The 57,671-nt window shown below is 65.4% G+C and carries 50 protein-coding genes and 2 pseudogenes (1 of these 52 running past the window's edge); 39 read left to right on the forward strand and 13 right to left on the reverse strand.

Going from position 1 to position 57,671, the window contains the following annotated elements; all coding sequences use genetic code 11:
- Together U5A52_RS28310 and U5A52_RS28315 are read left to right on the forward strand one after the other, a co-directional pair.
- Positions 1-781: pseudogene (locus tag U5A52_RS28310) on the forward strand (heme utilization protein); the annotation flags it as partial.
- Positions 782-976: 195 nt separating this feature from the next.
- On the forward strand, positions 977-2,806 hold the full coding sequence (locus U5A52_RS28315; RefSeq protein WP_321937046.1) for a tetratricopeptide repeat protein: 1,830 nt from the start codon (positions 977-979) through the stop codon (positions 2,804-2,806).
- 151 nt (positions 2,807-2,957) lie between these two features.
- On the opposite strand, the gene U5A52_RS28320 is transcribed toward U5A52_RS28315, so the two are convergent.
- From U5A52_RS28320 to U5A52_RS28340, 5 genes are all read right to left on the reverse strand, one after another.
- Positions 2,958-3,626 carry a class I SAM-dependent methyltransferase gene (locus U5A52_RS28320; RefSeq protein ID WP_321937048.1) on the reverse strand — a complete coding sequence of 223 codons (669 nt, stop codon included), beginning with the start codon at positions 3,624-3,626 and terminating at the stop codon, positions 2,958-2,960.
- A gap of 4 nt (positions 3,627-3,630) precedes the next feature.
- The gene (locus U5A52_RS28325) at positions 3,631-6,750 is read right to left on the reverse strand and encodes a tetratricopeptide repeat protein (RefSeq protein WP_321937049.1); all 3,120 of its coding nucleotides are present in this window, start codon (positions 6,748-6,750) and stop codon (positions 3,631-3,633) included.
- Positions 6,751-6,993: 243 nt separating this feature from the next.
- Positions 6,994-7,293: a flagellar protein FliT gene (fliT, locus tag U5A52_RS28330; protein ID WP_321937051.1), complete on the reverse strand. Its 300-nt coding sequence runs from the start codon at positions 7,291-7,293 to the stop codon at positions 6,994-6,996.
- A gap of 23 nt (positions 7,294-7,316) precedes the next feature.
- Positions 7,317-8,933, reverse strand: a complete 1,617-nt coding sequence (gene fliD / locus U5A52_RS28335; protein ID WP_321937052.1) for a flagellar filament capping protein FliD — start codon at positions 8,931-8,933, stop codon at positions 7,317-7,319.
- 145 nt (positions 8,934-9,078) lie between these two features.
- Positions 9,079-10,296 (reverse strand): flagellin, encoded by a 1,218-nt coding sequence (locus tag U5A52_RS28340; RefSeq protein WP_321915372.1) that lies wholly within the window; start codon positions 10,294-10,296, stop codon positions 9,079-9,081.
- Positions 10,297-10,670: 374 nt separating this feature from the next.
- Here U5A52_RS28340 and U5A52_RS28345 point away from each other — a divergent pair, with 374 nt between their 5' ends.
- A complete protein-coding gene (locus U5A52_RS28345) occupies positions 10,671-11,612 on the forward strand; it encodes an aldo/keto reductase (RefSeq protein WP_321937054.1) in 942 nt (313 codons plus the stop codon).
- 381 nt (positions 11,613-11,993) lie between these two features.
- The gene (gene rpsU, locus U5A52_RS28350) at positions 11,994-12,206 is read left to right on the forward strand and encodes a 30S ribosomal protein S21 (RefSeq protein ID WP_004198205.1); all 213 of its coding nucleotides are present in this window, start codon (positions 11,994-11,996) and stop codon (positions 12,204-12,206) included.
- A 124-nt stretch (positions 12,207-12,330) separates the two neighbouring features.
- Here rpsU and U5A52_RS28355 read toward each other — a convergent pair whose 3' ends face one another.
- On the reverse strand, positions 12,331-12,789 hold the full coding sequence (locus U5A52_RS28355) for a hypothetical protein (protein WP_321915370.1): 459 nt from the start codon (positions 12,787-12,789) through the stop codon (positions 12,331-12,333).
- Positions 12,790-13,105: 316 nt separating this feature from the next.
- Complete coding sequence (locus U5A52_RS28360; protein ID WP_321915369.1) at positions 13,106-13,702, reverse strand: DNA-3-methyladenine glycosylase I; 597 nt, start codon at positions 13,700-13,702, stop codon at positions 13,106-13,108.
- 179 nt (positions 13,703-13,881) lie between these two features.
- On the opposite strand from U5A52_RS28360, the gene U5A52_RS28365 reads away from it, so the two are divergent.
- Both U5A52_RS28365 and U5A52_RS28370 read left to right on the forward strand, forming a co-directional pair.
- Positions 13,882-14,778 (forward strand): BadF/BadG/BcrA/BcrD ATPase family protein, encoded by an 897-nt coding sequence (locus U5A52_RS28365; protein WP_321915368.1) that lies wholly within the window; start codon positions 13,882-13,884, stop codon positions 14,776-14,778.
- A gap of 93 nt (positions 14,779-14,871) precedes the next feature.
- Positions 14,872-15,693 carry a Cof-type HAD-IIB family hydrolase gene (locus U5A52_RS28370; protein ID WP_321915367.1) on the forward strand — a complete coding sequence of 274 codons (822 nt, stop codon included), beginning with the start codon at positions 14,872-14,874 and terminating at the stop codon, positions 15,691-15,693.
- Positions 15,694-15,775: 82 nt separating this feature from the next.
- Here the strand turns inward: U5A52_RS28370 and U5A52_RS28375 are convergent, their stop codons facing one another.
- Together U5A52_RS28375 and aqpZ are read right to left on the reverse strand one after the other, a co-directional pair.
- Entirely contained in the window at positions 15,776-16,510 is a 735-nt protein-coding gene (locus U5A52_RS28375) for a histidine phosphatase family protein (protein ID WP_321937055.1), read from the reverse strand.
- Positions 16,511-16,722: 212 nt separating this feature from the next.
- Entirely contained in the window at positions 16,723-17,469 is a 747-nt protein-coding gene (gene aqpZ / locus U5A52_RS28380; RefSeq protein ID WP_321937056.1) for an aquaporin Z, read from the reverse strand.
- A 287-nt stretch (positions 17,470-17,756) separates the two neighbouring features.
- Between aqpZ and U5A52_RS28385 the strand changes: the two genes are divergently transcribed.
- Positions 17,757-18,053 (forward strand): H-NS histone family protein, encoded by a 297-nt coding sequence (locus U5A52_RS28385; protein ID WP_321915364.1) that lies wholly within the window; start codon positions 17,757-17,759, stop codon positions 18,051-18,053.
- A gap of 196 nt (positions 18,054-18,249) precedes the next feature.
- Here the strand turns inward: U5A52_RS28385 and U5A52_RS28390 are convergent, their stop codons facing one another.
- Positions 18,250-19,314, reverse strand: coding sequence for a glycosyltransferase family 4 protein (locus tag U5A52_RS28390; protein ID WP_321915363.1), 1,065 nt, complete (start codon positions 19,312-19,314; stop codon positions 18,250-18,252).
- Positions 19,315-19,909: 595 nt separating this feature from the next.
- Between U5A52_RS28390 and flhD the strand changes: the two genes are divergently transcribed.
- From flhD to U5A52_RS28490, 20 genes and pseudogenes are all read left to right on the forward strand, one after another.
- Positions 19,910-20,227 carry a flagellar transcriptional regulator FlhD gene (gene flhD, locus U5A52_RS28395; RefSeq protein WP_321915362.1) on the forward strand — a complete coding sequence of 106 codons (318 nt, stop codon included), beginning with the start codon at positions 19,910-19,912 and terminating at the stop codon, positions 20,225-20,227.
- A gap of 107 nt (positions 20,228-20,334) precedes the next feature.
- Complete coding sequence (gene flhC, locus U5A52_RS28400) at positions 20,335-20,877, forward strand: flagellar transcriptional regulator FlhC (RefSeq protein WP_321915361.1); 543 nt, start codon at positions 20,335-20,337, stop codon at positions 20,875-20,877.
- Positions 20,878-21,261: 384 nt separating this feature from the next.
- Entirely contained in the window at positions 21,262-22,122 is an 861-nt protein-coding gene (motA, locus tag U5A52_RS28405; RefSeq protein ID WP_028203346.1) for a flagellar motor stator protein MotA, read from the forward strand.
- A 10-nt stretch (positions 22,123-22,132) separates the two neighbouring features.
- Complete coding sequence (gene motB / locus U5A52_RS28410; protein ID WP_321915359.1) at positions 22,133-23,230, forward strand: flagellar motor protein MotB; 1,098 nt, start codon at positions 22,133-22,135, stop codon at positions 23,228-23,230.
- 13 nt (positions 23,231-23,243) lie between these two features.
- Positions 23,244-23,618 carry a response regulator gene (locus U5A52_RS28415; RefSeq protein WP_158758898.1) on the forward strand — a complete coding sequence of 125 codons (375 nt, stop codon included), beginning with the start codon at positions 23,244-23,246 and terminating at the stop codon, positions 23,616-23,618.
- A 57-nt stretch (positions 23,619-23,675) separates the two neighbouring features.
- Positions 23,676-25,955: a chemotaxis protein CheA gene (gene cheA, locus U5A52_RS28420; protein WP_321937058.1), complete on the forward strand. Its 2,280-nt coding sequence runs from the start codon at positions 23,676-23,678 to the stop codon at positions 25,953-25,955.
- 57 nt (positions 25,956-26,012) lie between these two features.
- On the forward strand, positions 26,013-26,549 hold the full coding sequence (cheW, locus tag U5A52_RS28425) for a chemotaxis protein CheW (protein ID WP_042265902.1): 537 nt from the start codon (positions 26,013-26,015) through the stop codon (positions 26,547-26,549).
- 176 nt (positions 26,550-26,725) lie between these two features.
- On the forward strand, positions 26,726-28,576 hold the full coding sequence (locus tag U5A52_RS28430; protein WP_321937060.1) for a methyl-accepting chemotaxis protein: 1,851 nt from the start codon (positions 26,726-26,728) through the stop codon (positions 28,574-28,576).
- A 229-nt stretch (positions 28,577-28,805) separates the two neighbouring features.
- The gene (locus tag U5A52_RS28435; RefSeq protein WP_321915356.1) at positions 28,806-29,750 is read left to right on the forward strand and encodes a CheR family methyltransferase; all 945 of its coding nucleotides are present in this window, start codon (positions 28,806-28,808) and stop codon (positions 29,748-29,750) included.
- Entirely contained in the window at positions 29,747-30,538 is a 792-nt protein-coding gene (cheD, locus tag U5A52_RS28440) for a chemoreceptor glutamine deamidase CheD (protein WP_321937061.1), read from the forward strand. Before U5A52_RS28435 ends, cheD begins: the two co-directional genes overlap by 4 nt.
- A 5-nt stretch (positions 30,539-30,543) precedes the next feature.
- On the forward strand, positions 30,544-31,650 hold the full coding sequence (locus U5A52_RS28445) for a chemotaxis response regulator protein-glutamate methylesterase (protein ID WP_321915354.1): 1,107 nt from the start codon (positions 30,544-30,546) through the stop codon (positions 31,648-31,650).
- A gap of 130 nt (positions 31,651-31,780) precedes the next feature.
- Positions 31,781-32,176: a chemotaxis response regulator CheY gene (cheY, locus tag U5A52_RS28450; protein WP_321915353.1), complete on the forward strand. Its 396-nt coding sequence runs from the start codon at positions 31,781-31,783 to the stop codon at positions 32,174-32,176.
- 1 nt (position 32,177) lies between these two features.
- Positions 32,178-32,951, forward strand: coding sequence for a protein phosphatase CheZ (gene cheZ / locus U5A52_RS28455; protein ID WP_321915352.1), 774 nt, complete (start codon positions 32,178-32,180; stop codon positions 32,949-32,951).
- Positions 32,952-33,273: 322 nt separating this feature from the next.
- Complete coding sequence (locus tag U5A52_RS28460; RefSeq protein WP_321937123.1) at positions 33,274-33,774, forward strand: DUF2844 domain-containing protein; 501 nt, start codon at positions 33,274-33,276, stop codon at positions 33,772-33,774.
- Positions 33,775-33,790: 16 nt separating this feature from the next.
- Positions 33,791-35,077, forward strand: coding sequence for a DUF3443 domain-containing protein (locus U5A52_RS28465; protein ID WP_415774067.1), 1,287 nt, complete (start codon positions 33,791-33,793; stop codon positions 35,075-35,077).
- A 239-nt stretch (positions 35,078-35,316) separates the two neighbouring features.
- Positions 35,317-36,612 (forward strand): flagellar biosynthesis protein FlhB, encoded by a 1,296-nt coding sequence (flhB, locus tag U5A52_RS28470; RefSeq protein ID WP_321915351.1) that lies wholly within the window; start codon positions 35,317-35,319, stop codon positions 36,610-36,612.
- Positions 36,609-38,708: a flagellar biosynthesis protein FlhA gene (gene flhA / locus U5A52_RS28475; RefSeq protein ID WP_321915350.1), complete on the forward strand. Its 2,100-nt coding sequence runs from the start codon at positions 36,609-36,611 to the stop codon at positions 38,706-38,708. Before flhB ends, flhA begins: the two co-directional genes overlap by 4 nt.
- 326 nt (positions 38,709-39,034) lie before the next feature.
- On the forward strand, positions 39,035-41,140 hold the full coding sequence (gene flhF, locus U5A52_RS28480) for a flagellar biosynthesis protein FlhF (protein WP_321937062.1): 2,106 nt from the start codon (positions 39,035-39,037) through the stop codon (positions 41,138-41,140).
- Positions 41,133-41,915, forward strand: a pseudogene (locus U5A52_RS28485) (MinD/ParA family protein); the annotation flags it as partial. The gene flhF and the pseudogene U5A52_RS28485, both read left to right, overlap by 8 nt.
- Positions 41,916-42,271: 356 nt before the next feature.
- Positions 42,272-43,003, forward strand: a complete 732-nt coding sequence (locus tag U5A52_RS28490; RefSeq protein WP_158759173.1) for an RNA polymerase sigma factor FliA — start codon at positions 42,272-42,274, stop codon at positions 43,001-43,003.
- Positions 43,004-43,184: 181 nt separating this feature from the next.
- Here U5A52_RS28490 and U5A52_RS28495 read toward each other — a convergent pair whose 3' ends face one another.
- The 3 genes from U5A52_RS28495 to flgA form a co-directional block, all read right to left on the reverse strand.
- On the reverse strand, positions 43,185-43,628 hold the full coding sequence (locus tag U5A52_RS28495) for a flagellar protein FlgN (RefSeq protein ID WP_321915347.1): 444 nt from the start codon (positions 43,626-43,628) through the stop codon (positions 43,185-43,187).
- A 49-nt stretch (positions 43,629-43,677) separates the two neighbouring features.
- A complete protein-coding gene (gene flgM / locus U5A52_RS28500) occupies positions 43,678-44,022 on the reverse strand; it encodes a flagellar biosynthesis anti-sigma factor FlgM (RefSeq protein ID WP_321915346.1) in 345 nt (114 codons plus the stop codon).
- A gap of 180 nt (positions 44,023-44,202) precedes the next feature.
- On the reverse strand, positions 44,203-45,525 hold the full coding sequence (gene flgA / locus U5A52_RS28505) for a flagellar basal body P-ring formation chaperone FlgA (RefSeq protein WP_321937063.1): 1,323 nt from the start codon (positions 45,523-45,525) through the stop codon (positions 44,203-44,205).
- 246 nt (positions 45,526-45,771) lie between these two features.
- Here flgA and U5A52_RS28510 point away from each other — a divergent pair, with 246 nt between their 5' ends.
- The 12 genes from U5A52_RS28510 to flgL form a co-directional block, all read left to right on the forward strand.
- A complete protein-coding gene (locus U5A52_RS28510) occupies positions 45,772-46,287 on the forward strand; it encodes a flagellar basal body protein (RefSeq protein WP_321915344.1) in 516 nt (171 codons plus the stop codon).
- Positions 46,288-46,381: 94 nt separating this feature from the next.
- Positions 46,382-46,807, forward strand: coding sequence for a flagellar basal body rod protein FlgC (flgC, locus tag U5A52_RS28515; protein WP_321915343.1), 426 nt, complete (start codon positions 46,382-46,384; stop codon positions 46,805-46,807).
- Between the two features lie 211 nt (positions 46,808-47,018).
- The gene (locus U5A52_RS28520) at positions 47,019-47,663 is read left to right on the forward strand and encodes a flagellar hook assembly protein FlgD (protein WP_321937127.1); all 645 of its coding nucleotides are present in this window, start codon (positions 47,019-47,021) and stop codon (positions 47,661-47,663) included.
- A 38-nt stretch (positions 47,664-47,701) separates the two neighbouring features.
- Positions 47,702-48,946 (forward strand): flagellar hook protein FlgE, encoded by a 1,245-nt coding sequence (gene flgE, locus U5A52_RS28525; protein ID WP_321937065.1) that lies wholly within the window; start codon positions 47,702-47,704, stop codon positions 48,944-48,946.
- 27 nt (positions 48,947-48,973) lie between these two features.
- Entirely contained in the window at positions 48,974-49,732 is a 759-nt protein-coding gene (flgF, locus tag U5A52_RS28530) for a flagellar basal-body rod protein FlgF (RefSeq protein ID WP_158758879.1), read from the forward strand.
- 72 nt (positions 49,733-49,804) lie between these two features.
- Positions 49,805-50,593 (forward strand): flagellar basal-body rod protein FlgG, encoded by a 789-nt coding sequence (gene flgG / locus U5A52_RS28535; protein ID WP_321915340.1) that lies wholly within the window; start codon positions 49,805-49,807, stop codon positions 50,591-50,593.
- 35 nt (positions 50,594-50,628) lie between these two features.
- Positions 50,629-51,342: a flagellar basal body L-ring protein FlgH gene (locus U5A52_RS28540; protein WP_321915339.1), complete on the forward strand. Its 714-nt coding sequence runs from the start codon at positions 50,629-50,631 to the stop codon at positions 51,340-51,342.
- Positions 51,343-51,374: 32 nt separating this feature from the next.
- Positions 51,375-52,535 carry a flagellar basal body P-ring protein FlgI gene (locus U5A52_RS28545; RefSeq protein WP_321937128.1) on the forward strand — a complete coding sequence of 387 codons (1,161 nt, stop codon included), beginning with the start codon at positions 51,375-51,377 and terminating at the stop codon, positions 52,533-52,535.
- A gap of 10 nt (positions 52,536-52,545) precedes the next feature.
- On the forward strand, positions 52,546-53,547 hold the full coding sequence (gene flgJ / locus U5A52_RS28550) for a flagellar assembly peptidoglycan hydrolase FlgJ (RefSeq protein WP_321937068.1): 1,002 nt from the start codon (positions 52,546-52,548) through the stop codon (positions 53,545-53,547).
- Positions 53,548-53,826: 279 nt separating this feature from the next.
- Positions 53,827-54,588 (forward strand): flagellar brake protein, encoded by a 762-nt coding sequence (locus U5A52_RS28555; RefSeq protein WP_321915337.1) that lies wholly within the window; start codon positions 53,827-53,829, stop codon positions 54,586-54,588.
- A gap of 215 nt (positions 54,589-54,803) precedes the next feature.
- Positions 54,804-56,825: a flagellar hook-associated protein FlgK gene (flgK, locus tag U5A52_RS28560; RefSeq protein ID WP_321915336.1), complete on the forward strand. Its 2,022-nt coding sequence runs from the start codon at positions 54,804-54,806 to the stop codon at positions 56,823-56,825.
- Between the two features lie 11 nt (positions 56,826-56,836).
- A protein-coding gene (gene flgL, locus U5A52_RS28565; RefSeq protein WP_321915335.1) for a flagellar hook-associated protein FlgL crosses the window boundary here: on the forward strand, positions 56,837-57,671 show its 5' portion. Its footprint extends 410 nt past the window's final position; 835 of the gene's 1,245 nt are visible here — the first part of the coding sequence; the start codon lies at positions 56,837-56,839; its stop codon lies off the right edge, out of view.

Below are 57,671 nucleotides of genomic sequence, written 5' to 3' on the forward strand. Positions count from 1 at the left end.
GGTGAACGGTCTGGGTTCGGCAGGTATTGCGGTACTGACCTCCAGCCAGGTTGCACAGCTCGGCACGGCCGACCTGAACGCGCTGAACACGGCTGAAGTGCAGGCGCTGGGCTCGGCAGGCATTGGCCAGCTGACGTCTTCGCAAGTGCAGTCGCTGACCTCGACGGCGCTGAACGCGCTGACGACGTCGCAGCTGGCGACGCTGTCGGTGAACCTGCTGACGAGCGCACAGGTTTCGGGTTTGAGCACGGGCCAACTCGCGGCGCTGAGCTCGACGCAGGTGCGCGAGCTGAACTCGGCTGACATCAAGGCGCTGAACAGTTCGCAACTCGCGGCGGGTCTTGGCACGGCCGGCATTGCTTCGCTGAGCAGCACGCAGGTGCAGTCGCTGAGCACGGCAACGCTGAACGCGCTGAGCACGGCGCAGCTGGCAACGCTGGCAATCGCCTCGTTGACAACGGGTCAGGTGGCGGGTCTGAGCACGACGCAGCTCTCGAACCTCGGATCGTCGCAGCTCCAGAATCTGACGTCGGCGGAAGCGAAGGCACTCAGCTCGAGCCAGATCAGCTCGCTGTCGACGGCGGGTCTCGCGGGCCTCAGCAGCAGCGCGCTGCAGAGCCTGACGACGGGCCAGATCTCGGGCCTGACCAGCAGCCAGTTGGCCAGCGGCTTGACCACCAGCCAACTGAGCTCGCTGACCAGCACCCAGGTCAACGCGCTGACGTCGGCACAGGTGGCGGGCCTCAGCAGCGATCAGCTCCAGGCGCTGCATCTTCACTAAGCGCTGAAGCTAGCGCACGGTTACGTCTTCCCGCTCGGTCCGAAAGGGCCGCGTGGGGGACGTATCGGAGACACGACAGAGCGTTTTATCCACGAGGCCAGGCCTACCATCCCACGGTATGCTTGGCCTCTTTTATTGAGGGCTACTGCCATTCGAGGCGACTGTCCGACAACGTTTGCTCAATCCCATCTACTTATGATTTCCCAGACGAATCCGGTCGAAGCCGGATACACAGGCAAGCTCGTGTCGGCCTGGCGCGCAGGCCTCAGCCTGAACGAGGTCGTGGATTACTGTTCCTCGCTGGGCGCGGCCGGCCAGCATGAACTGGCCGCTGTGCTTTACCAGACCTGGCTCGCACGCAACAACACGCCGTTCAATCATTTTGTCCTGTTCAATCTCGGCGCGAGCTACAACGCCCTCGGGTTGACCGAGGAGGCGAAGAGCGCCTTTCTGCGCGTGGTCGAAATCGCGCCTTCGTTTGCGCAAGCGCACGTCAATCTCGCCATCATTTACGAGCGGATCGACCAGATCGACTCCGCGATCGCCGAATGGACGTGGGTTGCCAATACCGTGTCGCCCACCGATGCCGAGAACGCGCCGTTGCGCATGCAGGCGTTCAACAATCTCGGCCGCATTCACGAGAACAAACGCAATTACGCGGAGGCGATGAACTGGCTCGTCAAAAGCCTGGAAATCGATCCGTCGCAGCCGGACGTGCTGCATCACCTCGTTTTCCTGCGCGCGCGGGCCTGCGAATGGCCGGTCTATGCGTCGTTGCCCGGCGTCGATCCCGCGCTGATGCGCCGCTCGACCTCCGCACTTGGCATGATTTCCCAATCCGACGATCTCGATGAGCAACTGGCCGCCGCTCGCCAGTTCGTCGCCGCCAAGCTCAATTGCGATGTGCCCGCGTTGGCGGAGAAGAAAAATTACGGACACAAGAAGATCCGTATTGGCTATCTGTCTTCAGATTTGTGCCTGCATCCGATCGCCATGCTGGCTGCCGAACTGTTCGAATTGCACGACCGCAAGCGCTTCGAGGTCTATGGCTTTTGCTGGACGAAAGAAGACGGTTCGGCGCTGCGCCAGCGCGTGATTCGCGGCATGGATCATTTCGAGCGGATCGACGGCCTCACCGATCAGGAGGCAGCAGAGCTGATCCGCAAGCACGAGATCGACATTCTGGTCGACCTGCACGGGCAGACACTCGGTGCGCGCCCGCAAATTCTCGCCGCGCGCCCGGCTCCGATCCAGGTGACCTATCTCGGACTCGTGGCCACGACGGGCTTCCCGTTCATCGACTATGTCGTTGCCGATCAGTTCGTCATCCCGAAGAAGTCCGCGAAGTACTACACCGAGACGCCGCTCTATATGCCCGACGTCTATCAGGTGAGCGACCGCCAGCGCGTGATTGCCGCCGCGCCGTCACGCAAGGACAGCGGATTGCCTGAGGACGCCGTCGTGTTCTGCTCGTTCAACAATAATTTCAAATACACGCCGGAGGTCTTCGACGTCTGGATGCGCATTCTCGGGCGCGTGCCCGGCAGCGTGCTCTGGCTGCTCGCCGACAACGTCTGGGCGCAAGCGAATCTGCGCAAGGAAGCGGAAAAACGCGGCATCGATCCGCAGCGTCTCGTGTTCGCGCCGCGCGTGACGCCCGAGCACTATCTCGCCCGCTACCTGGTCGCCGACCTGTTCCTCGACACGTTCCCGTTCAATGCGGGCACGACCGCCAACGACGCGCTCTGGGCCGGGCTGCCGCTTCTGACCTGCTCGGGCCAGTCGTTCGCCTCGCGCATGGCCGGCGCGCTCCTGACCGCGGCCGGGCTGCCGGAGCTGATTACCCACAATTGGGAAGACTACGAGGAAAAGGCGGTCGCACTCGCGACCGACCCGGCGGAACTGCGCCGCCTGCGCGGCGAGCTTAAGCAGGTCAAAGAAAGCGGCGTGCTCTACGACACGCCCAAGTTCGTGCGCAATCTCGAGAAGCACTTCAAGCGTGTGGTGGGCGAACTTGCCGCCTAGGGCATGAAGCGCAGACGCGGCGCGCGTTGATCGGCGCCGCGTCGCTTGCCTCGCACGAACGCCGGACTGGCCCCGGCGTTGCCCAGAAGAAAAAAAGCCCGCGCAAGGCGGGCTGAGGCGATTGAAACGTGAGCTAGCGCTGAGATTGAGCTCACGCCACGCTAGCTCTGAACACGTACTGGAGCGCTTTCGAGTCCTCGACCGCAACATTCGCATCGGCGCCCGTTGCCGTTGCCATCGCGCGAATAACGGGCAAAAAGGCTTCGCGTTGCGGTTCGTGGAATACGCGGGCTTTGCCGGCGTCGACAACGAAGCCCGCGTTGCGGAACATTTCCAGCATCGTGACGCGCGAAAACCATCGGATATGCGTGCGGTCGAACAAGCCGGAATCCTGATACCGGAAATCGCCTATGCTCAAGCGCGCCTGCACGCTCCAGTGTTGCGCGTTGGGAATACACGCTACGACACAGCCGCCGCGACCCATCGATTCGCGCAGTTTTTTCAGCAGCGCCCAGGGATCGTAAAGATGTTCGAGCACATCGCCGAAGACCCAGCAGTCGGCCTCGAAGTCCGTGCGCAACTGCTCGACGGACACCCGTTCGATATCGACATCGACCACACGGTCACAGTGCTCACGTGCCATCTCGGCGTAGGCCGGAACGATTTCGATGCCGGTGTAGTGCGCCGCCGGATTCGACTTTTTGTATTCACGCGCAAGGGCCCCGGAGCTGCAACCCACCTCCACCACGCGCCGTGCGGCTGTTGGCATGAGTTGGAGCAGGTCCGGGTTGTGATTCTGATGCACAGGAGTTTGATCCACCGTCCTACTCCTTATATTTGCCCAAATAGAGGTCGTAACCTTCGCGCCAGGCGCGCGGTCCGAACGAGCCGACGCTTTCGTGAACCACGCTCAACGGCCACGTTCCCATGCGCAGACCCTTGAGTTCGGCCTGGCGGCAGAGGTCCATGTCGTAGAAGTGGAACTTGAACTGCTCGTCGAAGCACAGTCCACTGGTCTGCAGCGTTTCGCTATCCGCGATCAGCATCAGGCCGTCGAGGAGCTTGCATGCCTGTCTGGAGGGGCCGAAGTTCAATACGTTGTTGCTCGGAAAGCCCTTGCCGTGGCCGACGGTTCCACTCAGGTATTTCAGCTCGTCTCGACGCAGGTCCGGCGTAGCAAAGCACCATGCCGGCTGGCGAGGCAACCGGCGCAGGTTGCCGGCAAGACCCACTACGTCGAAATGGGCGAGCGATTCACGGATGCGCTCGCTCCAGAAGTAGTCGCTCAGCCAGACGTCGTCGTGAACGAATACGAGAATGGCCGGATGCTGCTTCGCGTAGTCGATTGCCGCGTTATAGATGCTGGAGAGGCCGCGCGTGTTGTTGTCGAACAGCTGAAGCTGCATGCCGGGCTGGTTTTCATAAAGCTTCAGCGAACGCCCCAGCGCCGTTTCACTAAAAAATTCCTGACGGCTGCAACGCGTGCCGCAGACGAAACGAATGGGTTTCAGATCTGCGGGAATGCCGCCGGTGTCGATCAATAGCGCTTGTCGCAGGGCTGCCTGCGGGTCGGGAACCGGCGTGGCGCCCGGCAACGCGGGCCTATCCTCGGTCCGCGCCGGCACTTCGAAATGCTCCGGTTCGAGCCCATCGCACCACCGCTGCCACATGATGCGCAGCGCGCGCGACGTTGCATCGGCGATCGTGCTCGCGTCGATAAGCGGCGACTGCATGCAGTGCTGACGCAACTCGCGGCGCACCGTTGCGAGTGCGTCGAGGTCGTCGGCCAGTGCGGCACACTTGCGCACGAAGTCGTCCTTGTCGCGCGCGACGAATGCCTCGTCGAGCCCGAGGTGCGAGAGCCATCCCGTGCTGCCGCGGCTTGCCATCGAAACGCTGGGCAGCGTCATGGTCGGCACGCCCATCCACAGGGCCTGCATCGTGGTGGTCGAACCGGCGAACGGGAACGCGTCGAGACACACGTCGATCAGATTGTGCTGCTGCAAATAGGTCGTCACGCCCTTGCGCTGAAGAAAGCCAATGCGTTGCGGGGCCACCCCTTCGTCCGCGAACATTTTGACGAGCTTGGTCATCTGCTCCGGCGCCGTGATTGCGCCAATGAGCATGCGTGAATTCGGCACCTCGCGCAGCACGCGCGCCCAGAGCGCGATCACTTCCGGCCCGACTTTCACGAGCCGGCTGAAACTGCCGAACGTCAGATAGCCGTTTTTCAGGGCCGGCAACGGATTGACCTCCGGCGACTGCGGGTGAGGCTTGAATGGCGCGAGCGCCGGAAGGAACACGAGCTTTTCGGAGAACTGATCGGCGAACTGTTCGAGCGGCGTGACGAAACGGTCCGACATGTAATAGTCGATGGCCGTCAGGCCGGTCGTAGCCGGGTTGCCGATCCAGCTCACCTGAACCGGGGCCGGTTTGTGCGCGAAGGTCACGAGCCGGTTGCGCCCGGTATGGCCCGACAGGTCGATGAGGATATCGATGCCGTCGTCACGGATCTTCTGCGCGAGCGAGGTGGCATTCATGCTGAAGACTTCATGCCACGTTTGCGCGTGCGCCCGGATTTGCTTCGTGAAGCCGTCGGTGATCACATAATTCGAGTAAATGTGCAGCGACAGGCTGGTGTCGCGCGCCAGATGCTCCAGCACAGCGAGAAAGAAATAAGCGACGGGGTGATTAACCAGGTCTCCCGAAACGAAGCCGACCTTCAGTTGCCGTGATGGATTGCGGTCATTGGTATGTTTCGGCCAGCGCGCGCGCAGCGGGGCTTCCTGGTGCGCCGCGAACTCGCGGAATTCCGCGAATGCGCTTGCTGCATCGAGATCGATCTTGTGCATCAGGCAGAACAGCAGATTGCTGCGCGTTGCAGCCTGCATGGGTGCCAGTTCAAGTGCGCGGCGAAAGGTGGCCTCCGCTTCGTCATACAGTCCATGCAGCATCAGCGCGTTGCCGAGCGCGTCGACTTCGAGCGCGTCGGTTGGCGCCAGCTCGACCGCGCGGCGAGCATGGGCGAGACCTTCGGCGTGCTGGCCCATTGCCTGCAGGGTGCTGCCAAGCGTGCGATGCATCGCTGCGCTCTCAGGATGTTTTTCGAGACCCTTGCGGCAGCGTACTTCGGCTTTCCGATACTGGCGGGTGATCAGCAGCCCGTCGGTCAGCATCGTGAGCGCGGTGAGGTCATTGGGCAGCAAGTCGGCGGCACGCTCGGCGGCGCCCACGGACTCCGGGTACTGGCCCATGTTGCGCAGCGCGGATGCGAGCGTAAGCCAGCATTCGCCGTGCGACGGATATTGTTCCGTCAGGCGTTGGGCGAGCTTCAACGCGGCATCGATTTTTCCGCTGTTGACGAGCTGCACATATTGGCGCATTTCCTTTGGCGGGGCCCGGCGCGTATCGATTTGCACGGTGGCCGCCGCTTCCACCGTTTCCGCCGTTTGAAGCGCTTCTTGCGCAGGCGTATCGCTTTGCGGCGAGGCTTCGGGCGAGGGCGCCGGCGCGGCCTCGCTCGCGGCATTGGGCTGGCTGATGCGAGCGCTCAACGTCTCGACTGCCTCTGCAGGAAGGCCGTATTCCCGATGCGCGATGGCGAGTGCGATCCGCGCCGCTTCCAGCTGATTGCTGCCGACGAGGGCGTTGATGTAGTAGACCCAGATTTGCCCGTTTGACGGCACCTGACCGAGCGCGGCTTCGAAATGCGCCACGGCTTCGGCTGGCTGGTCCGTTTGCATGCGCAGCACGCCAAGATGGTAATGGGCGTCGACATGATCGCTGACGCGCTCGAGGACGGCGGCGTAGAGTGCGGCGGCTGGCGCGTATTCCTTGTTGCGATGGTGCTCGATCGCGGTTTCCATCGCGCGTTCGATGTCGCCTCCTGGCTGCGATGCGGGCGCGAGCGCGGTGGTTTCGGTCGGAGTTGGGAAAGCAGTCATGACAAAGGCGAGCTTGCGCCGCAGGAAGCAATGGTAAGGAAATTATCGCGGCCGATGCCTTTCGTTAATGCGCCGAGTTGGCGTCAAAACGGACGCCAATTCGACTGCAAAGGGCGTTGGCCGTCGTGCAAAAAGAGGGCGCGCAAAGAAAAAGCCCGCGCGAGGCGGGCCTGAGTAACTCAATGCGCCGCTAAGGACGCAATCGTTGGTTATTGTTCGTAAGTGCGCGGCGAGGTCTGGGTTTCAGAACTGCGCAACGCGCTGATACTGGTTCACATTACGCGTAGCCTGAATGGCCGTGCGGAATTCGGCGCTCAGCGCGGTCTGCGCCGACTGCGCCGCTTCGGCGATACGCATGTCGATTGCATGCACCTGCTTGAGCACGTCGAGCGCGGCGCCCGTTTGCTTCGGGGCGAGCGACATGAGAAGCGGCGAGCGCTCGTTCGCAAGCTCGGCCGCCTTTTCCCACTCGCCGACAGCCGCTGCCTGCTCGATGTCTTTCGTGATCTGCCAGATGCGATCGATGGGCGCTGCGAATTCCATGTCGTCTCTCCTGCCCGGTGCCTTTAGCTCTTGTTGGTGGCCAGCGCGCCCGCGCTGTTCGTGCCGCCGAAGAGCTGCGTGAGGTACTGCTGGTTGTTGTTCATCGTTGCCATCAGCGTGTTGAGCGCGGTGAACTGCGCGGTGTACATGCTGGTGAGCTGCGCCTGGTAGTCGGCGAGATTCGACTGCTGCGTCGACAGGTTCGTCAGGTCAGACTGGATCGAGTTGGTACGCGTCGTGATGATGCCCGTGCTCGACGTATAGCTCGTGATGTTGTTGTTCAGCTGGGCGGCCACGCCGTTGGTCGAATTGAACAGCGCTGCGACCGTCGACTGATTGTCCGACAGTGCCGCGTTCAGCGTGTCGCTGTCGACCGAGAGCGAGCCGTCGGCATTGAGCGTCACGCCGATCGTCGCCAGGCTGGTCGTCGTGTTGCCGCTCTTCACGCCCGTTGCCACGATCGTCGCGAGCTGGTTCTGGATCATGTTCAGCGTCGAGTCGCCGAGCAGCACGCCTTGCGACGTCGAGGTCGAGCTGAACGACGTGAGCGTGGCCATCGTCGTCACGAGCGTGTTGTACAGCGTGACGAAATTGTTGATCGCATTCGACTCGGCGCTCGTGTCCTGCGCAACCGTCAGCGTTTGTGCGCCGCTGCCCGTGCTCGACGTGTCAATGGCAGCCGAGGTGAGGGTCAGCGTGACGCCGGACAGCGCGGTTTTCACGGTGTTCGTCGAACTGGTGGCACCGGTGCCGTCGATCGTGAAATAGGCGTCCTGGGCGGCCGTGGACTGCGTCCAGGTGCCCGTGCTCGTGACGCCGCTCACCGTTGCGCCAATGCTGTCGGTGTACGAGAGCGTCGACTGGTTGGCGGTGAGGTCGCTCGAACTCGCGCTCGCGCTCGTGATCGCGGTCCCTGCCGTGGTCGTCACCGCGAGGCCGTTCAGCGCATCGCCGGTATTCGTATCGTTGATCGCGATGCTGATGCCGTTCGAAGCACCCGTCGAGGTCGAATGCAACACGAGGTGGGCGCCGTCTGCGCCATTGACGACCGTTGCCGTCACACCCGGATTGTTGCTGGCCGAGTTGATCGCCGAAGCAATGCCTGAAACGGTGCTGTTGGTGCTGTCGAGCGAGATCGTGGTGCTTGCGCCGTTGACCGTCAGCGTCATCGTCGACGCGCCCGATGCGAGCGCTGTCGTTGCGTTGTAGCCGGTCGAGGTGAGCACCTGTGCCTGCGCTATCTGCTTTACGTCCAGCGAATACGTGCCTGCTGCCGCGCCGGCGCCCGCGGTGGCCGTGATGCCGGTGCCGCTGGTCGTCGTGCTGAATGAATTGAGCGTCGTGCCGTCCGAGAGCGGAGAAAGGCCCGCCTGGAGTGCGGAAAGCGCCGCGGAAAGCGCGCCGTACGCGGAAATTTCAGTGTTGTCCTGCGACTGCTCGGCGCTGATCGTAGCCGTCTGTCCGGCAACCTTGGCGTTGACGAGCGCCGTGACGAGCGAGTTCACGTCCATCGACGAGTTGCCGGTCGAGCCGCTGACGATCGATTGGGCGGCTTCCTGCAAAGCGGCATTGCTCGCTGCAGTCGTAGCGGCGACGCTGCTTGCGATCGTGCTGGCTGTCGAACTGGATACGGTGGACATGAAGGGGCTCCGTGCGTCGGCGTTGCAGTGTGAATCAGTTCAAGTCTGGGAAACGCCAATCGGGAGACGATGCTCCCGATTGGCTTGCGTTGCGCTCGCGGGTATGGCGGCCGGGCGCGCAACGCTTGGGCTACAGAAGCTCGTATTACTGGAGGAGCTTCAGGATCTGCTGCGGTTGCGAGTTCGCTTGCGCCAGAACCGAGATACCTGCTTGCTGGAGCACTTGAGCCTTCGACAGGTTAGCCGTTTCTTGTGCGAAGTCAGCGTCCTGGATCGACGATTGTGCGCTCGACAGGTCGGTCGACTGAGCTTGCTGCGTCGTGCCGATTGCCGTGAAGCGGTTTTGTGCTGCGCCGAGCGTTGCTTGCAGGTTGTTCAGCGTGTTCAGCGCGTTGTCGATCGACTCCATGGCCATGCTTGCGCCGCTTGCCGTGCTGATGTTGACGTCTGCAACGTCCGTCGGCACGTTGTAGGAGTTGATCTGCGACGTCACTGCGGCTTCGGCCGTCGAGTTGCCTGCACCCGAGGTCGCTGCCACGTCCAGACCTTCGAGGTTCGTGTCGGTGAGCGACAGTGCCGTGCCCGAGCCCAGGATCACGCCGTTGCCGTTGGCGTCGGCGGTAACCGAAGCGCCGGTTGCGCTGAACAGCGCGTTGACAGCCGTCGAATTCAGCGCCTGGTTGTTCTGGTCCGTGAACGTGAAGCCACCGCTGCCGTCCGAGACCACGTTGATCGAGGTGATCGCTGCGCCGGCGACGGAATTGCCGTTTGCGTCGACATCGGCCGTGCCGTCCGAGTTCAGGCTCAGGCCGGTGTACGAACCGAGCGTCTGGCCAGCTTGCGGCACACCGCTACCGATCGAGGCAGCCGACATGTTTTGCGTCAGGCTCAGGCTGATCGTTTGACCGACGTTCGCGCCGACCTGGAACGACACGTTACCGAGCGTGCCGTTCAGCACGTTCATGCCGTTGTACGTCGTTTGCGAAGCGATACGGTTGATTTCCGAAACTTGCTGCGAGACTTCCTGCTGCAGTGCTGCGCGGTCGTCGTCGGTCATCGAGCCGTTGGCGGCCTGCGTGGCCAGCTGGCGGATACGCTGCAGGCTGCTCGTCAGCGACGAGAGGCCGCTCGATGCCGTTTGAACCAGCGAAACGCCATCATTCGAGTTCGACACGCCCTGATTCAGACCGTTGATCTGGGTCTGCATGATGTTCGAGATCGCGAGGCCTGCGGCATCGTCAGCTGCGCTGTTGATGCGCTTACCCGACGACAGGCGCGTGATTGCTTGCGACAGCGCGCTGCCCGAGCCCGTCAGGTTTTGTTGCGCGACGAGCGAGTTGATGTTGCTGTTAATTCCGAGCATGGAAATTCTCCTAAGCGGGCTGGAAGCCCGTTACAAGCCACTATGGCCGCGGCGGAAGCAATCTCTCATTGCTGGCCGCCTCAGTGAAGGTTGTCGGCGTGGGTAAAAAAAACTTGAGGGGAAGCATCGACAATCGAGACCTCATTTGCGCGGCGCATACAAAATGCTGTTGTGCCGCTGCGCGCTTGCCACTCCGCCCCGCACCTACGACTGCGTAATGCCGTTTGCAAGCGTGTTTACGGCAGGTATTGCGCGTGGTTTAGCGCGAACGCCGCCGGCGGCGCGATCCTGGCCGTGCGCCCGTGCCGGCTGCAGCGCCTGGCGAGGCGGCGTATCCTCAACGCTTTCCCTTTCGCCCTTTTTCTGGAGGCCCCATGGAACTACGCAGGATCGGCACTTCTTCATTGCAGGTCGCCCCGCTCATGTTCGGCGGCAACGTCTTCGGCTGGACCGCTGATGAAGCCACCTCGTTCTCGATCCTCGACGCCTTCACCGACGCCGGCCTGAACTTCATCGATACCGCCGACGTGTACTCCGCGTGGGTGCCCGGCAACCAGGGCGGTGAATCGGAGACGATCATCGGCAAGTGGATGGCCAAGAGCGGCAAGCGCGACAAGGTGGTGATCGCGACGAAGGTCGCAAAAGATGCGCGCCGCCCGGGTCTTTCAGCCGCGAACATCACGGCTGCCGTGGAGGATTCGCTGCGCCGCCTTCAGACCGATTACATCGACGTGTACTTCTCGCACGAGGACGACCAGAAGGTCCCGTTCGAGGAAACGCTCGGCGCGTACCAGCGCCTCATCGAGGCCGGCAAGGTGCGCGTGATCGGCGCGTCGAACTATACGGGCGCACGCATCGAGGAAGCGCTCGCGGTGTCGAAGAAGTCGGGCCTGCCCGCGTACCAGATCATCCAGCCCGAATACAACCTGTACGACCGCGCCCACTACGAGGCCGATCTCGAACCGGTGGCGATGGCGCAGAAGCTCGCGGTCGTACCCTATTACAGCCTTGCGAGTGGTTTTCTCTCGGGCAAGTATCGTTCGCGCGAGGATCTTGCCAAGAGCACGCGCGGCTCGCGCGTCGAGAAGTATCTCGATCACCGTGGCATCCGGATCCTCGCGGCGCTCGACTACGTGGCCGAACGCCACGGCAGCACACTCGCGGCCGTTGCGCTGGCGTGGCTGATCGCGCGCCCGAGCATTACTGCGCCGATCGCGAGCGCGACCTCGCTGGATCAGCTGGAGAGCCTGGCCGCCGCCGTGCGGCTGAAGCTCGATCCGGCGGACATCCAGGCGCTCAATGACGCGAGCGCCTGACCAGCAGGGCATTTATCCAGGTGTCCTGATTGACAGGACTTGCGCGGCGGCTGCGGCTCGCTGCGCAAGTGACTGACTAGAATCAAGAAACCCTGGTCGGGCGGATTGTTTCCTGATATCATTGAGAGTGAATTGAGATCTTTGCCTGTTTTGTTGCCGTGTTCGTTACTGTTGGCGGCCGCAAACCGGCGGTCAGGTGTGTTGCAGCAAGGTCGACCTGATCGCGTTCCGCTGTGAACCCCCTACTTCTCTTTTCCGGCCTCCGTGGCCGCCTTGCCTCTCGTTTAGCCCCAACGTGGCGAACGACCGGAGGGCCGGCGCGTGAGCGGCTTTGACGCTCACGCCTTTGAACCGTATTAAGCGATTTGAGTTAGGAAATACATGACGACGATTCTTCTGAAGGAAAACGAGCCGTTCGAAGTGGCGATTCGCCGCTTCCGCCGTGCAATCGAAAAGAACGGCCTGATCGCCGAGCTGCGTGAGCGTCAAGCTTACGAAAAGCCGACGGCCGTTCGCAAGCGCAAGAAGGCAGCTGCTGTTAAGCGCCTGCACAAGCGCCTGCGCAGCCAGATGCTGCCGAAGAAGCTCCACTAAGCTTTTTCGCTTTTCGGTGTTCCGCCAGACGGCGGCGCATGCTTCGCAAGAAGCTGCGCCGCCGTTTGTGTTTGGGCGTCCGACTATGCGTCGATTATGTGTTGATCGTGCGTGCCGGGTGGCGCTACGCGGCGTCCTTGAGGTGCCCGGGCGAGAGACCGAACTGCGCGGCAATCGAACAAAGGCGCTCGCGCCATTCCCACACGCCAAACACGTCGTGCACGTTCTGCAGGCAACTGAGCAGATTGATCGTAGCGGGATCGTAGATGTTGATATGGGCCCGCAGCAGCGCTTTTTTCAACGCGGCGACGCCCACGTCCATATAGAGCGGCACTTCGCTCGTCTCGCGGCCAATGAAGCGCACGGGTATGCCTTCCATGGCGCTCATATAGTCGCGTGGCCGGATGAAGCTGCCGACCGGGCAGCCGCCGTAGCTGTGTGCGCTGCCGTAGCCGCCCCCGCAGCCACCGCCCCGGTAGGCGCCGCCGCCGCGTGGAAGCAGGGCCGCGCGCCCCTGGCCAAAGAGATGGACCACCGCGCGGTCGAAGATCTCCTGATGGGTCAGGAAGTGGACGTTTTTCATTTCAGCCCCCTGCGGCCCAGGTGCCGGGCACAGGTTAATTCCCTTCTAATGCGGCGCCGCCGGCCTTCCGGCCGACATCACTACCCGTTCCCCTGACGCGCCTGCATTCACTTCCCGTTATAACGGCATGCCAGCGGAATACCGTGGGGCTGCGCACCATAGCGATGAGAAATTCCCCGAGCCGGTGTTGGACGCAAGCGTTCTGGTAGCTGGCAAAACCGTGCCAGACAATGATTGGCAAAGCGCATCGGAGCCCGCGCGGCACTTTCCCGGCGTGCGCACTGCATGACGTGCTTGCGCCCGTGCTTCGTTGCGCTCAGGCGCGGCGCTTCTTCTTGCCAAGTGCTGCGCAAGCCTCGCGGCGCATGCAATCGCGCTCATGGTCGTTGACCATGCCGACGGCCTGCATGAACGCGTAACAGATCGTCGTGCCAACGAATTTGCAGCCGTACTTTTTGAGTGCCTTGCTAAGGGCGTCCGAGACTTCGGTGGAGGCCGGAGCGTCCCGATACGATGCCAGGTCGTTCTGGACAGGCGTGTCGTTCACGAACGACCAGACGAACTTCGCGAGCGATCCGTGTTCGGCCTGGATTTGCTGCACGGCACGGGCATTGGCGATGGCGGCCTCGATCTTGGCCCGGTTGCGCACGATCGAGGCGTCCTGCATGAGCGTTTCGACGTGCCTGGGCGTGAAGCGCGCAACCTTCTCGATGTCGAAGTTGGCGAAGGCGCGGCGATAGCCTTCGCGCTTGTTGAGGATCGTGGACCACGAGAGTCCGGCCTGCGCGCCCTCGAGCACGATCATTTCGAACAGATGCTGGTCGTCCCGCGACGGCACGCCCCACTCTTCGTCGTGGTATTGCACATACTGCGGCGACGCGCCAGCCGATACCCAGTTGCAGCGGTGTGTCACGGTAAGTTCTCCTTGCGAGACGTCGTTCAGGCCACGCAAGCATAGCGGAACGGTGTCGTGCCGCCACCCTGGCCGGATGGCCGATTGTGCGAACCGAGGGAAGCCGTTAGTCTCTGCGGCACGACGAAATTTTTGGCTTTCGAGCCGAGCACACAGGCGCGCGAGGCGCGGCGGACATCATGCAGAAATACACCTGGCTGATTGGCGTGGATGGCGGCGGCACGGGCACGCGCATCGCGCTTGGCGACACGAATGGCGTCGAACTCGCGCGTGCCGCCGCGGGGCCGTCGGGGCTCGGACTCGGTATCGAGCGCGCCTGGCAATCGATCGAGGAAGGGTGCCGCGCTGCATTCGCGCAGGCAGGGCTTGCGTTCGACTGGTCGCAATGCGTGCTCGGCTGCGGGCTCGCAGGCGTGAACAACCCCGACTGGCTGGCGCCGTTTCGCACGTCCGCGCCGCCGGTGGCCGGACTCGCGGTGGAAAGCGACGCCTACACGACGCTGCTGGGCGCGCACGGCGGCGCGCCGGGCGTCGTGGTCGCACTCGGCACGGGCAGCATTGCAGCGGTGCTCGATGAGGACGGCCAGTGCCGCATTGCGGGCGGTTTCGGCTTTCCCTCGGGCGACGAAGCGAGCGGTGCGTGGTTCGGCCTGCGCGCGATCGTCTGGGCCCAGCAGGCGCTCGACGCGCGGGGGCCCATGGACGACTTCGCGCGGGCCCTGCTCGCACACGCGCGGGCGACCGATCGCGACAGCCTCATCGTGTGGCAGTGCGCAGCCAACCAGACTGCCTATGCGAGCCTCGCGCCGGTCGTTCTCGCGCATCGCGAACATCCGTTCGTCGCGAGGCTCCTCGCCGAAGCTGGCGTGGAGATCGCGAAGCTCATCACCGCGCTCGACCCGTCGGGCAGCCTGCCTGCGGCGCTCTCGGGCGGCCTCGGGCAGCCGCTGCGCGAGTGGGTGCCGCAAGCTGTGCGCGAGCGCCTGCGCGCCCCGCTCGCCGACTCAACGACCGGCGCGCTCCGGCTTGCGCAGCGCGAAGCCCAGCGGCTCGCACACGCCGCAGCAGGCAACTGAGCGGCGCGCGGCAAGGGGCGGGAACGTAGGTCAAGGGCGGCGCCTGGCCACAGATGCTACGATTGAACGTTTTCCGCTAGCCGCCTGCTCACCATGTACAAGGTCATTGCAACCGATCTCGACGGAACGCTGCTCAATAGCGACCATCAGGTCGATCCGTTCACGGTTGCCACGCTAGGCGCCCTCGAGGCGCAGGGGCTTCCGTTCGTGATCGCGACCGGCCGCCATTACTGCGACGTCGCCGGCATTCGCGACGTGCTCGGCATCCGGCCGTATCTCATCACCGCGAACGGCGCGCGCGTGCACGCGCCCGACGACACGCTCATTCACGCGAGCAATCTGAGCGCCCCCATGGTCGAGCGCCTCGTTGCCGCCGACACCGTGGGCGAGCACGGCCGCGTGATCGTGAGTATCTATACCGACGACGCCTGGCTCATCGACCGCGATGCACCTGAACTGCTCGCGTATCACCAGGACTCGGGGTTCGAGTACCGCGTGGCGGATCTGCGCGACTACGCGGGCGCGGGCATTGCCAAGGCGCTTTATATCGGCGATCCGGCGGATCTCGCACACGTGGCGCAGAATCTCGCGCGCGAATTCGGCGATGCGCTCTATGTCACCTATTCCCTGCCCGATTGCCTTGAAGTGATGGTGGCCGGTGTTTCGAAGGGCCGCGCGCTGCGCGTCGTGCTCGAGCGGCTCGGCATGGACGCCGCGGGCTGCGTTGCGTTCGGCGACAACATGAATGACATCGATTTGCTCGAAACGGCGGGTCATCCGTTCATGATGAACAACGCCAATCCCGATCTCATCAAGCGGCTGCCTTCGGTACCGCGCATCGGCAATAACTTCGAGGCCGGTGTCGCGCATCATCTGCGCAAGCTGTTCGCGCTCAACGACGAACTCGCGTCGTAGCTCACACGGGCGTAAGCGTTAGATGCCGTAAAGGCGCGGCGCCAGTCGCGCCTTTACGGCCTTCGCGATTGAATCCAGTCAGTTATTGCGCGGCGGGCAGTTGCGCGCACGGGCAATCGTCCGCGCGAGCGTCCAGCCCTTCTCGTTCGTGCGAGAAGCGCGCGCGTGCGGCGCCCCCGCTCCAGTCGATGCGCACGACATAGATGCTGTCGAAGTCCGCACTCTCCCAGCGCGGTACGTCGCTCGCGCTGCCGCCATGCGTGGCGACGACGCGGCGCACGAGCGTCTCGATTTCCCGATGTTCCCAGGCAACGAGCACGGTGCGGCCGCGCCAGCGCGGATCGACGAGCGTTGTCTGCAGGGCGTCGATCTTCGAAAAGCCGTACGGCGTCTGGATCGGCATGCCGAACAGGATCGCGGTCGGCTCGATGGTCGCGAGCGGACGCACGTAATAGTAGGAATGGCCGTTGTCTTCCTTCTGCTCGCCGGGGTCGGGCGCGTAGATGGCGTCGGGTTTGCCGTACTTGGCTGCGATCACCGCTGGCAGCGCGAGCGCGCGGTTCAGCCCTTTGCAGTTGAGCTGACCGAATCCCTCTGGCGGCTTTTCGCCATGCCTCACGAAGATGAGTGTCTCGACGTTGCGCGCGTCCTGCGGGTTGCGCGTGGCGGGTGTGCTGCTCGCATTCGTTTGCGTTGCCTCGGCGCCGTTTGGGGCCCCGCTTGCCTGCGGTAGCGGCGCGCAGGCGCATACCAGTGCGCTCAGCCCAGCGGCGAGCATCGGGGCGAGCCGGATTGGCCCGGGGCGTGAGCGCTTCATACTGGGCGTGATGCTCCAGGTGACAAGACAGTGGGAAAGTCGTCCGATTCTAGCAGCGCGGCCACGGCGGCCCTGGTCAGCCGCACAGCGGCGGCGCATTTGCAGCACCTGAGGCCGCAAGACAAAAGGGCGCCGAAGCGCCCGTTTGCTGTTGCACGATCAAAGTGGCGCGATTCGGCGTGCTCCGAGCCGCGCAGGCGCGTAAGAACGCGTCAGGCCGTTTCGCGCACGGCGACGGCCGCTACCGCTTCGCGCCGCCCTGCCACCGCCGGGTACACGATACCCGCGATCACCGCGCCGACGATCGGCGCGACCCAGAACAGCCACAACTGCGAGATGGCCTCGCCGCCCACGAAGAGCGCGGGACCGGTCGAGCGTGCCGGATTCACCGAGGTATTGGTGACGGGAATCGAGATCAGGTGAATGAGCGTGAGGCACAGGCCGATGGCGATCGGTGCGAAGCCTGCGGGCGCGCGCTTGTCGGTTGCGCCGAGAATGACGAAGAGGAAGAACGCCGTCATGACGACCTCGCACACGAACGCGGCACCCATGGCGTAGTGGCCCGGCGAGTGCTCGCCATAGCCGTTGGTCGCGAAGCCGCTCGCGACGAGGTCGAAGCCGGGCTTGCCCGTGGCGATGAGCGCGAGCACGAACGCGCCGATCACCGCGCCCACCACCTGTGCGGCGATATAGGGCACGAGGTCGCGCGCCGGGAAGCGGCCCGCCACGGTCAGGCCCACGCTCACGGCGGGATTCAGATGGCAGCCCGAAATATGGCCAATGGCGAAGGCCATGGTGAGAACGGTCAGGCCGAACGCGAGCGAGACACCCACGAAGCCGATGCCGAGCCCGTGAACCGGGCCGGCGAAGTTGGCCGCGAGCACGGCGCTGCCGCAGCCGCCCAGAACGAGCCAGAACGTGCCGATCAGTTCGGCAATGAGCCGCTTGGATAAGTGCATTGCGTGACACCTCGAAAAGTCGATTTTTGAAGGGGCCGCGTAAAGTACCGGCACCGGGAAATGCCAGATTCTAGGCAGTCGCTTTTTTCGATGCTGTCAAGGATTGTCAATTTTGACGTAATTGATCGAATTATTGCGATTGATGTGTGCGCAATTGCGCCAGAAGTGGTCGATCGTTAAATTGGGAAATGGAGTGATAAAGCAGTATTAATAGCGATTGCGAATTCCGTTATTTACGTCTAATCTCCGATCGAGCCGGTTTCATGAGCAATGAAGGGGGAATAGAAATGTCGCAATACTCAGAACTCAAGGCGCAGATCGCAAAGCTTCAGACTCAGGCCGAAGAGGCGCGGCGCGCGGAGATCGCGGACGTCATCGCCACGATCAGGGAAAAGATCGCCGAGTACGGCCTTTCGGCCCAGGACCTCGGCTTTGCCGAGGCCGCGCGCCGCGGCCGTCCGCCGAAAAAGGCGCCGCTGCCCGCGCGTTATCAGGACCCCAAGTCCGGCGCGACATGGAGCGGGCGCGGCAAGCCGCCCAAGTGGATCGCAGGCAAGAACCGCGAACGCTACCTGATCGCGTGAGGCACGTGGCGGGCGAGGAACGACCGGGCCGCCATATCGCCACAACCGCAAATGCAATAAAAGAGCCGCATGATTCATGCGGCTCTTTTTTGTGCGTCATGCGTAATCGGCGTGTAATGACGTTATTTGACGACTCGCAAACGATTCACGCCCTGCATTTGTCTGGATTTATCACGAAATCTGGAATGCTTCGCACTCAGCCGGCGGCGACACGTCGCAGTACCGGGCGCTGTGCGGCTTCGATGAGCGACGTATAAGTGTCGACGTAATTGCCGGCCATGATGTGCGACGTGAAGCGGCGTTCGAACTGGTTGCGAATCGCTTCGCGCGAAAGCGAATCAATATTCTGAAGCGCTGCCACGGCGCCTTGCACGTCCTCGACGACATAGCCTGTCACGCCCGGGTCGATCACTTCCGGCACCGAACCGCGATTGAAGGCGATCACCGGCGTGCCGCACGCCATGGCTTCGATCATCACGAGACCGAACGGCTCGGACCAGTCGATCGGGAACAGCAGCGCCTTCGCACCCGAAAGGAACTCGGGTTTCTGCTCTTCGTTGATCTCGCCGATGAATTCCACATGGGCCTGCGAGAGCAGCGGCTCGATCTCGGTCTTGAAGTACTCCTGGTCAACCTTGTCGACCTTGGCGGCGATCTTCAGCGGCAGGCCGGAGAGCGCGGCGATCTTGATTGCCGTGTCCACGCGCTTTTCCGGGCAGATCCGGCCGAGGAAGGCCAGGTATTCGGGCTTGCGGTCGGCCTGCGGCGTGAGCAGGTTCTTTGGCAGTCCGTGATAGATCGTGTTCTGCCACGCGGCCTGCGGCAACGGCTGGCGCTGCGAGTCCGAAATCGAGATCACGGGGGCGTTCGGAAACTGCTCGAAAACCGGCTGCAGCTCCGGCAGGTCGAGGCGGCCATGAAGCGTCGTGACAAACGGCGTGTCCATGGTCGTGAAGAGCGGGAAGGGCAGGTAGTCGAGGTGAAAGTGCAGCACGTCGAACTCGTGCGCGACGCGGCGCACGCGCTCGAGCAGCACCATGTGCGGCGCCAGCGCGTCGCGAATCGTCGAGTCGAGGCGCAGTGCGCGCGGCCACGCGGCCTCGAGGTTTGCCGAGGTGACCGAATCGCCGCTGGCGAACAGCGTCACGTCGTGGCCGAGGTCGACCAGCGCTTCGGTCAGATAGGACACGACGCGCTCGGTGCCGCCATAAAGCTTGGGCGGAACGGCTTCATAAAGTGGCGCAATTTGTGCGATTCGCATTGTTCGATCTCCTGGCAAAAAGCCGCGTGTGCAACGAACGCTGTGATGCGGCACTGCGGCGGTACTACGGTATCGGGTTATCCCTGAGTCCGATTATGGGCATTTCGCAGCCCGACACACGCGGTTTTGCAAACGCTTAAAGTTGTTACAGCGGGATACAGCCGGTGTAAGCGGCCATTGCAAAGCGTGACGTGGCCTGGCCGCGCACTGCGCAAGTCTCGTGCCCGAGGCGCTCGAACAAGGGTCGCAAGGCGTTGACCCCAGGGCCGGGCGTGCGCCATTAGCACGCGCGCGTGACGCATCCATGAAAAAGCCTATAATCAGCAGACAAATAAGCAGCTTATGCGCATGACATGACGCGCGCCGCCTCCCACCGCTGCTCCCGCCGCTTTGTCAGAATAATTCCTACACGTTAGCGAAGGTTTTTCTCGCAACGCGTCGCGGCATCCGTCCGATTTCCATTTGTTCCCGCCCCAGCCACAATGCAAACACGACCATAAACAGGCCGTTTGGATGCACTTGGGTTGCATCTGGGCGAGCAAACGTTTTCCGCAGGCGGTCTGACCAGCCGCCGCGATTTGATTCGGGGGAATCCATGAGCGCGACGACGCACAGCGACATGCTCAATGAGATCAAGGAAGTGAACCTGTCGTACCTGTTGCTCGCGCAACGTCTTTTGCGCGAGGACAAGCCGACGGGCATGTTCCGCATGGGCATTTCCGAGCAGTCCGCCGAGGTGCTCGCCAATCTCTCTTTCGCACAGACCGTACGCCTTGCCGCTTCGAACCAGCTGCTTTGCCGCTTCCGGTTCGACGACCACGCCATCCTGAGCGCGCTTGCCGACAAGGGCAAAACCGCGCTGACCCATTCGGCGATCGTCATGGCGGGCCAGGACGTCGAGCAGATCGGCTGAACCGCTTCACCCCGCGCCGCAGCGCGCGGCCGCGCATTGCACCCTTGCTGCCGCGCAAACGGCGGCAGGGGCCACGCGCATTCCTTTGCGGCTTCCAACGGGTGTCTATGGCGACAAAGAGTGTGGTGCAGGAGGTAAAGGAGATCGCGCTTGCGATCGAGCTGATCGAGCTGGGCGCGCGCCTGCAATTGCTCGAAGCGGAGACCTCGCTCTCGCGCGACCGTCTCATCCGGCTCTACAAGGAAGTGAAGGGCGAGTCGCCGCCCAAGGGCATGCTGCCGTTTTCGACCGACTGGTTCATGACCTGGCAGCCCAACGTTCATTCCTCGCTGTTCTACAACACGTTCGTGTTCATGAACCGCCACGCGCGCTGTGAGCCGATTCACGCCATCGTGAAGAGCTACCGGCTCTATCTCGAGCACCTGCGCCTGCACGACGAAACGCCGGCGCTGAGCCTCACCCGCGCCTGGACGCTCGTGCGCTACTTCGCCTCGGGCCTCTTGCAGATGACGCCGTGCAGCCGTTGCGGCGGCCGCTACGTGGCCCACGCGCACGACCCGCAGCGCGGCTTCGTCTGCGGGCTGTGCCAGCCGCCTTCGCGGGCCGGACGCACGCGGCGCAACGCGCTTGCCTCGCAGATCGCGGCCTGAGGCAAATCGACGCGGCTCGATGCACGCTTGATGCCGCTTGATGGTGCCAGATGCTGTCCGTGCAGGCCGGGACTCCGGATAAACCCGGCCCGTCTCCGTTTGGGCGCCGCAAGGCGACTCCAAACGGCGATTGCCGAAACCGCGAACGTATCGTCGCTGGCGGCCGCGGCCAGACACCGGCGCCCACGACGCCCCCTTCCCACGCGGCTTCGCGAACCGGCCCCACATTCATCCGTCATGCGCTGGCAAGGCAGACGGCAGACGCCCGGCCGGCTTGCGATCCGCGCCCATTCAATCCCAAAGTTTTTCGCGCCGTTGCCGTAAACCCAGCTAAGGGCGCGGGCCGACGGCGGTTCGCGGCGCATTTCTAGTGAGGACCCGGCAGTGCTGATTATCGTTGGAACCCTCTTGACGATCCTTTGCGTCTTCGGCGGCTACGCACTCGAGGGCGGCCATCTCGGCGCGCTCATGCAGCCGATGGAATTGCTCATGATCGGCGGTGCTGGCGTCGGCGCGTTCATCCTCGGCAACGGCATCAAGACCATCAAGGCCACCTTGCGCGTGCTTCCCACGCTGTTCAAGGGCGCCAAATACAACAAGGACGTGTACATGGAGCTGCTCGCACTGCTCTATGTCCTGCTCGCGAAGGCGCGAAAGGAAGGCACGCTCACGCTCGAAGCGGATATCGACGATCCGCAGAAAAGCCCGATCTTCACGCAGTATCCGAAGATCCTGGCCGACCACCACATCGTCGAATTCCTCACCGACTACCTGCGTCTCATGGTGGGCGGCAACATGAACGCCTTCGAGATCGAAAGCCTCATGGACGAGGAAATCGAAACGCACCACGCCGAAGGCGAGGCGCCCGCCCATGCGCTCGCGAAGGTGGGCGACGCGATGCCGGCGTTCGGTATCGTCGCGGCGGTGATGGGCGTGGTTCACACCATGGCGTCCGCCGACAAGCCGCCCGCGGTGCTCGGCGAGATGATCGCGCAGGCGCTGGTGGGCACGTTCCTCGGCATTCTGCTTTCGTATGGCCTGATCGGCCCGCTCTCGAGCCTCGCGGAGCAGCGCGTGACCGAGTCGACCAAGATGTTCCAGTGCATCAAGGTGACGATCCTCGCGAGCCTGAACGGCTACGCGCCGGCCATTGCCGTGGAGTTCGGCCGCAAGGTGCTGTTCTCGACCGAGCGTCCGTCGTTCACCGAGCTCGAAGAGCACGTGCGCCGCGTGAAGGCGAAGTAAGGAACGGCCCATGAGCAACAACAAGGACCGCGCAATCGTTGTCAAGCGCGCCGCGCCGAAGAAGGCCGGCCATCATGGCGGCGCGTGGAAGCTCGCTTACGCGGACTTCATGACCGCGATGATGGCGTTCTTCCTGCTGATGTGGCTGCTCTCGTCGGCAACGACCGTGCAGTTGCGCGGCATTGCCGACTACTTCAACCAGCCGCTGAAGATCACGCTCTGGGGCGGCGACCGCAGCGCCGAAGACTCGAGCATCCTGAAGGGCGGCGGTCGCGATATCTCGTCGCAGGACCAGGGCGTCACGCGCCGCAGCGACGGTGCCACCGAGCGCTCGGAGCGCAACCAGTCGAAGCACAACGACGACGACGCCACTAAGCAGCTCGAAGGCTCGCTCGAGCGCAAGGAACAGGTGCGCCTGCACGACCTGCAGGTGAAGCTGATGGCGGCGATCGAAGCGAACCCGGTGCTGCGCCAGTTCAAGCAGCAGATCCGCATTGACTCCACGCTGCAGGGCCTGCGCATCGAGATCGTCGACTCGCAGAAGCGCCCGATGTTCGCGACGGCGCGCGACGTGGTCGAGCCGTACATGCGCGACATCCTGCAGGCGATCGGCAAGACGCTCAACGACGTGCCCAACCGCATCGTCGTGCAGGGCCACACCGACGCCGTGCCTTACGCGGGCGGCGACAAGGGCTATAGCAACTGGGAGCTTTCCGCGGACCGCGCGAATGCGTCGCGCCGCGAGCTGATCGCAGGCGGCATGGACGAATCGAAGGTGTTGCGCGTGCTCGGTCTCGCTTCGACGCAGAACCTGAACAAGGCCGATCCGCTCGACCCCGAGAACCGCCGTATCAGCATCATCGTGTTGAACAGGAAGTCCGAAGACGCGCTCATGCACGACGACTCGACCGCCACCACGCTCTCCGACGACGCAGCGGGTTCGGGCAAGAGCCTGCCCGCGCTCACGCCGGACGCCGTGCCGGTCAGGGCGGCGCCGGCCCCGGTGGCGATCGCGCCGAAGGTGGCCACGTCGGTCGTACCGTCGGTGGCGCCCGCGGTGAGCGTGGCGCCGGCGATGGCAACAACGGCAGCGCCGGCAGCGCAATGACAACGAGGAACGGATGATCAGGAACATTCTGGCGATCGACGATTCGGTGTCCATGCGGGAGATCCTGCGTGCGGCGCTCGGCTCGGCAGGCTACGAAGTGACGGTGGCGAGCGACGGCGAAGAAGGGCTCGAGCATGCGCTCGCCCAGCGCTTCGACCTCGTGCTCACCGACCTTTACATGCCGCGCATGGGCGGACTCGACCTGATCAAGCAGCTAAGGGCGAATCCTTCGTACTTCGAAACGCCCATCCTCGTGCTGACCACGGAATCGGACGAAGGCTTCAAGGCAGCCGTGCGCGACGCAGGTGCGACCGGCTGGATCGAAAAACCGGTGGACCCCGAGTTGCTCGTCGATCTGGCGAGCGCACTCGGCGAGGCCCACCCTTGAGGTGCCGCGCGGCGACCGACCAGGCACCCCCCAGGCAATTAACGCGGTGAAAGAGCAATGACTCTCGACATCACTCAGTTCTATCAGACGTTTTTCGACGAGGCGGACGAGCTGCTCGCGCAGATGGAGCAGCTCCTCCTGAACCTGAACGTCGGTCGCCCGGATCCCGAGGATCTGGCGGCGATCTTCCGCGCAGCGCACTCGATCAAGGGCGGCGCGGCGACGTTCGGCTTCACGGCCCTGACCGAGACGACCCACATTCTCGAATCGCTGCTCGACCGCGCGCGCAACAACGAGCTCGTGCTGCGCAAGGACATGATCGACACGTTCCTCGAAACGAAGGACGTGCTTTCCGACCAGCTCGGCGCGTACCGCGCGAGCGCCGAGCCCGACGCGCAAGCGGCTGCCGCAGTGCGCGCGAAGCTCGAGCGCCTTTATGCGGAAAGCCGCGGCGTACCCGCAGCCGCGCCTGAACCGGCGCCGGCACCGGCCCCCGCGCCCGCGCCGGCCCCGCAGGCGAGCACCGGCGATTCGGAAGAAGATCTCGAAGCCGCGTTCGAAATGCACAGCACGCTGTCTGCTGGCGGTTCTGGCGCGCCCGAACACGTCGTGAGCGAGGCGATCGACGCGGCAGCCTCAGCGCCGGCGGCGAGCGGCGATGCCGGCGCCGAAGGCCCGCACCTGCGCGTCACGCTGCGCGCGGTCGACGCGAAGGACCAGGAGCTGCTCGTCGAAGAGCTCGGCAACCTCGGCCGCATCATCGGCCAGGTGAAGACCGGCGACGACCTTACGCTGTGGCTCGAAACCGATGTGACGTCCGACGACATCATCGCGGTGTGCTGCTTCGTGATCGACGAGAAACAGATTTCGATCGGCCGTGGCGCCGCGCCGCAGGGCGACGCCCAACCGGCAGCGGCAGCTGCTCCCGCCGCAGCGCCGGCGGCCGCATTGACGCCTGCAGCGCCCCCCGCACCGGCAGCGCCGGCGGCGGCGAGCGCCGTGGTGCCCGCCGCGCCGCCTGCGCCGCACGCGGAACTCGAAGCGCCTCGCCCTCCGGCGAGCGCGCCCGCCCAAGCCGAAGGCGAGCGCAAGGCGCGTCCGGCCGCCGCGGCGGCTTCGGCCGAAGGCAGCTCGATTCGCGTGGGTGTCGAAAAGGTCGATCAGCTGATCAACCTCGTGGGCGAACTCGTCATTACGCAGGCCATGCTGGCGGAAACCACCAGCACGTTCGACCCGGCGCTGCACGACCGTCTCTATAACGGCATGGCGCAGCTCGAGCGCAACGCGCGCGACCTGCAGGAAGCGGTGATGTCGATCCGCATGATGCCGATGGATTACGTCTTCAGCCGCTTCCCGCGCCTCGTGCGCGATCTCGCGGCGAAGCTCGGAAAGGAAGTCGAGCTTGTCACCTTCGGTCAAGCGACCGAACTCGACAAGAGCCTGATCGAGCGCATCATCGACCCGCTCACCCACCTCGTGCGCAACTCGCTCGACCACGGCATCGAAACCGTGGAAGCGCGCCGCGCCGCGGGCAAGGACGCCACGGGCCAGCTCGTGCTGTCCGCTGCGCACCACGGCGGCAACATCGTGATCGAAGTGAGCGACGACGGCGCAGGGCTGCGCCGCGACAAGATTCTCGCCAAGGCGATCAAGCAGGGCATGCAGGTCAGCGACACCATGAGCGACGACGAGGTCTGGAACCTCATCTTCCTGCCGGGTTTCTCGACCGCCGAGCAGGTGACCGACGTTTCGGGCCGCGGCGTGGGCATGGACGTGGTCAAGCGAAACATCCAGGCGATGGGCGGCCACGTGGAGATCACCTCGCACGCGGGCAAGGGCAGCACCACGCGCATCGTGCTGCCGCTCACGCTCGCGATTCTCGACGGCATGTCGGTGAAGGTGGGCAGCGAGATCTTCATCCTGCCGCTGAACTTCGTGATGGAGTCGCTGCAGCCGCGCCACGAAGATATCTACACGGTCACCAACGGCGACCGCGTGGTGCGCGTGCGCGGCGAGTATCTCCCGCTCGTGGCGCTGCACCAGGCGTTCAACGTGGAAGGCGCGCGCACGGACCCGACGCAGGGCATCGTCACGATCATGGAAACCGAAGGCCGTCGCTTCGCCATGCTGATCGACGAGCTGGTCGGCCAGCAGCAGGTCGTGGTGAAGAACCTCGAAACGAACTACCGCAAGGTGCACGGCATTTCGGCGGCGACCATTCTCGGCGACGGCAGCGTCGCGCTGATCGTCGACGTGGCCGCGCTCAATCGCGAGACGCGCGCCACGCACGGCGTGAGCGCCAGCGCTAATTCGGGTGCGTTCGCCGAATTCGCGTAATCGTGATGAAGTCCGGACGCACTCAACCAATCATCTCCCAACCGTTCAGGGGCTAACGTGGCAGAAGTCCAATCGATTCAAGGCAACGGCGCGCACGGCGCCCTTGCCGGCGCGCAACGCCGCGACGCGCTGCAGGCCGATGCAGGCGGTCAGGAATTCCTCGTCTTCACGCTCGGCGCGGAAGAGTACGGCATCGACATCCTGAAGGTGCAGGAAATCCGCGGCTACGACAGCGTGACGCGCATCGCGAACGCGCCCGACTTCATCAAGGGCGTGATCAACCTGCGCGGCATCATCGTGCCGATCGTCGACATGCGCATCAAGTTCCATCTGGGCCGCGTCGAGTACGACCACCAGACGGTCGTCATCATCCTGAACGTCGCGCATCGCGTGGTCGGCATGGTGGTGGACGGCGTCTCGGACGTGCTCACGCTGCAGATGGAGCAGATCATGCCGGCGCCCGAATTCGGCGCGACGCTCACGACCGAGTACCTCACGGGCCTCGGCACCGTGGAAGGCCGCATGCTGATCCTGATGGACATCGAAAAGCTGATGACGAGCCGGGAAATGGCTCTGATCGAGGCGTTGGTTTAACGCGCCGAGAGGTAAAACCGGGGGGCCGCGAGGCCAGCGTGAGAGAGAGCGGATAAGCCGCCGCCAAAGAGCGGCAAGCCGCCTTCGTTTTCGCGCGCGCTTCGTGCGTGGCCTTTGGCGTTGCCGCGCCTGGGCAGATAGCCCGCCCCGATTTGCACAGGACAGGAGCAAACGAGATGCTGCAAAGATGGTCGATCCGCACGACGCTCACGGGCGTCGGGGTCATTCTGGTTGCGCTGACCGTGCTGGTCGGCGGACTCGGGCTCGTCGCGCTCGGGCGTGCGAGCGACGCGCTCGGCACGATGGCGCGCGGCGATCTCGTCGCTATGCATGCGCTCAACGACGCCTCGTCGTATCTGCTGCGCACGCGTGTCTCACTCGAACGCGGTAGCGCGCTCGCGGCGGCGGGCCAGGCCGATGACGCGAAGAAGGCGTTCGATCGCGCCGATCAACTGCTCGCGAAATCCAACGAGGCATGGCAGGTCTTCCTGGGCGTGCCGAAGAGCGGTCTCGACGCCGCGATGCTCGATGCGCTCGCAGCCAAACGCGCGGCGCTGATGCAAGACGGCGTTCAGCCCGAATTCGCGGCTCTGCGCGCAAACGATCAAGTGGCTTACCACGCCGTGGCCGATACGAAGATCAGCCCGATGTTCGTCGACTACGACAACGTTGCCGCGCCGCTCGCGCAAGCGATGCAGGACGGCGCGCAGGCGCGCCAGGCCACGGCGAACGAGCGTATCGACATGATGCGCATCGCCATCGGCGCGGTGATCGCCATCGCGCTCGTGCTCGTGGTGGCGATCCGCTTCGCCATGCGCGGCCTTATCGTGCAGCCGCTCGAAGACGCGGTGACGTGCTTCGAGCGCATCGCCCAGGGCGATCTTTCGCAGACGGTCACCGTCTACAGCGACAACGAGATCGGGCGACTCTTCGGCGCCATCAAGCGCATGCAGGAAAGCCTCGTCACGCTCGTGAGCGCGGTGCACACGGGCGCAAGCTCGATCGACGTGGGCGCGCGTGAAATCGCCATGGGCAACACCGACCTGTCGCAGCGCACCGAGCAGCAGGCCGCTTCGCTGCAGGAAACGGCGTCGAGCATGGAGCAGCTCACCGGCACCGTGCGCCAGAACGCCGAGAACGCGCGTCAGGCGAGCCAGCTGGCCGTCAACGCTTCGGACATCGCGACGCGCGGCGGCGAGGTGGTGGGCGAGGTGGTGAATACGATGCAGGGCATCGCCGTGAGTTCGGCGAAGGTCGTGGACATCATCAGCGTGATCGAAGGCATTGCGTTCCAGACCAACATTCTCGCGCTCAACGCGGCCGTGGAAGCGGCGCGCGCGGGCGAGCAGGGCCGCGGCTTCGCGGTGGTGGCCGGCGAAGTGCGCAGCCTCGCGCAGCGCAGCGCGAGCGCCGCGAAGGAAATCAAGGAACTCATCAACGACTCGGCCGAGAAGGTGCAAAGCGGCTCGCAGCTGGTGGGCCGCGCCGGCTCGACGATGGAAGAAATCCTTCAGGCCGTGCGTCGCGTGACCGACATCATGGGTGAGATCAGCGCGGCGTCCGAGGAGCAGTCGGGCGGCATCGAGCAGGTCAATCGGGCCGTTACGCAGATGGACACCGTCACGCAGCAGAACGCCGCGCTGGTGGAGCAGGCGGCAGCGGCGGCGGCGTCGCTCGAAGAGCAGACGCGTCAGCTGCAAAACGTGCTCGGCACGTGGACGACGGGTGGCGCGCAAGCGCGCAGCGTGGGCGCAAGCCCGGCGCGTGCGACGCCGGCCGCGCCGGGCGCCGCGAAACGCACGACGCCCTCTTCGGCAACGGCTGTTGCGAAGCCCGCGGCGGCAGCGCCGGCGGCATCGGCGGACACGGCAAAGGCAACCGCAAAGCCCGCGGCGCAACCGGCAGCGAAGCCCGCGGCGAAATCCGCAGCAACGCCTGCAGCGAAACCGGCTGCGCCTGCGCGCGCCGAGACGCACGTGAGCACGGCGGCATCGGCTTCGGACGATTCGGACTGGGAAACGTTCTGATCGAACGCGGCATAGAAAAGTAGTGAAGTAACTGAACACGACGAGCAACTGCAATGCACATGAGCGCTACACAACGGCAAGACCTGCCGCGCCGGACCCACGGGTCCACGCGCGTTGCGCAGGCCGCCCATGCGCCGCACGCATTGCAACCGGGCAGGCGCGGCGCGCAGCAGTCCTGCGCCGCGGTATCCCATGCAGTGGGCGGCGCGCAATGCGAAGGAGCATCAGCATGAAAGCGCTGCGAAATTCACGCCACGACGGTGATCCGGGCGGCTCGGGCACTCAGGGTGTCGAGAGCAACCGCGATTTCGATTTCACCTCGGCGGACTTCGAGCGCATTCGCGCGCTCATTCACCGCCGCGCGGGCATCTCGCTCTCGGACCATAAGCGCGACATGGCATACAGCCGCCTCGCGCGGCGCCTGCGCACGCTCGGCATCGACAGTTTTCGCGAGTACCTCGACCAGCTCGAAGCGCGCAACGACGCGCACGAGTGGGAAGCGTTCACGAACGCGCTCACCACGAACCTCACGGCGTTTTTTCGCGAGGCGCATCACTTCCCGATCCTCGCGGATTTCGTGAAGCGCCGCGGGGCGCCGGGTGCGCAGCCGGTTTCGGTTTGGTGCTCGGCGGCTTCGACGGGCGAAGAGCCGTACTCGATCGCAATGACGCTCGTCGAAGCGCTTGGAGACCGCGCCGCGCGCGAGGCGCGCGTGCTGGCCACCGACCTCGACACCCAGGTGCTCGCCAAGGCCGACGCGGGCGTCTACTCGTTCGACCAGGTGAAGCATCTGTCGCCCGAGCGCCTCAAGCGCTTCTTCTTCAAGGGCACGGGCTCGCACGCGGGGCTTGTGAAGGTGCGCCCGGAGCTGCGCGCGATGATCAAGTTCGAGCAGCTCAATCTCACCGACGCGGACTACGGCTTGCGCACGACGTTCGACGCGATCTTCTGCCGCAACGTGATGATCTATTTCGACAAGCCGACCCAGGCGCAGGTCCTCACGCGCTTCGAACCGCTCATGAAGCCGGACGGCCTGCTGTTCGCGGGCCACTCGGAGAACTTCACCTATGTCACGCAGGCGTTCCGTCTGCGCGGCCAGACGGTGTACGAACTCACGCGCGGCGCCCATGCCGCGCCGCGCCGCGCGAACGACGCGATCGGAGTGCCCGCATGAGCGCCCGCCTCCCGATCGCGACGAATCGCTATTTCGACACGCATTTCCAGCGCCCGGGCGTGAAGCTGCTGCCCAACGAGTTCTTTACGACGGGCGACGACATGGTGCTCGTCACCGTGCTCGGCTCGTGCGTGGCGGCCTGCATCCAGGACCGCTCCGCCGGTATTGGCGGCATGAACCACTTCATGCTGCCCGACGACGGCGCGGACTCCGCCCACGCGCTCACCGGCGCCTCCGACGCGATGCGCTACGGCGCCTACGCGATGGAAGTGCTCATCAACGAGCTGATCAAGGCGGGCGGCCGGCGCGAGCGCTTCGAGGCCAAGGTGTTCGGCGGCGCGGCGGTGCTCGCGGGCATGACGACGATGAACATTGGCGATCGCAACGCCGCGTTCGTGCGCCGCTATCTCGCGACCGAGAACATTCGCATCGTGGCCGAGGACCTGCAAGGCTCGCATCCGCGCAAGGTGGCGTTTTTGCCGCGCACGGGCCAGGTGATGGTGAAGAAGCTGCGCCTTTCGCAGGACACGAGCGTGGCGGAGCGCGAACAGCAGCTCGCCGCGCAAACCGCCGAGGCGCGCGCCGAACGGCTCGCGCGTGCGCGTGCACGCGTCGAGCTGTTCGGAGTCGGCAGCGCCGGGCGCGCGGGCCCGGGCGCCGCGGCGTCCCAGATTTCCCAATCCCAGCCGCAGGGCGCGCGTCCTCGTATCGAGCTGTTCGGCTCGAGCGGGTCGTCCGCGCTGCGTGCATCCGGTCAAGACAACGCCAGGACAGTAGAGGAGGCGTGAACGCTGTGCAAAAAATCAAGGTTCTCTGCGTCGACGATTCGGCGCTGATCCGCAGTTTGATGACGGAGATCATCAACAGTCAGCCCGACATGACGGTCGTCGCTACCGCGCCGGATCCGCTCGTCGCGCGCGAGCTGATCAAGCAGCACAACCCCGACGTGCTCACGCTCGACGTGGAAATGCCGCGCATGGACGGCCTCGACTTCCTCGAGAAGCTCATGCGCCTGCGGCCGATGCCCGTCGTGATGGTGTCGTCGCTGACCGAGCGCGGCAACGAAATCACGCTGCGCGCGCTCGAACTGGGCGCGGTCGACTTCGTGACGAAACCGAAGGTCGGCATTCGCGACGGCATGCTCGACTACGCGGAAAAGCTCGCCGACAAGGTGCGCGCCGCCGCCCGCGCCCGCGTGCGCGCGCACCATGCGCCCGCCGCTGCCGCAGCGGGTGGCGCCGCGCCCGCTCACGCCGCCGCGCAGGCAGCGAGCCCGGCGCCGATGATCAACAACCGGCTCGTCTCGACCGAAAAGCTCGTGATCGTCGGTGCGTCGACGGGCGGCACCGAGGCGATCCGCGAAGTGCTGCAGCCGCTGCCGCCCGACGCGCCCGCGGTGCTGATCGCGCAGCACATGCCGCCGGGGTTCACGAAGTCGTTCGCACAGCGCCTGAACGGGCTGTGCCGCATCACCGTCAAGGAAGCGGAGCACGGCGAACGTGTGCTGCCCGGCCATGCCTACATCGCGCCGGGTCACGCCCACCTCTTGCTCGCACGCAGCGGGGCGAACTACATCGCGCATCTGTCCGACGACCCGCCGGTGAACCGGCACCGTCCGTCGGTCGACGTGTTGTTTCGCTCGGCGGCGCTGCATGCGGGCAAGAACGCCATCGGCGTGATTCTGACGGGCATGGGCCGCGACGGTGCGGCCGGGCTGCTCGAAATGCGTCAGGCCGGGGCGTATACGCTCGCGCAGGACGAGGCGAGCTGCATCGTGTTCGGCATGCCGCGCGAAGCCATTGCAATGGGCGGCGCCGACGAAATCGCCTCGCTTGCCGATATGAGCCGGCGCGTGATGACCCGCCTCGCCTCGATGGGCGACCGGGTCCAGCGCGTCTGATGAACAACCAATATCGAGAGATCGTGTTGGCCGCAAACGCTTGCACAATCGCTCGCGATTAATTTATCTGGATAGGCAGTGCGCTTCTCTGGATAATTGCCCGGGTTTTCGCCTGGAGGAATGGAACGTGATGGATAAGGGAATGAAGATTCTGGTGGTGGACGACTTTCCGACGATGCGCCGGATTGTCCGCAACCTGCTGAAAGAACTGGGCTACTCGAACGTCGACGAAGCCGAAGATGGCGCAGCGGGCCTCGCACGCCTGCGCGGCGGCAACTACGAGTTCGTGATCTCCGACTGGAACATGCCGAACCTCGACGGTCTCGCCATGCTCAAGGAGATCCGCGCCGACGCGAACCTGACGCATCTGCCGGTGCTGATGGTGACGGCGGAGTCGAAGAAGGAAAACATCATCGCAGCGGCGCAGGCAGGCGCGAGCGGCTACGTGGTGAAGCCGTTCACGGCCGCCACGCTCGACGAGAAGCTCAACAAGATTCTCGAGAAGCTGGCCAAGACGGGGAGCTGACGTGAACGAGCCCATCAGTGCGCAACCCGATGAGTGGCCGGAAGGCGAGGGCGCCGAACCGCTCCCGCAGCCTCCCGAGTTCGACTTCGCGCCGCCCGCCGCGGGCGAGGCGAGCGAGCTGGCGACGGACCGCATCCTCGCGCGCATCGGCCACCTGACTCGCAGCCTGCGCGACTCGATGCGCGAACTCGGTCTCGACAAGCACGTGGAGCGCGCCGCCGAGGCGGTGCCCGACGCGCGCGACCGGCTGCGTTATGTCGCGAACATGACCGAGCAGGCCGCCGAGCGCGTGCTGACCGCAATCGATATCGCCAAGCCGCTGCAGGAAACGCTCGAGCACGACGCGAAGGAGCTGACGAGCCGCTGGGCGACGTGGTACGACGCGCCGATCGGCCGCGAGGAAGTGCGCCAGCTGATGGACGACACGCGCGCCTTTGTGGACGGCGTGCCGCAAGCCACCGCGGCGACCAACCAGCAGCTGCTCGAGATCATGCTCGCTCAGGACTTCCAGGACCTGACGGGTCAGGTGATCAAGAAGATCATGGACGTGGTCTATCTGATCGAGCAGCAGTTGCTCACCGTGCTGGTCGAGAACATCGCGCCGGAGCGGCGCGAGCAGTTCGCGGCGACGGCGGCGGCGCTTGCCGAGACCCAGAGCAGCACGGGCAGCCCCGAAGGCCTGCTCAACGGCCCGCAGATCAATCCGGAAGGCAAGACCGACGTGGTGCAGGACCAGGCGCAGGTCGACGATCTGCTCGCTAGCCTCGGCTTCTGACCTGGCGCGGTTGGCCGTGCGGCAGCTAGCCGTTCGGTTAGCTGCCGCACGGCGTCCAAGGCGGGCATACTAGTGCTCATGCCTTCGTGCCCGGCCGCGACGAGCGTCGCGGTGGTGGAACGAAGCTGAGCCAGCCGTTGCCCGTCCTGCTGCCCCTCGCCGCGACGTTCCCGCGCGGCCCGACAGCGCATGGTGCAACGCGCCATCGCCGGAGGGAGGGGACGCCTTGTATCCATACACATCGTTCTGTGGCAAGGCGGCGCGTCGGTTCGCGCGCCGCGCCGCAACTCGCTGCGCGCCAGGCGCGGCGCTTCCCGCTTCACTGCTTTGCGCACTGCTCGCGGCGCCCCCGGCGCAAGCCGCGCTCGGCGGCGCACCCATGCCCACACCGGCGGGCGCGAGCGTGAGCACTCTGAGCGCCGCCTCGGCGGCCGCCGCGACCGGCAACGCGTCCGCCGTTGCGCGCGCAGCGGTGCAAGCGGCGACTTCCGGTGCCTCCGCGACCTCCACCTACACCGTCCAGCAGACCACGCTCGCCAACGGCACCGTCGTGCGCGAGTACCTCACGCCGGCCGGCACGGTATTCGGCGTTGCCTGGGACGGTCCGCAGATGCCCAATCTCGCCACGCTGCTAGGCAGCTACTTTCCCCAATACACGGCCGGGGTGAAGGCGAGCCACGCCGCCGGTCTCGTGCGCGGGCCGGGCGTGGTCGAAAACTCGAACGTCATCGTGCATTCGGGCGGCCACATGGGCGCCTTCTCCGGGCAGGCATGGCTGCCGCAGGCGCTGCCTGCAGGCGTCAGCGGCTCCGATATCCAGTGACGAGCGGAGGCCGAACGTGCTGACTTCAGTGCTGACTTCACGCGATTCGCGCAGCGTGTGGCTGCGCCCTTTCCAGTTCCTTTCGACCGTCGCGCTCGTGGCTCTCGTTTCGCTTGTCGCCGCCTGCGGAGGCGGGGGCGGCAGCAATAGCAGCAGTTCGAGCGGCAGTAGTGGCGGCAGCGGCAGTGGCGGCTCCGCGGTGCCCAGTCCCACGCAGCAGCCCACTGCGTCCACCGCCGCGAACACGGTGGCCGTCACCGTGAACAGCGGACTGACCGGCACGCTGCCCAACATCCCCACCGTTAGCGTGACGATTTGCAAGGCCGGCACGAGCACCTGCGAGACCGTCGACAACGTTCAGGTGGATACGGCGTCGTTCGGCCTGCGTCTGCTCGCGTCGGCGCTGCCGAACGTGCTGAACTCGCTGCCCACCACCACGGTCAGCGGCGGCACGCTCGCCGAGTGCACGGCCTTTGCGGACGGCTTTACGTGGGGCACCGTGCGTTCCGCCGACGTCAAGCTCGCCCAGGAGACGGCGTCCAACATTCCGATCCAGGTGATCGGCGACCTGGCCTCGAACACGGTGCCGCAGGCCTGCGCGGGCATCGGCAACGCGCAGAACACGGTGCAGGAACTGGGCGCGAACGGCATTCTCGGTATCGGCGTGGCGCCTTATGACACCTTCGGCAACTACTACGCTTGTCCAAACAACACGAACTGCGTCGCGGCCACGGTCGCGCAAACGCAGCTCGTGGCCAATCCCGTGCCCAAGTTCGGCACGGACGGCAACGGCGTGATTCTGGAGATGGCGCCCGTGTCTGACAGCGGAGCGCCCAGCGCGACGGGTACGCTCGTGTTCGGCATCGGCACGCAGTCGAACAACGCGATGACCGCCTCGCAAAGCTTCGTCACGGACTCATCGGGCAGGCTCAGCTCGACCTTCAACGGGCGCACGCTTCAGACCTTCCTCGACTCGGGTTCGAACGCGATCTTCTTCGCCGACAGCAGCCTGCCGCAGTGCGGCGGCAATCTCGGCACGTTCTACTGCCCCTCGTCCACGCAGTCCTTCAGCGCGGCGCTCGTTTCCAATAACGGCGCGACGTCCGGCACCGCGGCCTTCAATGTCGCGAATGCCAACAGCCTGCTCGGCAGCGGCGCGAACTATGCGGCCAATAACCTGGCCGGGCAGTTCGGGTCGTCGGCAGCCCTCGACCTCGGGTTGTCGTTTTTCTACGGCCGCTACGTCTACTACGGCATGGACATGACCGCTTCCGGCGGCAAGGCGCCATTTGTGGCGTACTGAAGCGGCGCACTGAGGTGGCGCACTGAGCGCGCCTGGCGGCGCGCGAGCGCGTTGCGCGTCGCGCGCTGCCGTTCGCCGATGATGGCGCCCCGTTTCCATCGGCCGAAATACCCTGATTTACCCGGCTTACTCCGTCAATCGCCGCTTGCCTTGCGCGGCAATAATCGCTGTCACTGAAAAAGGGCGCGCGCGAGCCGCGCAGCCGCGACGAGCGGCGCGCGCCCACGACCGGAGCATGCGTGGCTGAGGACAGCGACCTCGATAAAACCGAATCCGCCACTCCCAAGCGCCTCGAAAAGGCGCGGGAGGAGGGGCAGGTTCCGCGTTCCCGGGAGCTATCCACGTTCGCGTTGCTCTCGGCGGGCTTCTTTGGCGCGTGGATGCTTTCGGGAACGATCGGCTCCCATCTGCAAGCCATGTTGCGCTCGGCGTTCACGTTCAACCATGCCGACGCGTTCGAAACGCGGCGCATGCTCATTGGCGCGGGGCTTTCCGCGCGCGAGGGGTTCCTCGCGGTCATCCCGGTGCTCGCGCTAACGGGCGTGGCGGCGCTCGTCGCGCCCATGGCGCTCGGCGGCTGGCTGATCTCGACGAAGCTGCTCGAACCGAAATTCGAGCGTCTGAACCCGATCACAGGCATTAGCCGCCTCTTTTCCGTCAACGGGCTGATCCAGCTTGGCATGTCGACCGTGAAGACGGCCGTGGTCGGGGTGATCGGCGGCTCTGCGCTGTGGAACCATCGCGACGAAATCCTCGGCCTCGCGATGCAGCCTGCGCCGCGCGCTTTCGTCGACGGCATGCATCTGATCGCGGTGTGCTGCGGCATGACGGTCGCGGGCATGTTCTTTGTCGCGGCAATCGATGCGCCCTACCAGGTCTGGTCGTACTACCGCCGGCTGCGTATGACCAAGGAAGAGGTCAAGCGCGAGCACCGCGAGAACGAAGGCGATCCGCACGTGAAGGGTCGCATTCGCCAGCAGCAGCGCGCCGCCGCTCGCCGCCGCATGATGACCCAGGTGCCCAAGGCCGACGTGGTCGTGACCAACCCGACGCACTTCGCCGTCGCGCTCAAGTACGCCGATGGCGAGATGCGCGCGCCAAAGGTCGTCGCGAAGGGCGTGAACCTCGTGGCCGCGCGCATCCGCGAGATCGCCACCGAGAACAACGTGCCGCTGCTCGAAGCGCCGCCGCTTGCCCGCGCGCTCTACTACAACGTCGACCTCAATCGCGAAATCCCGGGGCCGCTCTATGGCGCGGTTGCGCAGGTGCTCGCGTGGGTCTATCAGCTCAAGCGCTTTCGCGAACATGGCGGCGACGTGCCGATGGAGCCGACCGACCTCGACGTGCCGCCCGATATGGACAAGGGCGCAGTGAGCGACGCCGACGAAGCGAGCGAAGCCGACGAAGCCCTCACGCCAGATGAGCGCACGGCCGCCGAGGCCGCGAATCGCACCAACGCAAATACCGCATCGAACAACGCCGGACGCGCCGACACGAACCCGGCGCGCGACGGCACTGAAGGAGCAACAGAATGAACGCCCGCACCGGTTTTCTCGCGCGGCGCCCGGAGATGCTGCAAGGCACGAATCTGCGCGCGCTGGCGGGACCGATCCTGATCTGCATGATCCTCGGCATGATGATCCTGCCGTTGCCGCCGTTCCTGCTGGATCTGCTGTTCACCTTCAACATCGCGCTCTCGGTGATGGTGCTGCTCGTCAGCATGTACACCATGAAGCCGCTCGACTTCGCGGCCTTCCCGAGCGTGCTGCTGTTCTCCACGCTGCTGAGGCTTTCGCTGAACGTGGCCTCCACGCGTATCGTGCTGCTCGAAGGCCACACCGGCCCGGGGGCAGCTGGCCAGGTGATCGAATCGTTCGGCCACTTCCTCGTGGGCGGCAACTTCGCCGTGGGTATCGTGGTGTTCGTGATCCTCATGGTCATCAACTTCATGGTGATCACGAAGGGCGCGGGCCGTATCGCCGAAGTCTCTGCGCGCTTCACGCTCGACGCGATGCCCGGCAAGCAGATGGCGATCGACGCCGACCTGAATGCGGGTCTCATCAACGAAGATGCGGCGAGAAAGCGCCGTACCGAGATCGCCCAGGAGGCGGAGTTCTACGGGTCGATGGACGGCGCGAGCAAATTCGTGCGCGGCGACGCCATTGCCGGCCTGCTCATCATGGTCATCAACATCGCCGGCGGCCTGATCGTGGGCGTGGTGCAGCACGGCATGCCGTTCAGCTCGGCGGCCGAGACCTACACGCTGCTCACCATCGGTGACGGCCTTGTCGCGCAGATCCCGTCGCTCATCATTTCGACGGCGGCCGGTGTGATCGTTTCCCGCGTGGGCACCAACGAGGACATCGGCACGCAGCTGACCGGCCAGCTCTTTACGAATCCGCGCGTGCTTTTGATCACGGGCTCGATCATCTGCATGATGGGTCTGATTCCGGGCATGCCGCACTTTGCGTTTCTGCTGCTCGGCGGCGGCGCGATCCAGCTTGGCCGCACGATGAAGAAGAACGCCGAGGCGAAGAAGGCGAGCGCCGTGGTCGCGGATACCGCGCCCGCTGCGCTCGCGCCGGCCGAGAACACCGAGGCGACCTGGGACGACGTGGCGCTTATCGACACGCTCGGCCTCGAAGTGGGCTACCGCATCATTCCGCTCGTCGACAAGAACACCGACGGCGAGCTGCTCAAGCGCATCAAGAGCATTCGCAAGAAGTTCGCGCAGGAAATCGGCTTTTTGCCGCCTGTCATCCATATTCGCGACAACCTGGAACTGCGCCCGAACGCCTACCGCATTGCGTTGAAGGGCGTGGAAGTCGGCACGGGCGAGGCCTATCCGGGCCAGTGGCTCGCGATCAACCCGGGCCAGGTGAGCGCGGTGCTGCCGGGCACGCCGACCACGGACCCGGCGTTCGGCCTGCCCGCCGTGTGGATCGATTCGAACGTGCGCGAGCAGGCGCAGGTGTTCGGTTACACGGTGGTCGATTCGAGCACGGTGGTGGCGACGCACCTGAATCACCTCGTCGTCATGCACGCGGCCGAGCTGCTCGGCCGCCGCGAGGTCCAGGCGCTGCTCGAGCGCGTGCAGAAGGACACGCCTTCGCTCGTGGACGATCTCGTGCCGAAGGTGCTGCCGGTCACGACGCTGCAGAAGGTGCTGCAGAACCTGCTGGAAGAAGGCGTGCCGATTCGCGACATGCGCACGATCATGGAATCGCTTGCGGAGCACACGCCTCGCATTACCGACGCGCACGATCTGACAGCGGCGGTGCGCATTTCGCTTGGCCGCGCGATCACGCAGCAATGGTTCCCCGGCAACGCCGACATGCAGGTCATGGGTCTCGATGCGAACCTCGAGCGCGTGCTTTCGCAAACGCTCACCTCGGGCCCGAACCCCGGCCTCGAACCGGGTCTCGCGCATACGCTGCTCACGCAGACGGAGCAGGCGATGGCGCGTCAGCAAGCGCTGGGCCTCTCGCCCGTGATGCTCGTGCAGCACGCGTTGCGCCCCATGCTCTCGCGCTTCCTGCGCCGCAGCTTGCCGCAACTGAAGGTGCTGTCGTACGCCGAAGTGCCGGATACGCGCAACGTGAAGGTGGTGAATGTGATCGGGGCGCATTGATCGCGCCGGGCGCGTTGCCCACCGGATCGAGGAAAAGCCCGCTTTGGCGGGCTTTTTCGTTAGTCGAGCCGCGTGCGGGCGTGGCGTAAAGCCAGCCTGGAGGCCTCCACACGCCACTTCTCCCACTCGCGCACCTCTCGCGCCGATTCCGCGAATTACCCGCATTTCTCCGCCCTGATCCATCGATCATGGGGGCCCCACCTTCGAAATAATTCCAACATCGGAAAAGGCTTTGCGAGCGACGCACGGCCGGCAGCAATCCAGCGCCATTCCAGCAACAGACGACCGGCGGCGGCATCAGCCGCTTACCTCATCAGGGGCTCAGCTTGAACATTCGCAAATTCATCGGTGGCACCAGCCGCGACGCGTTACGGCTCGTACGCGAAGCGTTGGGTGCGGACGCCGTCGTTCTGTCGAACCGCACGCTCGACGACGGCAGCGTTGAAATCGTCGCGCTCGCGGACCGCGATCTCGCGGCGATCGCGCCGGCCGATGCTGCCGCGGCCCAAGCGCTGGTTGGCTTGAGCGGCCAGGGTGGTCAAGGCGGCGCGTTCGCGCAGCCCTCCGCCATGACGCAAATGCCGCGCTCACCGCGCGCTGCGCCCGGCGCACCGGCTGCGCTCGCCGCCCCGATCGGCGCGGCGAACCCCTACGCGAGCGGCATGCCGGACGTGTTCTCATCGGTGTTCGGCGCGAGCCCGGAAGTGGGCGCCGAAAACGGCGGCGCGAATGCCGACGCCGATACGCCGGATGGCGATCACGCCGCCGACACCGCTGTCTCGCTCGGCCAGGCAACGGGCCAGGCACCGGCGGCAGCGTCCGCCGCAGGTGGGTCGCTTTCGCCTTCGTCGCGCGCCGCGGCAGGCCAGCAGGCCGCGCAATCGGCGATGCCGCCGACGCTGCATGCCGCGCTGCAGGCAACGCAATCGCAGCAAACGGTGCCGCACGCGCACTCGCCGCTGCAAATGGCGCTGCAGGCCGCGACCGAGTCGCTTGCCACATCCGCCTTTGCGCCATCGTTTGCGTCCATGACGCCGGCCGCGAACGCCAACGCCCCGGCCGCCGCCCGCGAAGCCGCGGCGCGCCTCGAGCAGGCCGCCGCCGCGAGCGCGAGCGATGCGCCGCGCACGATGGCCGAGTCGAACCCCTGGCTCATCGATCACGCTCGCCGTATCGCAAACCAGCAGAACGCTCCGCGCGTGCCGGGCATGACGCCCGCGGCCGCAGCCGCACGCGGTCTTGGCAATGTCGCCGATCCGGTGCTGCCGCCCGATGTGGACGCCAGCACGCCCGACTGGGCGCTCGAGGCCGCGCACGTCGCCGCGCGCCGCGCAGCACAGCGCCTCGGCCACGGCCCGGAAGCCGCGGGTCCCGCGCCCGGCAGCCGCAACGCGCAGGGCGCCGACGCGGCACAGACCGTGAGCGAAGCGATCCGCGCGCGCATCGAGCAGGTCGTCAACGAAACCGTGATGAACGAACTCGCCTCCATGCGCGGCATGATGGAAGAGCAGTTCGCGGGCCTCCTGTGGGGCGAGCGCCAGCGCCGCAGCCCGGTGCAAGGCGCGCTCACCAAGCAGCTGTTCGCCGCGGGCTTTTCGGCGCAGCTCGTGAAGATGATGATCGACCGCCTGCCCGAAGTCGAAACCGAAGAAGCCGGCATGGAATGGCTCCAGTCGGTGCTCGAATCGAACCTGCCGGTGCTCGAAGACGAAGAGGCGCTCATGGAGCGCGGCGGCGTGTTCGCGCTGATGGGCCCGACTGGCGTAGGCAAGACCACGACCACGGCGAAGCTCGCCGCGCGCTGCGTGATGCGCTTCGGCGCGAGCAAGGTCGCGCTCCTTACCACCGACAGCTACCGTATCGGCGGCCACGAGCAACTGCGCATCTTCGGCAAGATCCTCGGCGTTTCGGTGCACGCGGTGCGCGACGGCGCGGACCTCCAGCTCGCCCTCACCGAGCTCAAGAACAAGCACATCGTGCTGATCGACACGATCGGCATGAGCCAGCGCGACCGCGCCGTGGCCGACCAGATCGCCATGCTGTGCGGCGCCGGCCGCCCGGTGCAGCGCCTGCTGCTGCTCTCGGCGACCAACCACGGCGACACGCTCAACGAAGTCGTGCAGGCCTACCAGAGCGGCCCGGAAAACGCGCCGCTCACGGGCTGCATCCTCACCAAGCTCGACGAGGCGACCAACCTCGGCAGCGCGCTCGACACGGTGCTGCGCTACAAGCTGCCGGTGCATTACGTCTCGACGGGCCAGAAGGTCCCCGAGAACCTTTACGTGGCGACGCGCCGCTTCCTGATCCGCAGCGCGTTCTGCATACCGCGAGAGAGCTCGCCGTTCGTGCCGCACGAAGACGATATCCCGGCGCTGCTGTCGGCACTCTCGACGCGTTCGAATTCGCAGGCTCCCGAGGTCAGGTTTGGATAAGTTCGTAATCGATCAGGCTGAAGGGCTGCGGCGGCTCCTCGCGCGCGAAGGCTCGCGCGTGGTCGCGGTCACAGGCGGCGCGGGTTCGCCCGGCCGCACGACCGCCGTGGTCAATCTCGCGGCGGCGCTCACCGCGCAGGGTAAGGACGTGCTCGTGATCGACGAGTGCCTCGGACCCCGCTCGGTCTGCTCGCTGGTGGGCAATGTGCGCGGCGCAGGCAACTTCGCCGCCGTGATGCGCGGCGAGCGCACGCTCGACGAAGCCGTGGGGCGTCACGCACTCGGCTTCGGCGTGCTGGCCGCCTCGCGCGACAACCGCGCGCAGTACACGTCCGCGCAACTGCAAAAAGTCATTTCGGGCCCCGCGGACATCGTGTTGATCGACGCGCAGCTCGATGCCGAAGGCGCGCTCTCGCCGCTCGCCATGCACGCGCATGACGTGCTGATCGTCATGCGCATCGGTGCGCAGTCGATCACGGACGCGTATGCGTGCATGAAGCGGCTGCACTTCGCGCATGCGATCGCACAGTTTCGCGTGCTTGCGAATCATGTCGCGAATGCGAGCGACGCGCACACCGCAATCGAAAACCTCGCCGGGGTGGCGAGCCGCTACCTGAGCGTGTCGCTCGAAAGCGCCGGATGCGTCGCCGCCGATCAGCACATGGCGCAGGCGCTCAAGCTCGCGCGCTGCATCGTCGATGCGTTTCCTTCGACGAACGCCGCGCGCGACTTCCGGCACGTGGCCGCCGAACTGCCGCACTGGCCCATGCGACCCGCGGTTTCGGCGTGCTCGCCGGCCACGGCGCGCGCCAGCGCCGCATTCGTCCCCGCGGACGAAGCACACGAAGCGGCGGGCGACGCACCCGCCGACGACCTGGACGGCGTGCCGCGAGACGGCGTCCAGCTACACGCTACGCATGCAACAAACGCCGCACACAGCGCGCTCGCCGCGAACGCCGATTCGTTCGTAGCCAGCGTGACGGGTGTGCATCCCGCACCCAACGCAACATCCGCGTCCGCACCGGCCCATGTGGGCTGGCGGACCGATACGCCCGCGCAGCGCACGTCGCCGCAGCACGTCTGACGTGCTCACGACGACGCCAATCAGGGACATGAGAAGTGGAGAGCACGATGTATAACGCTCAAGGAAAAATTTCGCAGGCCGACGTGCTTGCGAAGTACGCGCCGCTCGTCAGACGGCTCGGCTTGCAGCTCGTGGCCAAGATGCCGGCGAGCGTGGACCTCGACGACCTGATCCAGGCCGGCATGATCGGCCTGCTCGACGCGGCCAACCGCTACAAGGAAGATCAGGGCGCGCAGTTCGAGACCTACGCGAGCCAGCGCATTCGCGGCGCGATGCTCGACGAGCTGCGCAGCAACGACTGGCTGCCGCGCAGCCTGCGCCGCACCTCGCGCGAAGTGGAAAGCGCGGTGCACCAGGTGGAGCAGCGGCTCGGGCGCTCGGCGAGCGAAACGGAGATCGCCGAGCATCTGAGCATGCCGCTCGACGAATACCAGAGCATGCTGCAGGACCTGCATGGCAGCCAGCTCATCTATTACGAAGACTTCGACCGCTCCGCCGAGGACGAACCGTTCCTCGACCGCTATTGCGTCGATCACTCGGACCCGCTTTCGGCGCTGCTCGACGACAGCCTGCGCGGCGCGCTCGTCGAAGCGATCGAGCGGCTGCCCGAGCGCGAGAAGCTGCTCATGTCGCTCTACTACGAGCGCGGCATGAACCTGCGCGAAATCGGCGCGGTGATGGAGGTGAGCGAGTCGCGCGTGTGCCAGCTGCACAGCCAGGCGGTGGCGCGCCTGCGCACTCGGCTGCGCGAGATGGCGTGGGCCGGCCAGGAGAATTGAGGCGGTAGACGCCGCGCCTTCGCTGGCGTGGGCTGGGTTGCGGTGAAAGAGCCGGGGTGCGGGAGCGCTCCGGCTTTTTTGTTTGGCGGGCGGCTCGCCAGGGCACTGGACACGCACAACAAAAAAGCCGAAGCGGCAACGCTTCGGCTTTTGTCTTTGGCGAATCCCTGGTGAGCGCCGCTTACAGCCCGAACGCCGGCAGCCGCCCATCGGGACCGTACAACATCGCACCGTTACCCGTTTCGCCGCGCAGGATCGCGAGCGCGCGGCGGTTATGTTCCATGCGCGTGCGGATCATCATGCCGATCGTGAGATTCTTGCGGCGCGCGCGTTCGGTCGAACCCTTGAGCAACTCCCACTGGCTCGCGAGACGCGTGTCGCCGTCGCAGGCCATTTCGATGCCTTTGCGGCCGCCGGGGAGGCCGAGGCCTGCCAGTTGCGCGTCGCGCGCCTTTTCGAGGCCTGCGAGACGCTGCGTGAGCGTCGTCTTCTGCTCGACGATCTGCGGGAGCGCCTCCATGCCGTCGGCCGACACGAGCGCCTTTTCTTCATAGGCGAGCAGCGACGCGAACGCCTCAACCGTGGCGTGTTCGTCGATCAGTGTGGCCAACAGGGCATCTTTCATTGCAAGGCACCAAAAAAGCGAAGTGTGCGCGGCGCTCGTGCGTCGAACGTCAGTTAGCCGACGTCGGCTTAACGAGGTCGCGGGCGGTCTGAATCACGCCGTCGGCGATCTTGCCGGAGTCGATCTGCAGCGTGCCGTTGCGGATCGCGTCCTTGATCGACTGCACGTGTGCCGTGTCGATGTCGGCGGAGCCGCTCGCGGCGAGCGAGCGCATCGTCGACGACAGCGACGAGAGGTTCACGTTCGCGCCCGCAGCGCTCGTGCTGCTTGCCGCGCCGGAGGTGGCCGCGCTGTCGGTGCTGGCGGCGCTTACGCCGCTCGAATCGGCTTGCGAGCGCGCAAGGCCATCCTGCAGCGGGCGCGGATCATTGCGGGTGGAGGAGTCAACTTTCACGATGGGCTTTCCTGATCGATTTGACCTTGATAACGGCATAGGTCGGGCCGAACTTTAGCCGAAAATCCCACCGTTACATGCTGTTACGTGTGCTGGCACACAAAGCCGGAAACCGCCGGATCGGGCCGCCGGTTGGGGCTGAAACCGCCTCGATCCGGCCCTTACCAGATCTTGCTGAGCCTAGATTTGCACCTGCACGGTGCCGGCGTCCTTGACCACGCCCGAGATGATCTGGCCGCCGCTCGTGCGCACGCGCACCTGCTGGCCGGGTTCGGCGTTGTTCAGCGCGCTGCCTTCGGCGGAGATCGTGAAGTTGCTGCCCACGGCGATCACCTTGACGGTTTGTCCGATCACGACCGAAGCCGCGCTGCGCAGCATGTCGGTGCGCAGCGGCAGACCCGCGGCAATACGCGCGAGCGCGACGGCGCCCGTTGCCTGGTTGGGATCGGTGATGATGGTTTGCGGCAGGTTCGCGAGGTCGCCCGCGCGCGGCATGAAGTCCGCGGCCGAGAGGGCCTCGCCCGCGCCGATCTGGCGCGAGGCCACGTAGTAAGTCACGTCCACGGCAATGCGCGCGCTCACATAGAGCGTCCACGGCTTCGCGCCGATGCAGCGCACGCCCACGGTCGTGTGGCCATACGTGCGCGCGCCCGGCGGCATGAACGGCTCGAGCGAGGTGCAGGCCGCGAGGCCGCGCGGGAACACCGGGGCGACCGTAATGTTCACGTGACCCGGCAAGCCCGCCGACTGCTGCTGCAGGAAGGTGAGCGCGACGGCGCGGATCGATTCGCCATCCTGCTGACCGGGCGGTACGGTCTGCACGCTCGTGGCGACGGCGCTGGTATTCGGATTGGGCAGCGCGCCGGCGCTTGCATTGGCAACCGGCTTCGCGCCGGCATCTACGACTACGGCGGCGACACGGTTAGCGGTGCCTGGCAAGCTCACGCGCTGGAGCGTGCCTGCGTTGTTCGGGTTGGCCGGCGGCACGCGCACGGGCTGAGCGCTCGCACCCGGCGAGGGAATCGTGACGATGCGCGGCGCGTTGCCTTGGGGCACGCGTTCGCCGGGACCCGGAATCGTGATCATGCCGTTCGAGTCGACGCCCGCGCGCGCGTCCTCGGGTACGCCGCGCGAATTCAGATCGGCGTAACTGGCCGCGCGCAGCGGCGCGGCGTCACTGGCGGGTGCATTGGTGGCGGCATTCGTGGCGGTATTGCCGGCCGTAGCCGCCGCAGGCTTCTTCGCGTTGCTGGCGAGCAGCGCGTTCATCTGCGCGGCGTCGGCGCCCGCGCGGTCGCCGTTGCCCGCAATAAAGATCTGGCCGCCCGCGCCCTCGGGCTGCGGTGCGGTTTGCGCCGCCGTTTGCGCCGCAGTTTGCGCATGAGCGAGCGCGCCACCCAGGGCGCAGCCAAGCACGCACGTCCAGGACACGCTCCACGACAGCGCGCGCACACGCCGCTTCAGGCCCGCGTCGGGCCTGCGCAAAGAGGCAGTTTGCGGCATCGTCGTTCTCCATCGAATGCATTGACACGCCTCGCATTCTAGGCGGCCGCCCCCGCGCGCTTGCGTCGAATAGAGGGGCGCTTTACCGGCTATTCGTCCGATTGGTTCTTGCCACCCCCGCCTAATATTCCACTCCATGCGCAAAGGCCTTCGGGTCACGCGCCTAACGTTTGCGCCGGTTTCTTCGCCGATGGCGAGCCTGCCGCGCTCACGCCGAATCCTTTTTCGCTTCACGGAGAACGCCCGATGCTGGACAAACTCGATGCCGAATTCGCCTTTGGGCGCGAAGCGCTCGATGTGCGCGCCACGCGGCAGGCATTGATCTCTTCGAACATCGCGAACGCCGACACGCCGGGCTACCAGGCGCGCGACGTGGACTTCTCGGCTTCGCTTGCGGGCGCGCTGCGCCAGCAAGGCGCCGGCGGCACGGCGGGCATGGCGGCCACCTCGGGCGGCAACGTCCAGCCGCTCGCCATGGCGCAGCCCGCGGGCGTGACGAGCGGCATGCAGATGGCGTCCACGGAGTCGGGCCACATGGCCGGCGACGCGAAGCTGATCCCGACCGGCGGCCCGGCCGACACCTACAAGAGCCAGCTCATGTTCCGCACGCCGGTGCAGCCCGCGCTCGACGGCAACACGGTCGATCTCGACACCGAACGCGTGCAGTTCGCCGACAACGCGCTGCACTTCGAGTCGGGCATGACGGTGGTCTCGCAGCAGATCAAGACGATGTTGTCCGCGATCACCTCGGGCTCGAGCTGATCGGCGCGCGAGCGAAGCGGCAATGCGTACGCAACAACGAAGCCATGAACGACCAACGCGCGCGACGCGCACCTGATGTGAGGTCAACGAAACCATGCCATCCCTGATGAACATTTTCAGCGTTGCGGGCTCCGCCATGACGGCGGAATCGCAGCGTCTGAACGTGACGGCGTCCAATCTCGCCAACGCCGACAGCACGACCGGCCCCGACGGCCAGCCGTACAAGGCGAAGCAGGTCGTGTTCGCGGTCAACCCGCTCGGCGGCGCGCGCACGGCCTCGGGCCAGCAGGTGGGCGGCGTCAGGGTGACCGGCGTGGTGGACGACCCCACGCCCATGAAGCAGACCTACGACCCCGACAGCCCTTCCGCCAACGCGGACGGCTACGTGACGATGCCCAACGTCGATCCGGTGCAGGAGATGGTGAACATGATCTCGGCGTCGCGCTCGTACCAGGCCAACGTCGAAACGCTGAACACCGCCAAGCAGTTGATGCTCAAGACGCTCACCATCGGTACGTAAAGCGGGTACCTAAAGCGGGTACTTGAAGCGGCGAACTGAAGCACAGCACGCACGACACAGTAATACAGAGACCAGCGGGCGCGAAACGAAGCCGCGCCCGCCACCACCACACGCCAAGCACGAAGCGCAATCGAGGGAGAACGCGTTGAGTTCCAGCAACACAACCATCGGCGGCAGCACCGCCACCGTGTCGCAGCAACTGCTCGACACCATGAACGGCACGAGCTCGTCGAGTTCGGCGTCGTCGAGCGGCACGAGCGCGAGCGACCTGCAGACCACCTTCCTGCAACTGCTCGTCGCGCAGCTGCAGAACCAGGATCCGACCGATCCGATGGACAGCTCGCAGATGACCTCGCAGCTCGCCCAGATCAACACGGTTTCGGGCATCCAGCAGCTCAACACGTCGCTCTCGTCGCTTTCCACGCAGCTTTCGGCAGGCCAGAACGCACAGGCCGCGCTGCTCATCGGCTCGACCGTGCTCGCGGCCGGCAGCAGCGCCGCGGTGTCGAGCGGCACGGCGCCGCAGCTCGGCGTCACGCTGCCTTCGGCGGTGTCGGACGTCAAGCTCACGATCACGAACTCGGCAGGCCAGGTCGTCAACACGCTCGACCTCGGCGCGCAGTCGGCGGGCACCGTGCCCGTCACCTGGAACGGCAAGGACAGCTCGGGCAACACGGTCGCGGACGGCACCTACACGATCAGCGCCAGCGCGACGACCAACGGCCAGTCCGCCACCGCCACCGCGCTCGTCGCGAGCCAGGTGCAGGGCGTGGTCCAGCAGTCGGACGGCACTGCGAGCCTCTCGCTCGCCAACGGCAAGACGGTCCCGCTTTCGAGCGTGGGCGCCATTCTCTGAACACGACAATCAACGCAAACAGCGCGGAGTAGACAAACATGGGCTACCAGCAAGGATTGAGCGGCCTCGCCGCCTCGTCGAACGACCTCGACGTGATTGGCAACAACATCGCCAACGCGAACACCATTGGCTTCAAGCAGAGCACGGCGCAGTTCGCCGACGTCTACGCGAACACCATCGCGACGTCGGTGGGCAACCAGATCGGCCTCGGCGCCTCGCTGCAGACCGTGCAGCAGGACTTCGCGCAAGGCACGATCAACACGACGGGCCAGGCGCTGAACGTCGCCATCAACGGCAACGGCTTCTTCCAGATGTCGAACAACGGCACGATCACGTATTCGCGTAACGGCGTGTTCCAGCTCGACAAGAACGGCTATATCACCGACGCCTCGGGCAACGACCTGATGGGCTATGCCGCTAATTCGACCGGTGTGATCAATTCGGCGCAGACCGTGGCGCTGAAGGTGCCGACCACCAACATCGCACCCCTGGCGACGTCGAACATCACGGCGCAGTTGAACCTGAACGCGCAGGACACGGTGCCGACGACGACGCCGTTCAGCGCGACCGACTCGACGAGCTACAACTACTCGACGTCGATCACGGGATACGACACGCTGGGCGGCGCGCAGACGGTCAACATGTACTTCGTGAAGGACGCGACGAGCGGCCAGTGGGACGTCTACGCGGGTCAGGCCGGCTCGGTGGAGCGGCTCGGCACGGCGCAGTTCAGCTCGTCCGGCGCGCTCCAGAGCATTACCGCGGATGCGACCAACCCCGTGTCGACCAACGGCACCTCGTCGTTCACCTTCAGCATTACGCCGACGGACGGCTCCACGCAGCCCCAGTCGCTTACGCTCGACCTCTCGGGCACGACGCAGTACGGCTCGGCCGACGGCGTGAACAACCTCGCCCAGGACGGCTACCCGAGCGGCACGCTGTCGAACTTCTCGATCGGCGCGGACGGCACCATCACCGGCAACTACTCGAACGGCCAGACCATGGCGCTTGGCCAGATCGTGCTTGCCAACTTCAACAACCCGAATGGCCTCGTGAACCTGGGCGGCAACCAGTTCCAGCAAACGACGGCGTCGGGCGTGGCGCAGATCTCCACGCCGGGCAGCACGAACCACGGCACGCTCACGGGCGGCGCGCTCGAAGCGTCGAACGTCGACCTGACGAACCAGCTCGTCGACCTGATCACGGCACAGCGCAACTATCAGGCGAACGCGCAGACCATCAAGACGCAGCAGACCGTCGACCAGACGCTGCTGCAGATGTAACGCGCCTAACCACGTACCGGGCACATCATGGACCGACTGATCTATACCGCGATGACGGGCGCGAGCCAGGCGCTCGAGCAGCAGGCCGTCGTCGCGAACAACCTCGCGAACGTCTCGACCACGGGCTTTCGCGCGCAGCTCGCCAACTTTCGCGCCGTGCCGATGTCGTTCGGCGACGGCTCGACGGTGAACGACCAGACCACGCGCACCTTCGTGCTGTCGGCGACGCCTGGCTCGGACATGACGCCCGGTGCGATCTCGCACACCGGCAACCCGCTCGACATCGCCATCCAGGGCCAGGGTTTCATGGCCGTGCAAACCGCGGACGGCAACGAGGCCTACACGCGTGCGGGCAACCTGCACGTCGATGAGAACGGCCAGCTCGTCACCGCCGCCAACCAGCAGGTGATCGGCGGCGGCGGCCCGATCGCGGTGCCGCCGGGCTCGGCGATCACGATCGGCAAGGACGGCACGGTTTCGGCCATCGCGCCGGGCAGCCCCGCCAACGCGATCGCGATGATCGACCAGATCAAGTTCGTCAACCCGCCGGCCGGTGCGCTCACGCGCGGCGACGACGGCCTGTTCCACACGTCGGACGGCAATCCCGCCGACGCGGACCAGACCGTCCAGGTCGCGACCGAGTCGGTCGAGGGCAGCAACGTGAACCCGGTTGCGGCGATGGTCTCGATGATCACCAACGCGCGCCAGTTCCAGATGCAGACCAAGCTGCTCCAGAACGCTGACCAGAACGAGCAGAGCGCGAACCAGCTGCTCAACTTCAGCTAAGCCATTTCAAGTTAAATGAAGGCCGCTTCGCGCCGCACGACGCGCGCGAGGCCGGACCGGGAGAAAGACACCGTGAACCGATCGCTTTACATCGCCGCCACCGGCATGCAGGCCCAGCAGTCGCAGATGGACGTGATCTCGAACAACCTCGCGAACGTGAGCACCAATGGCTTCAAGGGCTCGCGCGCGGTGTTCGAGGACCTCATGTACCAGACGCTGCGCCAGCCGGGTGCGAACTCCACCCAGCAAACCGAACTGCCTTCGGGCAGCCAGGTGGGCACGGGCGTGCAGCAGGTGGCGACCGAGCGTCTCTACACGCAGGGCAACCTGCAGCAGACCGGCAACTCGAAGGACGTGGCGGTCAACGGCGCGGGCTTTTTCCAGGTGCAGATGCCCGACGGCACGACGGCCTATACGCGCGACGGCTCGTTCCAGACCAACTCGCAAGGCCAGCTCGTGACGGCCAGCGGCTACCAGGTGATCCCGGCGATCACGGTGCCAGCCAACGCCACCTCGCTCACCATCGGCAGCGACGGCGTGGTGACGGTCACGACGCCGGGCACGGCCAACAACACGACCATCGGCACGCTTCAGCTCGCCATGTTCATCAACCCGGCCGGTCTCCAGTCGAACGGGCAGAACCTGATGTCGGAAACGGCGTCGTCGGGCGCGCCCACGGTTTCCACGCCGGGCCAGAACGGTTCGGGCACGCTCAACCAGGGCTACGTGGAATCGTCGAACGTGAACGTGGTGCAAGAACTCGTGAACATGATCGAGACGCAGCGCGCCTACGAAATCAACAGCAAGGCGGTCACCACTTCTGACCAGATGCTGCAAACCCTCAGCCAGATGCAGGTCTGAGGCTGAGTCCCTGGTCAATCAAGTCGGTGAAGAATATGTCGCAGTCCGTTCGAAACCATCCTCGCATCCGCGCACGGCGGCCGGGCCATGCCCGAGCGCTCGTGGCGGGTGTGGCGCTCGCGATGCTGGCGGGCTGCGCCTACATTCCCAACCGGCAGCCCATCGTGCAGCAGCCGATGACGGCCGTGCCGCCCCCGCCGCCCACGAACAATTCACCGGGCGCCATCTACAACCCGGGCTACGCGGGTCGGCCGCTGTTCGAGGACCAGCGTCCGCGCAATACCGGCGACATCCTCACGATCGTCATTTCCGAAAACATCAACGCGACCAAGTCATCGGGCGCGAACACCAAGCGCGGCACCAGCACGAGCGTAGCGGGCACCGCGAACTTCCTGCCGGGCTTCTTCAACCGCGCGAACCTGAATACGACGGGCGCGAACCAGTTCGACGCCACGGGCGGCGCGAACGCCTCGAACACGTTCACGGGCGTGATCACCGTGACCGTCACGAACGTGCTGCCCAACGGCAATCTCGTCGTGTCCGGCGAGAAGCAGATGCTCATCAACCAGGGCAATGAATACGTGCGCTTTTCCGGCGTCGTCAATCCGAACACCGTTGCCGGAGACAACTCCGTGCTCTCGACCGACGTCGCCGACGCGAAGATCGAATACTCCGCGAAAGGCGTGATCGACGAAGCAGAGACGATGGGCTGGCTGCAACGCTTCTTCCTGAACATCGCGCCATGGTAAAGATCCGCTTCCATCGTTCGCGCCGCTCGCGCATGAAGGACGTGCTCGCCGCCCTGGGCGTGGCGTTCGGTTTCGTCGTTGCGTGCGGCGCGCTCGTCGCCTATGCGACGCCCGCGCGCGCCGAGCGCGTGAAAGACCTCGCGACCTTCCAGGGCGTGCGCGACAACCCGCTCATCGGCTACGGCCTCGTGGTGGGTCTCGACGGCACCGGCGACCAGACGACCCAGGCGCCGTTCACCACGCAAACGCTCGCGAACATGCTCGCGAACCTCGGCATCTCGATCAACAACACGTCGAGCTCGTCGGGTTCCTCCTCGACGCTCAACAACATGCAGCTGAAGAACGTCGCCGCGGTGATGGTGACGGCCGTGCTGCCGCCGTTCGCGCGGCCGGGCGAGCAAATCGACATCACGGTGTCCTCGCTCGCCAATGCGAAGAGCATTCGCGGCGGCACGCTGCTGCTCACGCCGCTCAAAGGCGCCGACGGCCAAGTCTATGCGCTCGCGCAGGGCAACGTGGCCGTGGGCGGCGCGGGCGCCTCGGCCAACGGCAGCAAGGTGCAGGTGAACCAGCTCGCGGCGGGCCGCATCTCGGGCGGCGCGATCATCGAGCGCTCGGTGATCTCGCCGGTCTCGCAGCAAGGCGGCCTCCTCACGCTGACCGTCAATGACATGGACTACGACACGACGCAGCGCATCGTTTCGGCCGTCAACAACATGTTCGGCCCGGGCACGGCCTCGCCGCTCGACGGCCGCACGATCCAGGTGCGCGGCCCGGCCGATCCGGCGTCGCAGGTGGGTTTCATCGCGCAGATCCAGGACCTCAACGTGACCCCGGCCACGCCGGCTGCGAAGGTGATCCTGAACGCGCGCACCGGCTCGATCGTCATGAACCAGATGGTCACGCTCGAGAGCTGCGCGGTCGCGCACGGCAATCTCTCGGTCGTCGTGAACACGCAAACGGCGGTGAGCCAGCCCGGCGCGTTCTCCAATGGCCAGACGGTGGCGACACGCCAGTCGCAGATCCAGTTGAAGCAGGACAACGGATCGCTCAAGCTCGTCACGGCGGGCGCAAATCTCGCCGAAGTCGTGAAGGCGCTCAACGCGCTCGGCGCGACGCCGGCGGACCTGATGTCGATCCTGCAGGCGATGAAGGCAGCAGGCGCACTGCGCGCCGACCTCGAGATCATCTAAGGGGTGTAACTTGGATAATACGAACAACATCGGCGGCGGCAGCCTCGACCTCACCAACCGCTTTGCACTCGACGTGCAGGGCTTCGACTCGATGCGCGCCGCGGCGAACGCTTCGCCCCAGCAGGGCGCGAAGATGGCCGCGAAGCAGTTCGACGCGGTCTTCACGCAGATGATGCTCAAGAGCATGCGCGACGCGACGCCCGACGACAGCCCGCTCGAATCGAACGACAGCAAGCAGTTCACCTCGATGCTCGACCAGCAGCTCGCGCAGCAGATGTCGAACAAGGGCATTGGCGTGGCGAATGCGATGCTCAAGCAACTCATGCGCAGCATGGGCGGCGCAGGCGGCGCCGATGGCGCAGGCGGGGCAGGCGGCGCGGGCGGCATGGCGGGCGCGATCTCCGGGCTTTCGGGCAAGGACGCGAACGAGGGCAACCTCGCGATGCTCAATGCGCTCGGCCGCGCCTACGGCAACGCGGCGGCCAACGGCGCGCTCGCCAACGGTTCGGGCTACAGCGGCAACAGTGCGCTCACGCCGCCCGTCAAGGGCAACGGCGACGCCTCGGTGGACGCGTTCGTCGACAAGCTCGCCAACGCCGCGCAGCAGGCCAGCTCGACCACGGGCATTCCTGCGCGCTTCATTCTCGGCCAGGCCGCGCTCGAATCGGGCTGGGGCAAGCGCGAGATCAAGAACGCCGACGGCTCGACGAGCCACAACGTCTTCGGCATCAAGGCGAGCAAGGACTGGACCGGCAAGACCGTCTCGACGGTCACGACCGAGTACGTGAACGGCCAGCCGCATCGCGTGGTGGAGAAGTTCCGCGCCTACGACTCGTACGAAGAGGCGATGACCGACTACGCGTCGCTGCTCAAGAGCAATCCGCGCTACGCGTCGGTGATCAACGGCTCGAAGAGCGCTGAGGGCTTCGCGCACGGCATGCAGCGCGCGGGTTACGCCACCGACCCGCACTACGCGAAAAAGCTGCTGACCATCATGCAGCGGATGGCCTGACGGCCGGCTAGACGGCGGGCAACGCCGCTGGCGTCGCGGTTCGCGTCACATGGGCCGCCGCAAACGTTGCCTCGGCGCAGTTGCCGGAAGAAGCTGCACACGCGTGTTTCATGCAGGGATAAAGCCCACTTTTTTTAGGCCGAATCCCTAAATTTTTCGTAATGCCTGCCGCTAATGCAGGCGAGATGGAAAAGCAATCGGGCAGTCAGACCGCCCGAACGGCGCGCGCGGAAAGGGTCCGCAGGCGCGCTGGCACGTTCACGAATTTCCGGCAGGCCCATGAATACCGTTCAGTCGAATCCACAGGAAGCAGGCGGGGACGCGGAAGGCGCTCACGATTTTGGGCGCCGCAACCCGCTCGAGATCGGCGTCCAGCTACGCAATCTCGTCAATCGCGGCGACTTCCTGACGCTCCAGTATCGCGGCGGACAGCTCGTCACGCGCATTCTGGCCGTCAACGGACGCGAGCGCACTTTCGTGTTCGACTGGGGCGCGCTGCCCGAGCAGAACACGGGCGTGCTCGCCGCGCCCGAGTCCCACTTCCACGCTTCGCCCGACGGCGTGCGCGTGGAGTTCAAGACGGCCACGCCGCGGCGCACCGAGTTCGAAGGGCGCCCCGCGTTCGAAGCCGACTTCCCCGAAGTGCTGTTCTACGTGCAGCGGCGCGAGTATTTCCGCGTCGACACGCCCGTGCTCGAGCCGTGCATCTGCCGCGGCGAACTGCCGAGCGGCGGCCCGCGCTTCGCCTACGAGGTGCATGACCTCTCGCTTGGCGGCCTCGGGCTGCGCACGACCGACGCGCGTGTGGCGGATCTCTCCATGGGCCTCGTGCTGCCCGACGTCGAGCTCGACTTGCGCGCGCACGGCAAGCTGCGCGTAGATCTCGGGCTCGTCGTGCTGCGCTTCATCGACCTGCCCAACGGCGATCGCCGCTATCACATGGGCTTTCGCTTCGACGCGCTGCCCGGCTCCGCCGAGAACACGCTGCAGCGCTATATCACGCAGCTCGAGATGAAGCGCCGCGCGCTCGCTCGCGCCTGATCCGTACCGCCTCACCCGCACGATCCGCATCATCCGACCGGCGCAATGCAGATTGCGCCGGTTCGCTGCGCCACGGGACAGGCGCGCATGTGCACACGCACGCGCGCTAACGTTTTCGGGCTCATCAGGCGCTCAATTTTTGAAGGGCGCTGCCGTTATACCGTGAGTACATCACGCGGTTTGCCAGGGGGGCGGGCCGTTTTCGAGGATCACGCATGTCCAACATTTTCTCGATCGGTCTGAGCGGCCTGCAGGCAGCGCAGATTGGCATCTCGACCACCGGCGAGAACATCAGCAACTCGACGACCGCGGGCTACACCGTCGAGACGCCGGTGTACCAGGAATCGGCGGGTCAGTACACGTCGAGCGGCTATATCGGCAGCGGCGTCACGACCGCGACCGTGCAGCGCGCCTACAGCCAGTACCTCACGACGGCGCTCAACAACGCGCAGTCGACCAGCAGCGCGTACTCGGCGTCGTACACCCTCGCCACGCAGCTTTCGAATCTCGTGGGCAGCCCGACCTCGGGTATCGCGACCGCGATCACGAACTTCTTCACGGGCCTGCAGAACGTTTCGAATTCGCCTTCGGACACCGCGGCGCGCCAGACCGTGCTTTCCGACGCGCAAACGCTCGCTACCCAGATCAACGCCGCGAGCTCGCAGTACGACTCCATGCGCCAGAGCGTGAACACGCAGCTCACGAGCGCCGTATCGCAAATCAACACCTACACGCAGCAGATCGCGAACCTCAACGCGCAGATCACGTCCGCGAGCGCAGGCGGCCAGCAGCCGAACCAGCTGCTCGATCAGCGCGATCAAGCCGTCGCGAATCTTTCGCAGCTGGTCGGCGTGCAGGTCGTTCAGAGCAACGGCAGCTACAGCGTGTTCCTTGGCAACGGCCAGCCGCTCGTGGTGAGCAGCAATAGCTACAACCTCACGACGCAGCCTTCGAGCACGAATCCGCAGGAACTCACGGTGGCGTGGCAGGGCCTGAACGGCGCGAGCGCCGCCTCGCAAGGCACGCCGCAGGTGCTCACCTCGGCCGCGCTGCAAGGCGGCACCGTGGGCGGCCTGGTGTCGTTCGTCTCGACCACACTCGATCCGGCGGAGTCGCAGCTCGGCGCGATCGTCACGAGCTTCGCCGCGCAGGTGAACTCGCAGAACGCACTCGGCCTCACGCTCTCGGGCGGCGCGGGCGGCAATCTGTTCACGGTGGGCAACCCGCTCGTCACGGCCAGCTCGACGAACCCCGACACGCAGACCACGGTCAGCGCGACGCTCACGAACAGCACGTCGCCGCTCACCGACAACTACCAGCTGAGCTACGACGGCACGAACTGGAACCTCACCGACACGGCGACGAACACGCTGGTCGATAGCCAGCCGAACGGCACGGCGCCGATCACGATCGGCGGCTTCTCGATCACGCCTTCGGGCACGGTGAGCGCAGGCGACTCGTTCATGATCCAGCCGACGGCCGGCGCGCTCGCGAGTTTCTCCGTCGCCACCAGCGACCCCGCGTCGATCGCGGCGGCGACGCCGGTGGTCGTTTCGGCGGCCACGACGAATGCCGGCACGGCCAACGTCACGCAAGGCGCGGTGGGCACGGGCTATTCGACGACGAATCTGCCGGTCACGCTCTCGTACGATTCGACCACGGGCACGCTGACGGGCCTGCCAGACGGCACGACCGTGTCGATTACGGCAGGCGGCACGACGAGTTCCGTGACGATCGACAGCACCGCGACGCCGCCCGTGACCGGCGTGCCGTACGACCCGACCACGGGCGCGACGTACACCATCACGAATCTGACCGATTCGACCGGCGCCAACGGCACCGCCACCAACATCAGCTTCACGATGACGGGCACGCCCTCGAACAGCGACTCGTTCACGGTGGCGGGCAACGCGAGCGGCACGCAGGACGGCCGCAACGCGCTCGCGATCGCGAACCTCACGTCGAGCACGGCGTTCAGCGGATCGACCACGCTGACCACGGCGTACGCGAACTACGTCAACACGATCGGCAACGCCGCTAGCCAGCTGCAGGCGTCGAACACGTCGCAGCAGTCGCTCGTGACGCAGCTCACGTCGCAGCAGCAGTCGGTGCAGGGCGTGAACCTCGACGAGGAAGCCGCAAACCTGCTGCAGTACCAACAGCTCTATCAGGCCAACAGCAAGGTGATCCAGACGGCGGCGTCGCTGTTCCAGACCCTGATCGGCATTTTCCAGTGAGGCGCTAATCCATGCGTATCGCGACTTCCCAGATTTTCGCCTCCAGCGTGTCGACGATGGAGAACCAGCAGTCCCAGCTCCTCCAGGTGCAGCAGCAGATTTCGACTGGCGTGGCCATTTCGAACCCGGCCGACAATCCGCTCGGCGCGGCGCAGGCCGTGACGCTTTCCGCCACGAGCGCGACGCTCACGCAGTACTCGGCGAACCAGACGACGGCGCTGACCGCGCTGCAGCTCGAGGACACGACGCTCACGAGCGTGACGAACACGATGCAGAGCATCCATTCGCTCATCATCGAGGCCCAGAACGGCTCGCTCACCGACCAGGCGCGCCAGGCGATCGCCCAGCAGATGCAAGGCGACCGCGACCAGCTGCTCACGCTCGCCAACACCACGGACGGCGCGGGCAACTACATCTTCTCCGGCTTCCAGAGCACCTCGCAGGTGTTCTCGAACAAGTCGGGCGGCGGCGTGACCTACAACGGCGACGCGGGCCAGCGTGTGATGCAGGTGGCCGGCACGCGCAACATCGCCGTGGGCGACACGGGCACGACGGTGTTCCAGAGCGTGCAAGCCGTGGGTTCGGCCAATATTGCCTCGGGCAGTTCGTCGAACACGGGTACGGGCGTGATCAGCGGCGTGACGGTGACGGATCCGACGCAGGCAACCAACAACGACAACTACTCCATCGCGTTCGCCACCGACCCGACGACCGGCGCGCTCACCTACACGGTGACCGACAACAGCGCGAGCCCGGCGACGACGACGGCGGCGGCCAACTACACGGAAGGCAGCGCCGTTTCGCTCGGCTCGGGCATGAGCGTGACGTTCTCGGGTACGCCCGCCG

The sequence above is a fragment of the Paraburkholderia sp. J8-2 genome, assembly GCF_905220195.1.
Lineage (GTDB): Bacteria > Pseudomonadota > Gammaproteobacteria > Burkholderiales > Burkholderiaceae > Paraburkholderia.

Coding starts and splice junctions, on each gene's coding strand:
- U5A52_RS28315 (WP_321937046.1), top strand. CDS start 977: ATGATTTCCCAGACGAATCCGGTCGAAGCCGGATACACAGGCAAGCTC.
- U5A52_RS28325 (WP_321937049.1), bottom strand. CDS start 6,750: ATGACTGCTTTCCCAACTCCGACCGAAACCACCGCGCTCGCGCCCGCA.
- fliT (WP_321937051.1), bottom strand. CDS start 7,293: ATGGAATTCGCAGCGCCCATCGATCGCATCTGGCAGATCACGAAAGAC.
- fliD (WP_321937052.1), bottom strand. CDS start 8,933: ATGTCCACCGTATCCAGTTCGACAGCCAGCACGATCGCAAGCAGCGTC.
- U5A52_RS28340 (WP_321915372.1), bottom strand. CDS start 10,296: ATGCTCGGAATTAACAGCAACATCAACTCGCTCGTCGCGCAACAAAAC.
- U5A52_RS28345 (WP_321937054.1), top strand. CDS start 10,671: ATGGAACTACGCAGGATCGGCACTTCTTCATTGCAGGTCGCCCCGCTC.
- rpsU (WP_004198205.1), top strand. CDS start 11,994: ATGACGACGATTCTTCTGAAGGAAAACGAGCCGTTCGAAGTGGCGATT.
- U5A52_RS28355 (WP_321915370.1), bottom strand. CDS start 12,789: ATGAAAAACGTCCACTTCCTGACCCATCAGGAGATCTTCGACCGCGCG.
- U5A52_RS28365 (WP_321915368.1), top strand. CDS start 13,882: ATGCAGAAATACACCTGGCTGATTGGCGTGGATGGCGGCGGCACGGGC.
- U5A52_RS28370 (WP_321915367.1), top strand. CDS start 14,872: ATGTACAAGGTCATTGCAACCGATCTCGACGGAACGCTGCTCAATAGC.
- U5A52_RS28375 (WP_321937055.1), bottom strand. CDS start 16,510: ATGAAGCGCTCACGCCCCGGGCCAATCCGGCTCGCCCCGATGCTCGCC.
- aqpZ (WP_321937056.1), bottom strand. CDS start 17,469: ATGCACTTATCCAAGCGGCTCATTGCCGAACTGATCGGCACGTTCTGG.
- U5A52_RS28385 (WP_321915364.1), top strand. CDS start 17,757: ATGTCGCAATACTCAGAACTCAAGGCGCAGATCGCAAAGCTTCAGACT.
- U5A52_RS28390 (WP_321915363.1), bottom strand. CDS start 19,314: ATGCGAATCGCACAAATTGCGCCACTTTATGAAGCCGTTCCGCCCAAG.
- flhD (WP_321915362.1), top strand. CDS start 19,910: ATGAGCGCGACGACGCACAGCGACATGCTCAATGAGATCAAGGAAGTG.
- flhC (WP_321915361.1), top strand. CDS start 20,335: ATGGCGACAAAGAGTGTGGTGCAGGAGGTAAAGGAGATCGCGCTTGCG.
- motB (WP_321915359.1), top strand. CDS start 22,133: ATGAGCAACAACAAGGACCGCGCAATCGTTGTCAAGCGCGCCGCGCCG.
- U5A52_RS28415 (WP_158758898.1), top strand. CDS start 23,244: ATGATCAGGAACATTCTGGCGATCGACGATTCGGTGTCCATGCGGGAG.
- cheA (WP_321937058.1), top strand. CDS start 23,676: ATGACTCTCGACATCACTCAGTTCTATCAGACGTTTTTCGACGAGGCG.
- U5A52_RS28430 (WP_321937060.1), top strand. CDS start 26,726: ATGCTGCAAAGATGGTCGATCCGCACGACGCTCACGGGCGTCGGGGTC.
- U5A52_RS28435 (WP_321915356.1), top strand. CDS start 28,806: ATGAAAGCGCTGCGAAATTCACGCCACGACGGTGATCCGGGCGGCTCG.
- cheD (WP_321937061.1), top strand. CDS start 29,747: ATGAGCGCCCGCCTCCCGATCGCGACGAATCGCTATTTCGACACGCAT.
- cheY (WP_321915353.1), top strand. CDS start 31,781: ATGGATAAGGGAATGAAGATTCTGGTGGTGGACGACTTTCCGACGATG.
- flhA (WP_321915350.1), top strand. CDS start 36,609: ATGAACGCCCGCACCGGTTTTCTCGCGCGGCGCCCGGAGATGCTGCAA.
- U5A52_RS28490 (WP_158759173.1), top strand. CDS start 42,272: ATGTATAACGCTCAAGGAAAAATTTCGCAGGCCGACGTGCTTGCGAAG.
- U5A52_RS28495 (WP_321915347.1), bottom strand. CDS start 43,628: ATGAAAGATGCCCTGTTGGCCACACTGATCGACGAACACGCCACGGTT.
- flgA (WP_321937063.1), bottom strand. CDS start 45,525: ATGCCGCAAACTGCCTCTTTGCGCAGGCCCGACGCGGGCCTGAAGCGG.
- U5A52_RS28510 (WP_321915344.1), top strand. CDS start 45,772: ATGCTGGACAAACTCGATGCCGAATTCGCCTTTGGGCGCGAAGCGCTC.
- flgC (WP_321915343.1), top strand. CDS start 46,382: ATGCCATCCCTGATGAACATTTTCAGCGTTGCGGGCTCCGCCATGACG.
- U5A52_RS28520 (WP_321937127.1), top strand. CDS start 47,019: ATGAACGGCACGAGCTCGTCGAGTTCGGCGTCGTCGAGCGGCACGAGC.
- flgE (WP_321937065.1), top strand. CDS start 47,702: ATGGGCTACCAGCAAGGATTGAGCGGCCTCGCCGCCTCGTCGAACGAC.
- flgF (WP_158758879.1), top strand. CDS start 48,974: ATGGACCGACTGATCTATACCGCGATGACGGGCGCGAGCCAGGCGCTC.
- U5A52_RS28540 (WP_321915339.1), top strand. CDS start 50,629: ATGTCGCAGTCCGTTCGAAACCATCCTCGCATCCGCGCACGGCGGCCG.
- U5A52_RS28545 (WP_321937128.1), top strand. CDS start 51,375: ATGAAGGACGTGCTCGCCGCCCTGGGCGTGGCGTTCGGTTTCGTCGTT.
- U5A52_RS28555 (WP_321915337.1), top strand. CDS start 53,827: ATGAATACCGTTCAGTCGAATCCACAGGAAGCAGGCGGGGACGCGGAA.
- flgK (WP_321915336.1), top strand. CDS start 54,804: ATGTCCAACATTTTCTCGATCGGTCTGAGCGGCCTGCAGGCAGCGCAG.